The organism is Streptomyces sp. NPDC005151 (assembly GCF_053599875.1).
In genome coordinates this window covers 1-54,292 of record NZ_JBSFYR010000051.1, presented here as the reverse complement: position 1 = coordinate 54,292, position 54,292 = coordinate 1, and the positions used below count along the sequence as shown (strand labels likewise).

Below are 54,292 nucleotides of genomic sequence, written 5' to 3'. Positions count from 1 at the left end.
CCCGTCGTGCTGGGGTCCCGTCGCGCGTCCAGGCCCTCCCACCAGCACGAATCACCCCTTGACAGCCCAGCCGATCAGCAAACTTCGCGGCCTTGCTCAAAGAACAGACAGGGAAGGCGTGCTTTGAGAAACGCAGAAGGAAGCCCTGAGAACTCGGCCGAAAAGAAAACGCGGACGACTCGAAAATCTTTCTCCTCACACTCGGTCGCCGCATGCGGGTGCGCTGCGTACTCCCCTCGCATGCGGCCTCCCCGTTCATGCCCCGGGTTCTTCGCGCGAGCCCTCTGCTCAGACGCTCCGCACCAGGCGCTCGCGGCCGTCGTCCGCCGTCTGCCCGGAGTCAGGGTTACCCCTGGTGCCGCACGGTCACAACCCTCCTCCGTTGCAGCGAAGTTCAAGGGAATCGAGGAATGTCCTGTGCGACACCCCGAGAGCCGAAGAGGGGACGATGCCGCAGAACACGCAGTAAACAGACCGAGTGCCTGCTACCGCTCGGGGGCTGTCAGCTGTGACTGCGCCCGTGCGGGTACGGCAGTCGGCGGCCGCGAGCCGGAGCACACCAATGTGTTCAGGGCCCGCCCGTCGGTAAGCCGCGGCAGCAGCAACTCCCAGAACAGCGTGACGTTCTGCCGGGACAGCCAGGAAGCATCCCTGCCGCCGAGTACTTCCAGGCCCGTGGTCGCGGCGACGATGACACGGGCGGCGTCGACCCAGGACACCCCATCCGCGAGCACACCGCTACGCTCGGCGCGGCGGAGGCTGTCCTCGACCCAGCGCTGCCACTCCTTCCGCAGCGGGGATTTCGTACGGCGCGCGATGTCACCGGCGAGTTCGAAGCCGCCGCGGACCACGACGTCCTGGGCCAGGGTGCCCATCAGCTCGTGCGTGGCGTCCACCACCGACTGCAAGGAGTCGCCCTGCCAGGCCCGCGCCCCCTCGGTGAGCCGACGAACGGTCTCGGTGGCCTTTGCCTCGACCGCTTCGGCGAGCATGCTCTTGTTGGCGAAGTGGAAGTACAGCGCCCCGTTGCTGACACCGGCCCGTTTACTGATGGCGCCCAACGACGCATGGACGAAGCCCACCTCGGCGAACACCTCGGCCGCGGCCTGGATCAGCGAACGCCGCGTGCGTGCCGCTCGCTCCTGTTTGACCATGTGCTGCCTCCTGGGCAACGGGACGTCGAAAGCCGGAAAAGACGCAGACATCTCATGCCCCTTGCAACGTACACCTGGCGTGGGGGGTGCCGTGCTCGCGGAATCCGCAGGCCTGCGCGGGCATGCCCGTGCAGGAGCCACACCGACATTAACAAACCGCGTGCGTGGTTTTATATATGGAGGAACGAAAAACATGACTAATCATTGCCGTTCGCCCTACCCTCGCGGGTTGTCTCCCACGGTGCGGCGCCTAGAGCGTGTATCGAAAGTGGATCTTGAGTGATGAATAATCGTGGTTCATGGCGCGGGGAGATCTCACGGATGCACAGTGGGCGGTGTTGGAGCCGTTGTTGCCCAAGGGAGCGAAGGTGGGACGGCCGCCCATCTGGCCCCGGCGGCGGCTGATCGACGGCATACGCTTCCGGGTTCGGACAGGAGTTCCTTGGCGGGATGTGCCCGTCGAGTACGGTCCGTGGGGCCGGATCTACGATCTGTTCCGCCGATGGCAACGAGACGGCACCTGGCACCGGGTCCTCACTCGACTTCAGTCCCAGGCCGACGCGAAGGGCGGGATCACGTGGGACCTGAGCGTCGATTCCACAGTGTGTCGCGCCCATCAGCATGCGGCAGGGGCCAGGAAGCAGGGGGACCTACAGAAGGAACCACCGGGCGGAGTGCTGGCCGAGCCCTGTGATCACGGGCTGGAACGCTCACGTGGCGGGTTCACCACCAAGCTGCACATGGCTGTCGAGCAGGGCCAAAAGCCCATGTCGATCGTGGTGACGGCCGGGCAGTGCGGCGACTCGCCGCAATTCGAGCCCGTGCTGGAGAATGTCCGCGCACCCCGCATCGGACCGGGCCGGCCACGCGTCCGCCCCGATCGAGTACGCGCCGATCGGGCGTACTCCTCCCGCAAGAACCGCGCCTACCTGCGCCGCCGTGGAATCCGCTGCACCATCCCATACAAGGCTGACCAGGCCCGCAACCGCAGGAAGCTCGGCTCCCATGGCGGCCGACCGCCGCGTTACGACGCGGTGGATTACCGCGAGCGCCATGCGGTCGAGTGCGGGATCAACCGACTCAAAAGACACAGGGCAGTGGCCACGAGGTACGACAAGCTCTCTGTCCGCTACGAGGCGACGGTGCTGGTCGCAGCCGTGAACGAGTGGCTGTGACCAGCACCGTCACAACGACCCTCAGACGACGTCGAATTCGTTGCCCTCGGGGTCCTGCATGGCGGCGGCGTAGAGCCCCATGTCCGGCTCATCCTTAATCCGCAGCACGGTGGCACCAGCTTTGACCAGCCGTTCCACCGTAACCTTGACCCGCTGTGTGCGGACGTCCAGCGGGACGTCACGGCCCCCACCGACCTTCAGGTCGAAGTGCCACCGGTTCTTGGCGACCTTCGACTCCGGAACCTGCTGGAACCACACCCTCGGCCCACGTCCCGCGGGATCGATGATCGACTCCGGAATATCCCCGGCACCGGCCGGCAACTCTGCCTCGGGCACCCCCACCGCCGCCCAGTAAGCACGCCACGTGGCGTGCCCGCCCGGCGGAGGCTCAGGCACGTAGCCCAGGGCCTCGGCCCAGAAAGTCACCATTCTCTGCGGATCGGAGCAGTCGATCGTCAGCTGCACTGTCATCTCCATGCTCGGAGTATCCCAGGCAGGTCTGACAGACGATCCACTTTCGCAACAGGCCCTAGGGGCCGCCACGGGGCGGCCCCCAAGTCGTCTTCACATCACGTTCTTTACGGCGCTACGTCGCGGGTTCGGGCTCCGGCTCGCTCTCCGCCTCCGACGCGCCCGCCGGGGGCTCGTCGTCGACCGGGGTCTTCACGGACTCCAGCAGGAGCTGGGCGACGTCCACGACCTGGATGGACTCCTTGGCCTGGCCGTCGTTCTTCTTGCCGTTGACCGAGTCGGTCAGCATCACGAGGCAGAAGGGGCAGGCGGTGGAGACGATGTCCGGGTTGAGGGAGAGGGCCTCGTCGACGCGCTCGTTGTTGATGCGCTTGCCGATCCGCTCTTCCATCCACATCCGGGCACCACCGGCGCCGCAGCAGAAGCCGCGCTCCTTGTGGCGGTGCATCTCCTCGTTCCGCAGTCCCGGCACCTTCGCGATGATCTCGCGCGGGGGCGTGTAGATCTTGTTGTGGCGGCCCAGGTAGCAGGGGTCGTGGTACGTGATCAGACCGTCGACCGGGGTGACCGGGATCAGCTTGCCCTCGTCCACCAGGTGCTGGAGCAACTGCGTGTGGTGGATGACCTCGTAGTCGCCGCCGAGCTGCGGGTACTCGTTGCCGATCGTGTTGAGGCAGTGCGGGCAGGTGGCGACGATCTTCTTCGCCGACTTGGGCTTGCGGGACTCTTCGGTCACCTTGCCGTCGTCGTCGTACTCCTCGCCGAACGCCATGTTCAGGGACATGACGTTCTCCTGCCCGAGCTGCTGGAACAGGGGCTCGTTGCCGAGACGGCGGGCGGAGTCACCGGTGCACTTCTCGTCGCCGCCCATGATCGCAAACTTGACGCCCGCGATGTGCAGCAGCTCGGCGAAGGCCTTCGTGGTCTTCTTGGCGCGGTCCTCGAGGGCGCCCGCGCAGCCGACCCAGTACAGGTACTCGACCTCGGCGAGGTCCTCGATGTCCTTGCCGACGACAGGCACCTCGAAGTCGAGCTCCTTGAGCCACTCGAGGCGCTGCTTCTTGGCCAGGCCCCAGGGGTTGCCCTTCTTCTCCAGGTTCTTGAGCATCGTGCCCGCCTCGGACGGGAACGCGGACTCGATCATCACCTGGTAGCGGCGCATGTCGACGATGTGGTCGATGTGCTCGATGTCGACCGGGCACTGCTCCACGCACGCACCGCAGGTGGTGCAGGACCAGAGCACGTCCGGGTCGATGACGCCGTTCTCCTCGACGGTGCCGATCAGCGGGCGCCCGGCCTCCGCGAGAGCGGCCGCCGGTACGTCCTTCAGCTGCTCCTCGGTCGCCTTCTCGTTGCCCTCCATGTCCTTGCCGCCACCGGCGAGCAGGTACGGCGCCTTGGCGTGCGCGTGGTCGCGCAGCGACATGATCAGCAACTTCGGGGAGAGCGGCTTGCCCGTGTTCCAGGCCGGGCACTGCGACTGGCAGCGACCGCACTCGGTGCACGTGGAGAAGTCGAGCAGGCCCTTCCAGGAGAACTGCTCGACCTGGGAGACACCGAAGACATCGTCCTCGCCCGGGTCGGTGAAGTCGATCGGCTTGCCGCCCGAGGTGATCGGCTGGAGGCCGCCGAGGGCCGTCTCACCGGTCGCGTCGCGCTTGAACCAGATGTTCGGGAAGGCCAGGAAACGGTGCCAGGCCACACCCATGTTGGTGTTCAGCGAGACCGTGATCATCCAGATGAACGAGGTCGCGATCTTCAGGCCAGCGAAGAAGTAGACGAGGTGCTGCAGGGTAGACAGGCTCATCCCCTGGAACCAGGCGACCAACGGGTAGGAGATGAAGTACGAGGCCTCGTAGTGGTCGACGTGGTGCATGGCGCCCTCCAGGGCGTGCAGCACCACGATGCAGGTGCCCACGATGAGGACGACGGTCTCGACGAAGTACGCCTGGCCCGTCTTGGAGCCGGCGAACCGCGACTTGCGGCCGGGGGTCGAGGGCCGGTTCAACTGGCGGATGACGATCAGGGTCAGGATGCTGAGCGCCGTCATTGTGCCGAGGAACTCGACGAAGACGTTGTAGGGCGTGAAGTGGCCGAGGACCGGCAGCACCCAGTCGGCATTGAAGAGCTGGCCTGTGGCGTTGACGAGGGTCAGGAGCAGCGAGTAGAAGCCCACTGCCACAAACCAGTGCGCCACCCCGATGAGACCCCAGCGATTCATCCGGGTGTGGACGACGAACTCCCTGACCAGCGTCACACTGCGCTGGTAGGGGTTGTTGGTCCGGAAGCCCTTGGGGACGGGCTGGCCGAGCCGTACGAAGTGATAGATCTGCAAGGTGGCTCGGAAGAACAGCGCGAAGCCGACCACGATCAGGGCCAGCGACACGATGATCGCGACGAGTTGCATGAGTGAGCTCCTCGAACCGACGAAAGCCAGTTACCAAGTGGTAACTTAACGATTTCGTCTGAGGCTACCCACTTATTGCGCCGCACTGCAGCCAGAGTCGCGGTGATCTGCGCCGCTGTGGCACGACCCGCCTCTCACACGTCAGTTCACGGGTAACGAGCGTGCGCTGCCCACACGGGCAGAGGGGAGAGGAACCGTCGCAGGCATCTGCTGCTCCGCAGCCAGCGAAGTCTCCGGCGCGGCTATCAGGATCGACTGCTGGAGTTGGCGCAACCGTGCCGAGGGCTCCAGGCCCAGGTCCCGTACGAGGGTGCTGCGCAGCCGGTGGTAGACGTCAAGGGCCTCGCCGCGCCGCCCCGAGCGGTGCAGCGCCAGCATGAACTGGGCGTGCAGGTTCTCGTGGGTGGGGTAACGGCTCGTCAGCACGGTCAGTTTCGGGAGCAGTTCGCGGTGACGGCCGAGCCGGAGGTCGGCCTCGATGCGCTGATCGAGGGCGCACAGCTGGCTCTCTTCCAGCCGTTTGGCCTCCATCTCCAGCTGCGCACCGGTCTGCACGTCTGCGAAGGCCGAGCCGGTCCACAGGGCGAGTGCCTCACGCAGCAGGCGCGAGGCGCCCTGGAAGTCCCCTGCGTCCATCGCACGGTAGCCCACGCCCGCGAGCCGTTCGAACTCCCGGACGTCGCTGGTCCCGCCACCGGAGACGAGCATGTACCCGCCGGGCGAGGTGACCAGGACGTCCTTGGCGCGGCGCCGCGGGGGCGAAGCAGGCTCGGCGGCGGGCGTCTCCTTCTCCAGCGCGAGCGTGATGAGGTCGCGCAGTTGCAGGACGTAGGTCTGTAACGTGGTGCGCGCGCTGCGCGGGGGCCGGCCCGCCCACAGCTCGTCGATGAGAGCGGAGACCGGCACCACCTGGTCGGCGTGCAGCGCCAGAAGAGCGAGCACCTGCCGGGGCTTCGGCGCAGTAGGAGCGATGGACGCCCCATTCTCCCTGACGTCCAATATGCCCAGTACGTCGATCTGCACGCCGTTTCCCCCTCGGTGAATGTGCATTTCCCGGCACCTCACGAGTACAAAACAGGCCAGCCGGTTTGTCAACGGCAAACCCTTCGTGCTATTTTGATGCACCGTCAGCCAGGCATACGCAACCTCCTCCCGCACGCCTCTGAGGTGGGGATTCACGCGACTCCATGCTGTCCGACCGCAAGGACGCGTTCAGGCGTCCATCGATTCCCCGGCGGAAATCTGCCCTGACAAACGGGCGTTCTCGCGGGCACAGCAGACCTCTCGGGCAAAATAACAGAACCGTCGTGCGGTTGACTCGTACTGCCGTCAAGGGTCGTGCTGTTACTGCGGGGGGTTGCCGTGCTTACGGGAGGGCAGGTCGGCGTGCTTGCTGTGCAGCATGGCCAGGGACCGGATGAGCACCTCGCGGGTCTCCGCCGGGTCGATGACGTCGTCGACCAGGCCGCGCTCGGCCACGGAGTGGCCCCGCGGGGCTGGGACGCTGGGACATGCTTCCCTGCCTCTCGACATCACCAGCGAATTCAAGCGCTTACGTCGAGATGGACACACCCTGCACCATTGAGGCGCGCCGAATTCCGGCATCGTGCACGGGCTACGAGGAGGCCGTGCTCGTGACCGCCCAGCAGGAGGGAATACCTGCGTTCCGGGCCACCGTGACCATGACGTCGCTCACGGGGTGACCTCCCGGGCCTGGTGCGCAGCGTGCTGGGCACCAGGCCCCTCCAAACTGACGCCGCGTCATGTTCCTCCACTCCGATCCGTCCTCCGCGGCTGTGACGAACGAGCATGCTGCACGGATCGGCTCGGGACCGGCGTCCCGGGCTCTTGCAGGGCGAAGGCCTCGAGGTGGTCCTCGGCCCACCCCCGGAAGGATCCCGCCGGCCGGCCCGTCACCGTACGGACGGTGTCCTCCACTTGAGCCTTGGCGCCTGCCCGCTGCCGTTCCGCGCTCTCCAGCAGCGCCTCAACGACCGGCGCCGGATAGCGCCTTCTCAGCGCAGCGCACGCTTCGTCCCGGCTCAACTCCTCGAAGTGCAGGGGAACCCCGAGCAGCCGGCCGAGCTGTTCCGTCTGCCCGATCGCGGTGAGCGCCTCCGGTCCTGTAAGGGTGTAGGTGCATCCGGCGTGCCCCTCCTCGGTCAGGGCCCGCACGGCGACTTCGGCGATGTCCCTGGGATCCACACAGGCGTTGGCCGACGTCCCGTAGAGCGCGCGGACGGTGCGCTCGGACCGGATGGAGGCCGCCCAGGCCAGGGAGTTGGACATGAACGCGCGCGGACGCAGCAGGGTCCACTCCATGCCGGAGGCGCGCAGCAGTTCCTCGTTGGCACGCTGCCACCGGGTGATGAGGTCGTCGGCCTGTTGGTCGAGGACAGCTGCCGCGGAGAGTTTCACCAACCGTTGCACCCCGGCTCTTTGTGCGGCGCGAACGAACCGGGAGTCGTCGTCGCCTGCGACGCGGGTGGTGACGAGGAATGCCGTCCGCACCCCCGTCACAGCCCGGGCCAGCGACCGCGGATCCTCATAGTCCCCGGCGACTGTCTCCGCCGTCGATGACGCCCCCGTGACCTTCGCGGGATCCCTGGCCATGATGCGAACGCGCAGATCGGCGGGGAGCCGCCGGACCACTTCCCGCCCCACCGTTCCGGTGGCACCCGTCACCAGGATCACCGGGGCCTCCCTCTCCCCGTCCGGCCGACCACAGCAGCCGCACCCCGCCATCCGCTCCTCGCTCTCCCCTGTCCCGCTGTGTTCGTTTTTGCAATGCATTGAATCTGGTACGTCCATGGGGAGGTATGCGCATCGCAACTCCGCTGTAAGATACAAACCAGACGGTTTTTATTGGGGTCTCGGGGCTCATCGAAGAAAGGAGGCCGAGAGTGGTGATGCAGGACCGGGCGATCCGCACCCGGTGGACGATCCTCACAGCGGCGGCCAAGGTCTTCGAGGAACGCGGCTACCTGGCCGCGACGATCAGCGAGATCCTCACCACCGCCGGTGTGACCAAGGGTGCCCTCTACTTCCACTTCCCTACGAAGGAAGACCTGGCGGAGGGGGTGATCCGTGAACAGGATCACCAGCTGCCCATTCCCGACCGTGCCTGCAAGGTCCAGCAGCTGGTGGACACGACGGCCCTGCACGCCTACCGCCTGCAGACCGACCCCCTTGTCCGGGCCGGTGTCCGGCTGTCGCTCGACCATCAGGCTCAGGGACTCAACCGCAGCGGCCCCTTCCTGCGCTGGAGCGAAGTGGGCATTGATCTGCTGGAGAAAGCGCAGGCCCAGGGCGAGTTGATGCCTCACGTCGTGCCGGCAGAGACCTCCGACGTCCTGGTGGGAGCCTTCGCAGGCGTCCAGGCCATGTCCCAGGCCATGTCCAACTACGAGGACCTGCCGCGCAGAGTCACCGCCCTGCTGCGGCACGTGCTGCCCAGTGTTGTGGTGCCGCCGGTGCTCGCTGCGGTGGACTTCTCCGAGGGCAGGGGAGCCTCGGTCCACAGCGAGTTGCAGAACATGCACATCGTGCAGCAGCCGACGTTTCTCAGCTGACCGCGCCCGAACGAGCACCCCTGGCCTCCACGCCATCGGCCACCGCTCCCCCGCCCTCACCGAAGTACGCCCTGAGAGCGGGGGCGAGCCGGCCTCCCCCCGCCGCCCAGCCCACGTACCCGTCAGGCCGCACCAGCGCTGCCTCACACGGCAGATCGGGTACCGGCTCGGCACGCACCATCCGCAGCAGCCCGGCCCATGCCTGCGCCTGCGTCTCGTAGCCGCTGGCCTGCCCGCCGAAGAGCAGGAGCAGCGGCCGCCCCTCGCCCAGCAGGCCAATCACATCGGTGCGGCCTTCCCGGGTGGTCAGTTCGACATTCTGCAGAAAGCTTCCCTCCCATGGGGAAGAATCCGCGCCGCGCGCAGGCAGCACCGTGTCCTGGGCACTGATCACGGAAGCCAATACGCCGCCCTCCAATCCTCCGGCCAGCAGCTCACCGAACAGGGCGCGCAGCGGGTCGAGTTCGGCATCCGGCCGCATAAGGGCCAGCTGCGCCCGCGTGTTGTCGATGACCCGCTGCGCGGCGGGCCGGCGCTCCTGGTCGTAGGTGTCGAGCAGCCCTTCACCCGCGGCGCCGCGCACCGTGAGCGCCAGCTTCCAGCCGAGATTGAGGGCGTCCAGCAGACCGGTGCTCAGCCCCTGGCCGCCGATCGGGAAGTGCACGTGCGCCGCGTCCCCCGCCGGCAGGATCCGCCCTTTCCGGTAGGACCGGACGAGCCGGCAGAAATCGCTGAACCTGCTCAGCCACTTCGGCGCCCGCATCGCGATGTCCCGTCCCGCGATCCAGGAGACCTCCCGGCGCAGCTCCTCCAGGGTGAGCGGCAGATGACGTGCCCGGTGCGTGCCCGCGCAGTTGAGTGTCCGCAAGCGGATCCCGCCATGCGGGACGTCCTTGGCAAGGATCCAGCCGCGAGAGGTGCGGTGCCAACCCTGCCGCAGGGCGTCCGCCTTCTCGAGACGGACATCGCCCGCCATCGCGGAGACCGTGGCCGGGTACGTCCGGGAGTCGAAGCCGGCCTGCTCGCGCACTGTGCTGCGCGCGCCGTCCGCTCCCACCACGTACTCGGCCGCGCAGGTCACCCGGCCGCGCGGTCCCTCCGCCGTGACGTGGACCCCGTCCGGCCCCTGGTGTGCCTCGGTCACACGGTGACCGCGCAGGATCATCGCACCGGCGGCCCGGGCCCGCTCCTCGAAGAGGCTCTCCAGCTCCTCCTGCGGACACTTGAGGATCGGCTGCGGTTCCGTGGCCGGGGCCGAGATAGTCAGGCCGGGAATCCCTGCGAAGTGAAAAGTGCAGCTCGCTAAGGCGGAGCTCGCCTGCTTCCCTGCGCCGGCGAGCCCGCCGAGATAACCACGCCGGACCAGGACTGCACAGTCCGGGCATGCAGCGTGGTCGCCTTGGGCCGGCCAGACACACCGGTCTCCGCCTCGACGACCAAGGTGCGGACCCCGTATCCCGCCAGCTCGCAGGCGAGGAGCAACCCGACCGGGCCTCCGCCCACGACCACCACTTGCGCCTGCAAGTCACCCACGATTCCGGGCCTCCCCCTTTTCCCAGACTGTGCTGTCAGCGCACCGAACCAAGCAGCGATGGGGGAGGAAAAGACAGAACCCAGCGACACCGTGCAGTGCGAGTGCACGGTGAATACCCGTTCCGCCCAACTCACGCGAAGTTGACCGCATCGCCCTGTTGTGTGAATAACGAAAAGAAATATACCGGTTGGACGGTTCTTTGTAACCCCCTTGGGAGCCACGCGCCGGCAAGAACTGCTCCCGGAACACCACTGACGAACCCGGCCGAGTTGAAGACGATAAAGACGGCCGCCTCTCGCGTACGCGAGGACTACGTCAGCAGCTCCTGCAAGCGGCGTCCGTCCGGCGGATCCCCCCGCGTAGGGGCTGATACACCCGCGAGCACGGCGACCTGAATGTGCCGGATCTACCCCCGTGTACGCGGGGCCCACGTTGTCCATCGCGGCGACGTCCTTGGCCAGTTCGCAGGTAGGCGCGGTTGCTGCGGGACGAGTAGGCCTTGTCCGCTCCCCGACGGGTCAAGAAGCTCGGGGGTGCAGGGGCCGGCCCTGCCCCTGCACCCCCTCACCCCTAAGTCCTTGACGAGTCAAGTGGCCCTCGTGCGTACTTGCTCCGTCAAGCAATTGCTTGATGACCAAGATCAGCATCATCCTCGGAAGCACCCGCCCGGGACGGAACGGCGAGGCCGTCGCCCGCTGGGTGCACAAGAACGCCGCCCAGCGCACCGACGCCGAGTTCGAACTCGTCGACCTGGTGGACTACAAGCTCCCGCTGCTCGACGAGGCCTACCCCCCCCCGTCGATGGGCCAGTACGCCCAGCCGCACACCCAGACCTGGGCGCAGAAGATCGCGTCCTTCGACGGCTTCGTGATCGTCAGTCCCGAGTACAACCGCTCGGTGCCCGGCGCGCTGAAGAACGCCATCGACTTCCTCTACACCGAATGGACCAACAAGGCCGTCGGCTTCGTCAGCTACGGCTCGACCGGCGGCACCCGCGCCGTGGAGCACCTGCGCCTCATCGCCGGCGAACTCCAGATGGCCGACGTGCGCTCCCAGGTCGCCCTCTCCCTCTTCAACGACTTCGAGAACTTCAGCGCCTTCAAGCCCATCGACGCCCAGCGCGATGCCCTCACCACCACCCTCGACCAGGTCATCGCCTGGACCAACGCCCTCGCCCCGCTGCGCGCCCACTGACCTCGCGCCCCCAACGGCTCACCCACCAGGAGTTCACATGACCGCCAAGAAGTCCTCCGAGGCCGCATCCGCCCCCGCCCCCAGCCGGCGCAGGATGATCGGCACCATCACCGGCCTCGGCACCGCCGCGGCCCTCGCCACCGTCGCCACTCCGGCCGAGGCGCAGAGCCAGGGATCACACGGTGCCCCGTCCGGATCCGGTCTCTCGCCGCGCCGGGTCGCCGCGGCGTTCTACGCCAGTTACAACGGGGACCTGGCCGCCGGCTTCGAGCGGTGCATCTCGAAGGACCTCGTGCTCCAAGGATTCGACGGCCCCAACGAGCGCTCGGCCTGGGTCGCGGGCGACCTCGAACTGAAGGCGTCGCTCACCGGCTACCGACTGGACGTGTTCGACCAGATCGCGGAGGGCACCAAGGTGGTCACCCGCTGCGACCTCCTCGGCCTCGGCGAGCGCCCGGTACAGCGAGGCGACCGAGGGCCACAACGTCGGCCTCGGCAGGGTTCTACGAGCGAGTCGCCTCGTAGTCGGGGAGTGCGGCCGGGGTGGCCCGGGCTGCCGGGCGCATCGTCAGGATCAGTACGGCCAGCCCGGCGAAGATGACCGCGGCGACGACGCCGGTGACGTGCAGGCCGGCGGTGAACGCCTCCCGCGCGGTGTGCAGCAGTTCCGCGCCCTGGCCGGCGGGAAGGTGCTGGCTGGCGGCGACCGCGCCGGCCATCGAGTCGGACGTGCCGTCCATCCGGCTGCGGTAGACCACTGCGGCCACCACGCCGAGCAGCGCGAAGCCGAGCGAGCCGCCGAAGTAGTTGCCGGTCTCCGACATCGACGCCGCCGAGCCGGCGCGCTCCGGCGGTACGGACCCGACGACCAGCCCGGTGCCCAGCGCGAACAGCGGGCCGGTGCCCAGCGCCAGTACGGCGATGCCGATCATCACCGGCGGCAGGGCGCTCGCAGTGTCGACGCCGACCAGCAGCAGGCTGCCCAGCGCCGACGCCACCAGCCCGCCGGCGATCGCGGTCGTCTGCTTCATCCGCCGGGCCAGCGCCGGCGCGGCCATGGTGCCGACCGCCACGCCCAGGCCCATGGGTGCGAACAGCACCGCCGACGCGACCGGCGAGAAGCCCAGCACGCTCTGCAGGTACTGGGTCACCAGCAGGCCTGTACCAGCCATGGCGATGCCGGCGAAGACCAGCGCGACGAGTACGGCCGTGAACGGGCGGTTGCGCAGCAGCCGCAGGTCCAGCAGCGGCGTCTCCAGCCGCAGTTGCCGGCGTACGAACAGGAATCCGATGGCTGCGCCGACGACGAGGGCCACCGCCGGAACGACTGGCACGCTCTCGACGGTCAGCTGCTTGATGCCGTAAACCATCAAAAGCACCGCCACGAGCGACAGCCCGACGCCGGCCAGGTCCAGACGGCCGGCCTGGTCGCTGCGGAACTCCGGCAGCAGGACCGGCCCGGCGAGCAGCAGCAACGCCATCGCCGGCACGGCGACCAGGAAAACCGATCCCCACCAGAAGTACTGGAGCAGGAATCCGGCGAGTACGGGTCCGAGTGCGCCGCCGGTGAACTGGCAGGTCGCCCAGATCGCGATGGCCTGCCCGCGCTGTCGTTCGTCGCGGAACATGTTGGTGATCAAGGCAAGTGTGGACGGCGCCAGGCTCGCGCCGGCGACGCCCAACAGCGCACGCGCGACGATCAGCATCAGCGGGCTGACCGCGAAGGCGGCCACGACCGACAGCACCGCGAACGCCGCCCCGCCGATCATCAGCAGCCGTCGGCGGCCGATCCGGTCGCCGAGCGTACCCATCGTGATGACCAGGCCGGCCACCATGAGTCCGTAGCTGTCACTGATCCACAACTGCTGGACGTTGGTGGCACCCAGGTCGGCGCTCAGCCGTGGGAGCGCGAGGAGCAACGCCGTCATGTCCATCGCGACGAGCAATGTCGGCAGCATGAGGACGACCAGTCCCAGCCATACCCGGTTGACTCGCATATCCGAAACTCCCTGTTCTCTCGACGTTTCGCCGGTTGGTCGGAGCGGCGAAACGCTTCTTGACATCGGGACGGACGGAAATCTCCCGTGTCTGCCACGGTGGGGCGTCACCCACGGTGAGGCGTCACCGGACATGACGACCTCACGGTCCGGGCGATGCGACGGCGAAAAACTCATGCGAACGTGTCGGCGGAGGATGTCAAGACGACGGCGGCGGCTCCGACCAACCGGTCGAAGGGCCCAGCCGGGGCTCGCGAACCACGAGGAGCACGAAATGAAGTTCCTGATCAGCATGCATATCAACCCGGCCGTGATCGATGCGCTGACCGACAAGGAGAAGGCGGCGATCGGCGACGGCCACGGCACGTTCATCGAGGCACTGAAGACATCCGGCGAGCTGATCACCACGCAGGCGCTGGTCGACCCGTCACAGGCCGCTGTGGTGTCCGTACGCAACGGCCAGCCGGTGGTGACCGACGGCCCTTTCCTGGAGTCCAAGGAGTACCTGGGCGGCTTCTACCTGATCGACTGCGAGAACAAGGATCGGGCGATCGAGCTGGCAGCGCAGATCCCGGACACCGCGATCGAGGGTCTGGGGATCGAGGTGCGGCAGGTGATGTTCGCTGACGGACAATTGGAAGCATGACAGCACCGGACTTCGAGGACCTGCTGCGTGAACTCACGCCGCAGGTCCTCGCCACGTTGGTACGTCGGCACGCCCAGTTCGAAGGGTGTGAGGACGCCGTACAGGAGGCCGTCCTCGCCGCCACCGTGCAGTGGCCGGCCGAGGGAGTGCCGGACAACCCGCGCGGCTGGCTGGTGACTGTCGCGTCCCGGCGGCTCATCGACCAGATGCGCAGTGACCACGCGCGCCGCGAGCGGGAGTCGGCGACGGCCACCGAGGTGGTGCCCGAGGACGTACCGGACACCGACGACACGCTCGTCCTGCTGTTCCTGTGCTGCCATCCGACGCTGACCGCGGCCTCCCAGACCGCCCTGACGCTGCGGGCCGTCGGCGGCCTGACCACTGCCGAGATCGCCCGCGCGTTCCTGGTGCCGGAGGCCACGATGGCGGCCAGGATCAGCCGGGCCAAGCAGCGCATCAAGGCCGCCGGCAGCTCGTTCAGCCTGCCGGACGGCGCGGAGCGCGAGGAGCGGCTACGGGTCGTCCTGCACGTGCTCTACCTGATCTTCAACGAGGGCTACACCGCCTCCTCGGGCAGCGAGCTGCACCGCGCCGACCTCGCGCACGAGGCGATCCGGCTGGCCAGGATGGTGCACGCGCAGCTGCCCGAGGACGGCGAGATGACCGGGCTGCTCGCGCTGATGCTGCTGACCCACGCCCGCCGGGAGGCACGTACGACGGCGGCCGGCGATCTGGTGCCGCTGGACAAGCAGGACCGTACGAAGTGGGACCGCGGGCTGATCGACGAGGGGCTGGAGCTGGTCAAGGCGTCGCTGGCCGGCCCAGCGCTGGGGCCATACCAGCTGCAGGCCGCCATCGCCGCCACGCACGCCGACGCGGCCACGGCCGAGGAGACCAACTGGCCGCAGGTGCACACCCTTTACCTGATCCTGGAACGGATCGCCCCCAACCCGATGGTCACCCTCAACCGGGCGATCGCGCTCGCCGAGACCGAGGGCCCGCCGGCCGGGCTGGCCCTGCTGTCCACATTGGACAGTGACGAGCGGATGGCCGGGCACCACCGGCTGCTGTCCGTGCGGGCGCATCTGCTGGAGAAGACCGGCGACACGGCCGGGGCGTACGAGCACTACCGGCGCGCCGCGAAGTCCACCGCCAGCATCGCCGAGCAACGCTACCTGGAGTCCCGGGCCAGCCGGGTGACACGCCTTTGCACCACGGGCGTTGCGATCAATGCAGTGCTGAGTCACAGCCACTGAGCTGCGAGGACTCCGTTGCGAGTCCGCCTCGGGATCGGCGACCTCCAGAGAAGCCGACGTATGCCTGGACCGCAACGCGGCCCGCCCCGCCGGCCGGCACGTCGCCATGTACGAGCACAAGCGCGAGCGCACCGGCTGCTACCGCCTCGCCACCCTCGCCCACGCCGATGCGCCCAGCATCAACGGCCGCCGTATCGGCCGCCCCGGCACCACCGCCCTCGCGGCCTGAACCGCCGTGCCACCGAACGAATCGGAGAACCGAACCACCATGGCCGGCCCCGTGGTCCGACTGCATGGCCCTGACCGACGACCTCGCCAAGCGCATCGAGAACGGTGTCTGGCACTGGCTTATGACCAGCTCACGAAGTCTCGTTCGTGATTGACCACGGTCTCTGCGTGGAGGACATGTCCTCCACGCTGCCCCAGCCCTCTGCTGAGGCGGGTACTTCCAGGGTTTTGGTGGCGTTAGTCGGCGCTCTCAGTTATGGCGGTAGTAGTCGTCGATGGGGGCGCGTGCCTCGTCGAACAGGGCCGGGCCGGGCCGTCCTGCGCTACCGTCGGCCAGTCGCCTGACTTCGGGTTGAGTTCGATGAGTTGCTCGGTGGAGAGCGCGTAGACGACACGGCCGAGTCCGGAGCGGACGATGCCGCCGGCGCACATGGCGCATGGCTGGCAGCTGGTGTACGTGACTCCTCCCCCTCGTAAACGAGGGGGCTTCTCGCTATGCCGGGTTGGCGTCGCGACGGACCGGCCCGGCCCGTAGAACGTTGGTGGCTCCCACTGTGTCCGCGTGCGCGCTGTGGCCGCACGAGACGCAGTGGAACTTCTCCTGTGTGGGCCGGTTCTCCTTGGCGATGTGCCCGCATTCGGGGCAGCGCCGCGAGGTGTTGCGGGGGTCCACGGCCATCACTTCCCGTCCGGCGCACTCTGCCTTGGCGTTCAGGATCGCGGGGAACATCCCCATCCGGTATCAGCGATCGAGCGGTTCAGCCCGGCCTTTGCCGCAGCCCCGTTCGGGGCGTAGGTGCCGTCCCCGTTCGGACGCGGCTCGGGGGCCTTGCTCATGTTGCGGATCTTGAGGTCTTCGTGCGCGATGAAGTCGTGTTCGCGCACGAGGTCAAGCGCGGTCTTGTGTGCGTGGTCGAGCCGCTGACGGCGCACCTTGCCGTGCAGCCGGGCAACCTCCTCCACGGCCTTGCGTCGACGCCTGGAGCCGCGCTTGCACCGGCTGAGCGACTGCTGAGCTGCTTCGAGTTTCGCGGCGGCCTTCTGCCCGTGACGGGGGTTGGGCACGAATCCGCCGCCTGAGTCGGCGAGGAAGTTGGCTATGCCCAGGTCGATGCCGACCACGCTGCCGGTGGCGGGCAGCGGCTCCGGCTCGGTCTGCTCGGCAGTCAGGATCACGTACCAGCGGTGTCCTTCACGCTTGATGCTGATCGTCTTGACCTTGCCGGTCACTGGCCGGTGCTGGTGCACCTTGACGTGCCCGACCCCCTGCAGGCGCACGCGGGTCACAGGGCCGTTGGGGATGGAGTCCCAGCGGCAGCCGTCACCGTCCTTGGGGAAGTCCACCGTGTCGGACCTGGCCGCTCCACGAAAGCGCGGGTATCCGGGCTTGTCTCCGGCCTTGATGCGGCGGAAGAACGCGGCGAATGCCTTGTCCAGCCGACGCAAGGTCGCCTGCTGGGAGGAGAACGACCAGCGGCCCTGACGTTCCGGGTCGAAGGCCCGGATCTCCTTGAGCTGCGCAGACTGCTGCCCGTATCGGACCGTGGTCTTCGAGGTGTGCCGCCAGGCGTCGCGGCGTTCCTGCAGGGCACCGTTGTAGAGCGAGCAGTGATCGCGCAGCATCTCGCGAAGAGCCTGGTCCTGGCGGACGGTGGGCCGCATGAGGAACTTGTACGCACGGATCACCCAGCCCACCCCCTTCGGTTCCCTGATCAACATAGTGGGCCCCACTGACAACGGCGCAGAGCACTCCGGCGCTCCGCGCCTCCGCCCCACGGATCGCATTCACTCCCGGCGTAAACGCCGGGATTCCCCGCGAAGATCAAGGGATGGATCTTCGTGGAGAACCCGCCCCGCGACCGTCCCAGCCCGTGATCATCCGGCTCCGCCCGGACCCCGCCCGGCGGCTCCTTCTGCCCCGCCCCGTCGCGGCGGGCGCCGGCAGCGTGCTGATGGGCCCGGCAGACCGTGGAGTCGACGTTCAACTCCCACGTGATCAACCCGGACGCATCCGCCCGTGTCTGCAATGCAGTCAGGACCCGGGCCCACACACCCTCACGCTGCCGGCGTCTGAACAGCTCGTACACGGTCTGCCAGGGACCGTACCCGCATGGCAGGCCCCGCCACGGCACACCGTCCGCACTCGCCACCGCACACCGTCGATCAACCGCCGTCGATTCCGGGACCGGCGGCCCACCCCCACCACCGGCAACAACGGCTCCAGCACGACCACTGCTCATCGGAAAGATCCCCCACGCCCCACACCGAAATCATCACAGCATGGAGCGTGGCCAGGAGCTCAGTTCTCAAACACGCCCTGCGGAAGAGGTGAGGCCCCGCTCGGTGCCGCCCCTTCTTCCGGAACGACGTGTCATGACGACGCTCCGCCGCTACACCCTCCTCGGCGGCCAAACGGACTTGATGCCGGTCGGCAGCAACGGTTCCAGCAGGACGTTGGTGGGGGCGGCTGCGCGGGTCCGCGGGCAGCGCGGCTATCCGACCTTCTGGAAGGTCCAGGCCTGGTATTGGGGCCCGTACTCGGGAGCCAGCGCGATGCGGGGCGGGAAGATCCGCAGCAGGCTCATCCCGAGCCGCATCGGGGTGTTCGGGACGCTGATGATGAAGGTGTCGGGCCTGTCGCCGGGGATGAGGTGCCAGTCGCGGGCCCCGGGCAGCAGGACGGACAGCTCGTGCATGTCCGGGTCGCCGTCGTAGCTCACGTGCAGGTCACGGGGTGTGCTGATGGTATGGGCACCGTTGCCGGTGCTCCGCACCTTCCAGTCCTGCCCGGGATCCCCGTTGTCTGGCAGGAGCATCAGCGGCCCTCCGGCACGAGAGTCCGGCCCGGTGAGGACCTGCTCGGGGGTGAAGGAGATCCGGTAGAGGCCATCGGCCAGGTCTGCCATGTCTGCTCCGCTTCTGTGGTGTCAGGTGCCGGACGGCACGTGAGTGAGCGAACCAGACCCGCATCCTGATCAGCCCGGCGACACGGGCGCCCGGTACCCGAAAGCGCCTTGACGGCCGATCGGCGGCGGCGGGACGTACTCGACAGCACGACCGAAGGTATGCGTGTGGGTTGTCGCACGGCCTGTTGGGGGTCGTGACTTTATCGGGCAGTGGTGAAGTCACCTCTCGATGGGTTCGGGAGGCGCCTGCCTCGCCACGACGTCGATGTTGACGAGTGCGGGAGGCAACCGGAACAGGCTGGCAGGAGTGCGTCCCGCAATCTGCAGGGGCCGGGTGCTCAACGCCAAGTACCCGGTCCCTGCGGCCTGGTTTCTCGTGGTCCTATCCGGAGCCGCATCAAACCGCGCAGACTTTGTGGGCCGCCTCCCCTGGTGGGAGCACAGCGGCCGGCCCGTCAGGCCGTCAATGCCGTCCGGCGTGGTGCTTTCCGGCAGGGGGGCACGGGCTCGGCCCGGCGTCCGGGCCCTCCAGGGTCTGGATGAGGTTGGCGACCACGTCCGCCATCGCCCGGCGGGCGGCAGCGAGGTAGGCGGCCGGGTCCTGCGTGCCACCCGCCGCGAGCCCGTCGCGCAGCGCCCGCGTCATCGCGGGGTCGAGAGCGCGCCCGAAGCCGAGCTTGGCCACGCCTGCGACGACCGCTGCGCTCAGTTCTGCTGCGTTCGCCGCGGACAACTCCCGCAGGACGAGAGGCACGTTCACCGCTGTCCGCAGCCCGGCGAGCAGCGAGCGGTGGTCATCTGCCGTGCAGGTGCCGAAGGGGTGGCTTTCGCCGCTGAGTACAAGTGCGTCGGCGCCGGTGGCGTCGGCGAACTCCTGGGCTATCCCGGGGGCGAGGTGCGCTCCGTGTGGGCAGGGCGACGTGCCGATCCGTGCGGCACGCGGACCCCCGCGGCCCCCGGTGTCCATCAACTCCGCCTCCGCCCAGAGCCCCTGCTCGTGCGCCCACGAGACCGCGTCCCGAGTCACGGCGACGGCTCTGGCGTAGGAGAGATGACCGGCGTCGTACATGATCGAGCCGAAGCCACAGTGCGCTGCCTGGGCGAGCAGTGCGGTCCTGCGCACCTTCGTCAGGTGGAGCCCGACCGGCACGGTGGCGGTGCGCGCCATCTCGGCGGCGGCCCGGGCGAGTGGCGCGAGGTGCCCGCCGTGATGGTCCACCGCCGTCTCGCCGATCTGGATGATCACACCGCTGCCCGCCAGCTCCGCCCCCGCCACGATCGCCTGCAGGTGCTCGAACGTGTTGGCGTCGAAGGCGGCGACAGGGCGGTGGTGCGCCCGGCCCTCGGAGAGCATCGGGCCGATGGCTGCGAGCGTCAAGGGAGCCTCCAAGGCAGCACGTTGGGTGCCCCGGACTGCAGGGCGCGGGTAATCATGATTACACGTGCTTGCAAAGGGCGGTATTCACGCACGAGTGCGCACTCGTGGAGGGTGGGACGGTCGCAGACGAGGCGACAGGCAAGCCGAATCAGCTGGCGGACGGCGAGAAAATGGGGTCGGGCGTGGCATTGACAGCGGCTCGGGCGGAGCCCATAGTTTCTGCCCAAGCGTGATTGAAATTGCGCAGTAAGTACGCGTGTCACGCTTTTTTGAGCATCGGGCGGTTGGCTGACCCTACGTCGGATCGGAACCGGCACTCAGTCAGAGCGGCTGGGGGCGGGGCGAGGGGTGGGAGCGGCGGCAGTGGACTGCAACGTGGAAGACAGCCCGGGCCGATTTCATCTGCCCTGTCCACGCAGCCGGCGTATCGAAGCCGCGCCCCCGCGTACCCTCTTTCCTGTGCCGGCCTCCCGCCTTCATCGCGTCGCCGTCCTTGTGCTCGAGGGTGCGAAGCCGCTCGATGTCGGCATTCCTGCGCAGGTTTTCACGACTCGCGCGAGCATGCCGTACGAGGTGCGGGTGTGCGGCGCGGCACCCGGCCTCGTGACCGGCGGCGACGGCCTGTCGTACTACGTCACCCACGGGCTCGACGCGCTTGCGTGGGCCGACATCGTCTTCGTCCCCGGCTACCGGTTCCCGGACCGCGACGACCCGCCGCAGGCCGTCATTGACGCGCTGATCGCCGCCCACGATCGGGGTGCGCGGCTCGCCGCCATCTCGACGGGCGCGTTCGCGCTCGCCGCCACGGGCCTGCTCGACGGCAAGCGCGCCACGACCCACTGGCATTACACGCGGGCGCTTGTGGCGAAGCATCCGCTCGTTCAGGTCGACGAGAACGTCCTGTTCGTCGACGAGGGCAGCGTGCTGACGTCGGCCGGCGCCGCCTCGGGCATCGACCTGTGCCTGCACATTCTGCGCGGCGACCTCGGGGTTGCCGCGTCGAACTACGCGGCCCGGCACCTGGTCGCGGCCCCCTACCGCAGCGGCGGCCAGGCGCAGTATGTGCCGCGCAGCGTGCCCGAGCCGCTCGGCGAGCGGTTCGCCGCCACCCGCGAGTGGGCGCTGCACCGGCTCGGCGAGCCCCTCACCCTCGAGGCGCTCGCCCAGCATGCGACGGTGTCGCCCCGCACGTTCTCGCGACGCTTTGTCGAAGACACGGGGTACACGCCGATGCAGTGGGTCATGCGCGCCCGGATCGACGTGGCCCGTGAGCTGCTCGAGCGTTCGGAGCGGAGCGTCGAGCAGATCGCCGCCGACGTCGGTCTCGGCACCGGTGCGAATCTGCGGTTGCACTTCCAGCGCATCCTCGACACCACGCCAAGCGAGTACCGGCGCACCTTCGCCCAGGGCGAGTAGCCCGCCATCACGTGGCGAGATCCTTTTGAACCATGGCGATCACGCCGCTGTCGCGGGCGGATGCCGGGCGCGAACCTGATGGCGAACAGAAGGGACATCGCTCATGACTCGCATCGCTATCAACGGATTTGGCCGTATCGGACGCAATGTGCTGCGCGCGCTGCTCGAACGCAACAGCGACCTCGAGGTCGTCGCCGTCAACGACCTCACAGAGCCCGCCACTCTTGCGCGGCTGCTCGCTTACGACACCACGGCCGGCCGGCTGGGTCGCCCGGTGACGGTCGACGGAAGCGCCCTCGTCGTCGACGGCCGTCACATCACGGTGCTCGCCGAGCGCGAACCGGAACAGCTGCCGTGGGCCGAGCTCGGCGTCGACATCGTGCTCGAGGCGACCGGCCGCTTCACGTCGGCCAAGGCGGCCCGCGCCCACCTCGACGCGGGCGCGAAGAAGGTGCTCGTCACTGCGCCGTCGGACGGCGCTGATGTCACGCTCGCGTTCGGGGTCAACACCGACGCGTACAACCCGGCCCTGCACACGATCATCTCGAACGCCTCGTGCACAACCAACGCACTTGCGCCGCTGGCCGCGGTACTCGACGAGCTCGCCGGCATCGAGCACGGCTTCATGACGACGGTGCACGCCTACACACAGGAGCAGAACCTGCAGGACGGTCCGCACCGCGACGCCCGCCGCGCCCGCGCCGCCGCTGTCAACATCGTGCCGACCACGACGGGCGCCGCCAGGGCGATCGGCCTCGTGCTGCCGAACCTCGACGGCAAGCTGTCGGGCGACTCGATCCGCGTGCCGGTTCCGGTGGGCTCGATCGTCGAACTCAACACGACCGTTACGCGCAACGTGACGCGCGACGAAGTGCTGGCGGCCTACCGCGCCGCGGCACAGGGGTCGCTGGCCGGCGTACTCGAGTACTCGGACGACCCGCTCGTGTCATCCGACATCACGGGCAATCCGGCCTCGTCGATCTTCGACTCGGCCCTCACCCGTGTCGACGGCCGCCACGTCAAGGTGGTCGCCTGGTACGACAACGAGTGGGGCTTCTCGAACCGTGTGATCGACACGGTCACGCTGCTCGCCGCTCGCTGAACGGACGCCCGAGCAGGCCGAGGCATAGGGGAAGTTCACCGAGGTGTCGGCCCGGCCGGAGCTGGGTCCGCAGGCGACGCAACCAGTGCAGGCGCGCTCCACGACCCAGCGTTGGGTGACCGGACCAAAGCCGTGCTCCGTGCCGCGGCGGGCGATCACCGGCTTCGCTCCGGGGTCCCGGACGAAGCGGCGGTACTGCAAGCGGTACCGGCCGTGCGCGGCAAGCCACCTTGCATAATCATGCGGATACATACATACTCTTCCCATGTCTAAGGTTCTCACCTCCCTGCCCACCGGCGAGCGCGTCGGCATCGCTTTCTCGGGCGGCCTCGACACCTCCGTCGCGGTCGCGTGGATGCGCGACAAGGGTGCCGTCCCGTGCACCTACACCGCCGACATCGGCCAGTACGACGAGCCCGACATCGCCTCGGTGCCCGGCCGCGCGAAGGCCTACGGTGCCGAGGTCGCGCGCCTGGTCGACTGCCGGGAGGCGCTGGTCGAAGAGGGCCTGGCCGCGCTCGCCTGCGGCGCGTTCCACATCCGCTCGGGCGGCCGTGCCTACTTCAACACCACGCCGCTCGGCCGCGCCGTCACCGGCACCCTGCTGGTCCGGGCGATGCTCGAGGACGACGTACAGATCTGGGGCGACGGCTCGACGTTCAAGGGCAACGACATCGAGCGGTTCTACCGTTACGGCCTGCTCGCCAACCCCCACCTGCGCATCTACAAGCCGTGGCTCGACGCCGACTTCGTCTCCGAGCTGGGCGGCCGCAAGGAGATGTCGGAGTGGCTGGCCGCCCACGGGCTGCCGTACCGCGACAGCACCGAGAAGGCGTACTCGACCGACGCCAACATCTGGGGCGCCACCCACGAGGCCAAGACACTGGAGCACCTCGACACCGGCGTGGAGACCGTGGAACCGATCATGGGCGTGCGGTTCTGGGATCCCTCGGTCGAGATCGCCGCCGAGGACGTGACGATCGGCTTCGACCAGGGCCGCCCGGTGACGATCAACGGCAAGGAGTTCGCCTCCCCGGTCGACCTGGTGATGGAGGCGAACGCGATCGGCGGCCGCCACGGCTTGGGCATGTCGGACCAGATCGAGAACCGGATCATCGAGGCGAAGAGCCGCGGCATCTACGAGGCACCCGGCATGGCGCTGCTGCACGCCGCGTACGAGCGCCTCGTCAACGCGATCCACAACGAGGACACCCTCGCCCACTACCACAACGAGGGACGGCGCCTCGGGCGGCTGATGTACGAGGGCCGCTGGCTGGACCCGCAGGCGCTGATGGTCCGCGAGTCGCTGCAGCGCTGGGTCGGCTCGGCGGTCACCGGCGAGGTGACCCTGCGACTGCGGAGCGGTGAGGACTACTCGATCCTGGACACCACTGGCCCGGCGTTCAGCTACCACCCGGACAAGCTTTCGATGGAGCGCACCGAGGACTCGGCGTTCGGCCCGGTGGACCGGATCGGCCAGCTCACCATGCGCAACCTCGACATCGCCGACTCGCGCGCCAAGCTCGAGCAGTACGCCGGCCTCGGCATTGTCGGCACGACCCACCCCGCGCTGATCGGCGCCGCCCAGGCGGCGGCGACCGGCCTGATCGGCACCATGCCGGAGGGCGGCGCCGAGGCCATCGCCTCCCGCGGCGAGGTCTCCGGCGACGACGAGTTGCTGGACCGCGCCGCGATGGAGTTCGGCACCGACTGACCGGTGCGTCAGCCCGCTCCGGGCAGAGGACCTGAGCAGCCGAGCCCGGTCGCAGCCGGGAGGCCGGGGCCTCGGGCGGTTCGGCACAGTGCCGGCGTGCGAACCGCCCGAGGGCCCGAACCGCTATGCCGGATGACCCCGGCAATTGTTCTCGCCGAGGTCATCGTCTGGACGGCCTCCGCGCTGGGTGCCGGATGGGCTGTCCACCGTTTCTGGGCCGCAAAGCGTGCAGGCACGGCCGGGTAGCGGAACCATCAGGGAGACCTCTGCCTGGTCATGGGCACCGTGCCCCGGGCCCGACCGCGGTGCCACCGCCGGTGGCAATAGCGCCGCGCGCCCGCGCAGACGGTCTCACGAGTTCCACGGACGTACCTTCTCGCAGGTCAGCGACGCGGCCAGCGGTCCAGCGGGCTCACGAGTTCCTTCTACTCCTCGATATCGCCGATGGCGACGCGGAGGTCATGCAAGCCCTCCAGGATCGCGATGACCGATGCCTCCGTCCGGTCGAGAGCTCGCCGGGTGGCCCGAATGTCACCGCGCTCGAAATAGAGCTGGGCGCTGAGTGCGTCCGTGGCCGCCACGACGGCCGCCCAGGACGCCGCCCGGTGAGGAGGCCCCTCCCCCTCGGGCCCCATGAGCTGCACCGCGGTGAGCTGCAACCGGTTCGCCAGCACGACGGACGAAATCTGTGAGTCGGGTCCTGCCTGCTCCGTCCATCCGAGAAGCGCTTCGGCGACGTCCTCCAGCGGTTGCCCGCCCCTGCCGGTCGAGGCGGTGATTTCCAGTTCTGTCTTGGCCAGCAGGGCGCCCAGCAGTCGCAGCCGGTCCTCGGCCTGCGGGCCCTGGGGCCACACGTCCGGATCCAGTACTGGTTCAGCCCCCAGGGCGACGAGGGCTGCGTAGATCTGCTCCGCACTCACCGGGTGCACGCTTCTGATACTCACGATCTCAGCTTCACCGCACGAAGGAGGCAGCGCACGCACCGCTCGCCGGTCTCTGTCGAGGACATCGCGGTGGTGCGTCCAGGGCAGCGGCGGCTCAGAGCGCCTTCAGGTACTTGGTGTCTGCTGCCGAACTCGGGGCGTGGCACCCGTAACGTGCCCCTCGTTACGGGTGTTGGGCCCTGTGGCGTGCGCATCTTCGATCCCTCGGGATGCGTACGCCTGGGCCCTGGGCCCTCAGACCAGGGCCCTGCAGCTTTTTTCCCGGGTGGTGCGACCGTGCACCGTGCCGGGTGGTGGGAAGCCGGGGACCCGGGCGTACAAGAGCGGCGTGCCACCACCCTGCGTGGGTGGTGGCACGCCGGATCAGAAGGGTTGCACCCCGGGGGCGGAAGGTGCGCCCTTGGTCAGGGGCGGGGGCGGGTCAGCGGCGGTAGCCCCAGGAGTGGGTGTCCACGGTGCGGCCGCGGTTGTCGCGCAGGGTGGCCTTGTCGGCGTAGTTGCTCCAGATGTAGTCCCGGCTGCCCTGGTAGACGTCCCGACGGGTGTCACGGCCGAACCCGGTGTGGACCCGGACCGTGGCGCGGCCGGCCAGGCGCAGGTCGTCGAAGCGGTACAGGTTGCCGCTCCGGTCCGTGAGCGACCATCCGTCCAGGTCGACCGCGCGGCGGCCGGTGTTGGTGACCTCCACCCACTCCCCGTTCAGCGAACGGTTGGACCAGTCGTCACGACCGGGACTGTCGTACTGGATGTCGCCGAGGACAACGCTGGAGTACGACTGGTGACGGCCGTGCCCATATCCGTGGTCGTGGTCGCTGTCGGCGGATGCCGGCATCGCCGCCACGGCGACGACGGAGCCGGCCGCCAGAGCGGTAGCGGCAATACGGCGGACGATACGGGAAGCAGACATTGATGTCCCCTCGAACAAGGGCGCCCAGGACCCGGTCAAGGGCCATGCTGCGCGGTGCGGTTCCCGGCCCTTCAGGCCGAGAACCCAAAGCCTGGACCACCTCCCCCACTACCGGCCGCAACTCCGCTTCGTGTTACTTAATGCGGACATTTCCGTAACTTGCGACTGCATTGATCACGCACCCGGCCGCGCATGCCCCTGACATCGACTGCCGGATCCACGCACCCGCCCCACAGCCGGGAGTAAGCCGTTTCCAGCTCCCCCGCACACCCCGGCGCACCACCCTGCGAACCACCCGTCCAGCACACATCCTTGGTAACAGCCACAACACCTCATAATTCAGACACGCATAGAAGGGTCGACCGCCCGCCCACACTGCTCGTGGCGGTCGCGGCGCGCATCGTCGTCCCGGTCCGCCGGGTCCGCAGGCGACCGCTCGACGCCTGGGCCTTGTAGTCGACGTCCCAGCCCCCGGCACTGTTCATCGAGCATGTGTAGCCGGACTCGACACACTCCGCGGGGCCGTGGCCGTCCAGTTCGATGAAGCTGGTGGGGTTGTCGCTGGAGAACGTGTGCCGGTTGCTGGTGTAAGGGTCGGTTTCAAGACCGAGGCCGGCGTCCGGCTGACCTCCGAAGGCCTGGGGTCTCAGGCAGCGGCCTGCGGCCTTGCGAGGACCGGGGGGACGACGACGCCGAGGTGCCGCATGGCACCCCGGCGTGACATCGAGGGCGAGGAAAGCGAAGGGACTAGTTTCAGAGAGGAATGAGAAGGAAGTCCGTTCATGGCCTCGCTGGGGTCAACGGTAGCAGTCAGCTGGGGATCAGGTCGCGCAGATTTTCCGGGGTGATAATCACGGAATCCGAGTGCAGTCCTTCCGGGCGTTCCAGGCCGATGTATGTGACCGGGCCGTCCGGGACCGTCTCGCCGTCCCACAGCGTGGTGGCCGTGGCGCGGCCGCCCATCAGGTCGGTGAGGTACCGGACCGTGAGGTAGTCGCGCTCGACGATGCCGCGCAGCAGCGTCGCGGCCGACACCCGGTTTCCCTCGACCCGGTTGGAAGCCGGGTTGCCCTTGAGGTAGAGGTGCAGCCATTTCGCGCGCCAGCTGCCGTCGTGCCCGCGCAGGAACGCCAGCGGCAGCGCGACCCTGCCCGGGCCGCGCAGCTCCGACTTCATGCGTACGGTGCGCGCCTCGAAGGGACGGCCCTGCTGTTCGGCGTCGCGCAGCATGAAGCCGAAGAACGACTCCTTGACCTCCTCGAAGCCCTCTCCCGAGAAGATGTTGACCTGCGGGACGATGTAGGTGCCGCGCACCGCCCCCAGACGCAGGTTGATGAACTCCGAGGCGCCGTCGGGTGCGTCGGTGATGTCCCCGGAGTGCTCGCCCTCGATCTGCGTGAGCGCGGTGTACGACAGCCAGCCGACGGTCCCGTACGAGGCGTTCAGGAGCAGCGCGGACAGGTCGAAGTCGGTGGTGCGGCTGGTCTGCTTCCAGTGGACGAAGAACCGGAGCAGTTCCCCGTCGACCGGGGAGAGGGAGCCGCGGGGCAGCACGCCGAGCCCGGTGGCCGTCGCCTTGCCGCTGAGCGGGAGCGCGACGTCGAGGACGTCGGGGTCGATCAGCAGGTGCCCCGGCTCCGGGAGGCGGCGGCGCGTCTCGGCGTCCAGGGCGGCGATCAGGCGCTTGCGCTCGGGCGGCAGCACGGGTGGGCGGGTGTCGGTGGTGACCCAGGCGCGGCCGAGGCGGTTGACGAAGACGCGGAGCTCGCCCGTCTCCTGCGTCCGGTTGTGGAAGTGCTCACGGACCGACAGCAGGACCCGGCCGGACGTCTGCGGGGCGACCTGCTCTGCGGCGGCCACGATGGCGTCGCGCTCGTCCTGGGTGCGACACGCGCGCAGCAGGCGGTCCAGGGAGCGGAACAGTTTGCCCGGGGCGGCCGTCAGCAGCCGTGCCGCCCCGGTGACGTCGTTCGCGCCGAGCAGCTCCTCGATGCGGCTGTCGAAGGAGCGGGCCTCCTTCTCGCCCCGGGCGACGGCGAACACGTCGGCGGCGTGCGGCCAGCGCGGGTACTCGTGCGGGTGGAGGCGCTCACCGAGGCGCTTGAACGCCTCGCGGTGCGCGGTGACGTCGGCAAGCTTGGCGGGGGCTGCGGCGACGACCGCGTCGAGGCCGGCGAGCAGGGCGCGGCGGTCCGGTCGGGACAGCGACCGGAACCGGGTCGGTTCCATGAGGGTCACGTCGCCGTCCGACAGTGCGCAGGCCAGGCGGAGCACGTCGGTGACGGTGTCCAGAAGGAGGTCCGCGCCGGCGTCGAGGCGGGCGAGGTTGACGAGGGCGCGGTTCTCCCGGACCGGGATCGCCTCGGGCTGGGGGCCGTCGACGCAGTGCGCGGCGAGCGCGCCGAGGTCGCGCAGGCCCTCCTCGCCCAGCGGGGTGGTGCTGCCCGCCAGGGCCAGATACAGGGCGGTGACCTCGTCGTCCAGGGCGCCGCCCAGGTGGAGGACCGTCATGCGGTCGCCCGCGGCGGCGATCAGCTCGTCGTGCGCGGCGACCATCTCGGCGTACGTGTGCTGGTAGTTGCCGTACGACGGGAGGGTCAGCAGGTCGACCACGCCGGTGCGCAGCTGGGCGAGCGTGCTCTCGCGTGACGCGTCGTCGGCGAGCGCCTCGGCGATGCACCGCATCCAGAAGTCGAACGTGTCCGGCACGTTGGCCGGGAAGTCGGCGAAGTAGACGTTGTGCTGGACGTGGTCGCCGGCCGTCTCGCGGATGGTGTCCAGTGTGCGCACGGCGGTGTCGACGACCGTCTCCTCGGCCAGTCCCGACAGATGCTCCAGCAGGTTCGCCGAGAGCTTGAAGCCCACGGACATCAGCGCGGCGTCGAACTGCCGTGCTGCGGCGCCTCCTTGCCCGGCGGGCCCGGCGGGGGCAGGGATGCGGTACGTGTGCCGGATGACTATGGGTTCGAGACGCTGGGGCATTCGGGCATGGTCCCAGGACCGTGCAGGCCGGCGCATTCGGGTTTTCGAACACGGCGTGCACCAGCCGTCGGGCTGAGCGCTCCGCAGGGAGCCGAGTGCCGTATCAATGGGGCCGACCGGGCGGCATCCCGCCCGCAGTACGAGCTGTCAGGTCTGATCAGGTCGGTTCCGCCATCTTTGGTGCCAGAGCCCGAGCGCCCGGTGGTTGTGGCAGCGCTCGGTGGGCCTTGCTCGCGGAGAGCTGCGGACGCGCAGGACGCCTCACGCCACTGTTGCCGGTGTCTGCTGGTGTCTGCTGGTGAAAAGTGGGGCCGATGGGCGACGCCTGCTTCTGTCACCGCGTCCGAGCCGGGGCGGGCCTCAGAACGACGGTTCCTCACCCGCCAGCAGGGCCAGTCCGAGCGGGGTCAGGCTGTGCAGGACGGACAGGCCCGTCCGGGCGGTGTCCACCAGTCCGGCGTTCCGTAGAACGGTGGCGTGCTGGCTGGCCGTCGCCAAGGAGATCCCGACACGTTCGGCGAGCACGGTCGTGGTGGCCGGGACGCGCAGAACGGCGAGCACAGCTGCCCTTGTCCGGCCCAGCAGTGGTCCCAGCACGTCGGACGAGAAGGCCGGCTCCTCGACGGGAAGCATCGGATGGACCAGGACCGTCGGCTTCTCCGGCCGGTACATCACCATGGCGCTCACCGCGAACCAGGACGGTACGAGCAGCAGTCCGCGGCCGCACAGCGGGATGTCGTGCCGGGACGTCGACGGGAGAGTCAGTACGGGCGCCTGCCAGCTCCATGTGGGGCTGAGCGTGGTGAGCAGGGCGTCGACCCCGCCGCGTAGCAGCATCTCGGCGCGCACCGCCCGGTCGGCCATGGCGTCGGCCCTCACCCGCGGCCACAGCGGGGCGACTGCCGAGGTGAAGTACCCCTGGAGGTCGCGCTGCAGGACCCGCCGCGCCGCCGGTGAGCCGTTCGCGAGCTCTCGCGCCCACCGGCTCGGCTGCTCCAGGGAACCGTTCCACCCAGGCGTGTCCGCCAGACCCAGATCCAGGGCCAGCTGTTCGGCGGGAGCTGCGGTGACGAGGTCGAGTGCGGTGGCGAAGTCCCGGGCTGTCGGCTGTTGAAGGAAGTCCGGCAGAAATCCGTTGCGGGGAACCAGGTCGAGCAGGACACCGGGCCGGGGGCGGGTGTCCTGCATCGCTTTGTGCCACTGGCTGAGGGCGGGGCGCGTGGGGCCCCCGGTGGGCGTCCCGCCCCGGAGACGACGCACGCTGAGCGCCGTTTCCAGCAGGGCGTCGGGAGCCTGGGCCACCGTGACCCGGCGCAGGTCGGCGTCGGAGAACTGTAAGCGGATCACGCCGCCTGATTATCGGCCCGGCCACGCCTTTCGTCGAGAGCCGAAAGGCGATGCGGCCGGATCGCGTATCGGCCAGGCTCCCGTGCGGCACGCCGGTCCACGAACTCCTGGAGGTCCCAACGATGCGCGCCACCTCACGATTCCTCTGTCTCCTCGCCGCCGTCCTGGCCGCCGTCTTCGGCGGTACGCCCGAGCGGGCCGTCGCCCGTCCGCTGCCTCGCACCTACGTCGTCTCCGACGCCCCCGGCGTCCTGCCGGAGGGGATCGCCGTCGACCGGGACGGCACCGTGTACGTGTCCTCCGACGGCACCGGCGCGCTGTACCGCGGCCATGTCCGCGACGCTCGCCTGGATGTGTTCCGCGCCGAGGGAATCGAAAGCCGCTCCAGTTCCCTCGGCGTGCACACCGACAGGCACGGGTGGGTGTTCTCGGTGGGCGGCGCTGTCCTCACCGTCCACGACCGCAGCGGGAGGCTGCTGGCCGAGCGTACGGCCGAGCCCGGTCCGCTCGGCCCGCCGGATCTCAACGACCTGGTGATCACGAAGGACGCCGTCTACGTCACGGACTGGGCCAATCCGGTGGTCCTTCGGGCCCCCCTCCGCAACGGTCTCCCGGGGCAGCTCGAACCGTGGCTGGACATCCGGTCCGCGTTCCCGCAGTTCCCGGCGCAGTACTGGCTGCTCAATGGCATCGTGGCGGACCGCTCGGGCAAGACCCTGCTGGTGTCGTCCAACGGAACCGAGGCGGTCTGGCGGGTGGACACCGCGACGCGCATGATCGAGCAACTGCGCCTGGGGGGTGAGTCGTTCGGGGCGGACGGCATGCTTCTGTCGGGCCGGACGCTGTACGCCGTGCTCAACTACGGTGCCCCGCACGGCGTGTACATCGCCGAGCTGGACGAGGAGCTGCGCACGGGGACGGTGACCGAACGGATCACCGGCGAGCCGTTCGACCTGCCCACCGCGCTCGCCCGGCACGGCTGCCGACTGTATGTCGTCAACAGCCAGCTGGATGACCCTCCGGGCTTGCCTCCCTACACGGTCAGCGCGATCGACGACCCGACCTGCCCGCGCCGCTGACGGGTGCCTGCCGCACGACTCGGCGTGGGTGGTGGGGCGATGGGCCTCACGCCCGGCGGTCGTCGAGGACGGGGCGTGCGTCGGGGCGCTGCACACCTGCGGCGGCTCCATGAGCTACCGGCCCCTGCCGACGGACAGCTGAGCGACGGACTCGGAGGTGCCGGAGCAGACCTCGTGCCCGGGCGTTCCCGCGTGCGCACCGGGAACCGTGTGTGGACGCGGGAAGTGTGGCGGTTTCGGGGCCCCGTATCGACCCGTTGCCCGGCGGGGAGGACCGGTTGGACTGACCGCCCGCAGTCCGACCGGTCCGACCGTCATCGGGCCTTCATGGCCGCCGCTCCGCCGGAATGCGCTGTCGGGCGGAGGGGCCCGGACCGTCGGCAACCATGCATCCCCACTGTTCGGCGAAAGCCCCCCAGAGCGTGCGCAGCCGCTTCTCCTCGCGCTCCACCTCGGCAACGACCCCGCCCGGTTCAAGGCCCAGGGCGTGCAGCGAACCGACGTCCGCCGTACCCCAGGTGCGTATGTCGTCGGCCAGCACCTCGGGGTGGAACTGAACACCCCACACAGCGGTGCCGATCCGGTACGCCTGGTGGGTGCAGCGCTCGCTGGTGAGCAGCGGAACGGCGCCCTCGGGCAGGGTGGCCGTCTCCTCCCAGTGCCACTGCACTGCGCGCAACCAGCTGTCCTGGTCCACGAGTGGCGCGAACAGTGGGTCTGCGGAAGCCGCTTGATGGGTTATCAGGTCATTGAGTCCGACCTCGGGCAGGGCGGCGTGCCGGACCTCGCCCCCGCAGGCCACTGTCAGCAGTTCCATGCCCAGACAGATCCCCAGCGTGGGAAGGTCCCGGGTTACGGCCTGCCGCAGCAGTTTCCGCACCTCCGGCAGCCAAGGCGCCTGCTCCTCGTCGTACGGACCCATGGATCCGCCGAGGACCAGCAGCCCGTCGTATGCGTCCAGGGCGCGGGGCAGCGTGTCGCCCGCCCAGGGGCGACAGAGGTCGATCACCAGGCCCTGTCCGGCGAGGCGTTCACCGAACTGGGCCGGGCCCGTGCCGTCCTCGTGCTCCACGACGAGCACCCGCGCGCCGCTCACAGCCGCCCCGCCTCGACGATGCGGCGCAGGAAGGCGCGGGTACGCTCCTGCTGAGGGTCGCCGAAGATCTGCTCCGGCGGCCCTTCCTCCAGCAGTACGCCCTGATGAAGAAAGCACACCTTGTTCGACACCTCCCGGGCGAAGCCCATCTCATGGGTGGCCAGCAGCATGGTCATGCCGCCTTCGGCCAGTTCGCGGACGATGGCCAGTACTTCGGCGACGAGTTCGGGGTCGAGGGCCGAGGTGATCTCGTCGAGCAGCAGTGCGCGGGGGCCGGTGGCCAGGGCACGTACGATGGCCACCCGCTGCTGCTGACCGCCGGAGAGCCGGTCGGGCATGCTGTCGGCCTTGTCGGCCAGGCCGACCCGCGCGAGCAGGGCACGAGCCTGCTCCTCGGCCTCGACGCGCGGTATCCCGCGCACCTGCATCGGCGCGAGGGCGACATTGCGCACCACGCTCATGTGCGGGAACAGATTGAAGTGCTGGAAGACCATGCCGACATCGCGTCGCAGCCGGTCCACATCGGTGCCGCGGCCGGAGGCGACATCACCGCCGACCCGGATCTCACCCCCGCTGATCTCCTCCAGGCCGTTGATGCAGCGCAGCAGGGTGGACTTGCCGCTGCCGGAGGCGCCGATCAGGGTCACCACCTGGTGCTGGGCCACGGTCAGGTCGATGCCGCGGAGCACGGGGGTCTCCCCGTAGCTCTTGTGCACCCCGTCGATCTCGATGAAGGCCATGTCAGGCTCCCTTGCCGCGGCGCTGCTCACGTGCCACCAGCCGGTCCACCAACCGGGCCTGCGGGATCGTGATGAGGATGAAGAGCGCCGCGACCACGGTCACCGAGGACAGGTTGAAGTGGTTGGACGCGAAGATCTTCGACTGGTTGAAGGCGTCGATGGTGCCGATGACATTCACCAGCGCGGTGTCCTTCTGCAGGCTGATGAAGTCGTTGAGCAGCGGCGGTACGACGCGGCGGGTGGCCTGCGGCAGCACCACATGGCGCAGCGTGGCACTGTGCGAGAGGCCGAGTGAACGGGCCGCCGCGCTCTGGCCGGGCGCGATGGACTCGATGCCGGCCCGGAACACTTCGGCGACGTACGCGCCGTAGGTGAGGGTGAGCGCGAGGATCGCGAACCACACCGGGCTGAGCGAGCTGAGCACCGGCACCTCGGCGAGCGGCAGTCCGAAGCCGATCAGATAGATGACGATGATCGCCGGTACGGCGCGGAAGCCGTCGATGTACGCCGTGGCGAGCAGTCGCAGCGGGCGACCGGTACGCCCCGGCGCCATCCGGGCGAGAGCGAGCGCCAGTCCCCAGACGAGGATCAGGATCTGCGCGGCAACGGCGATGAAGAGGTTGGTGCCGAACGCGGAGGTGATCTCCCGCAGGCTGATCCCGATCACTTCGCCGTCGAGGAAAGTGCGCTGCACGGCACGGTCATTGGCGAACAGGAACCAGACCGCGCCGAGCAGGACGAGCGCGGCCAGACACCAGCCCAGTACGGTCCGGGCGTCCTCGCGGCCCTCGGACGCGGCCCGCCGGGCGTCGGCCCGCCGGTCCTCGGACCAGGCCGCGGCGGCCGCGCGGCCCGTGCGCACCGCCCGCAGCGCGGGCCTCAGCAGGGTGAGCACGGCGACGGCCACGACGACCGCACCGCCGGCGACCGGCAGGCCGGAGCCGGGCAGGGCCTTGCTCACGGACTGGGCAGTGGCGGCGGTCAGTGTCACGGTGACCAGGACGGCCGCCACCGCGGCGGCCGCGAGCGGCAGCGCCGGCCGGGGCGGCGTGGCCTTCGGCGGCTCGGTCCGCTCGGTCTTCAGCACAGTCAACAGGTCGGAGGACACGGTCACTTGGCACTCCATACCGGGATCGTCGCCGGGTCCCCGCCGAAGGCCTCGGCCAGGTAGGTGGAGGAGAGCTTGTCGAGCGTGCCGTCCTTCTTCATCGCGTCGATGGCCCCGTCGAGGGCGGCGGAGTTCTTGCCGCCCTTGGGGTACAGCGCTCCGTACGACTCGCCGGTGTCGTACTGTCCGATCACCTTGAGCTTGCCCTTGGACTCCTGGGCCTTGCCGAGCACGATGGCGACATCGGTGAGCGCGGCGTCGATCTGGCCCGCCTGGAGCGCGGCCTGCAACTCGACGTCGCCCGCGAACACCTTCGGCTGGCTCTTCGGGTGGAGGCGGTCGCGGACGAAGTCGGCGCCCGTAGTGCCCTGCTTCACGCCGAGCCGCTGGCCCCCGATGTTGCCCTTGGTCACCTTGGACCCGGACTCGACCAGCACGCCGATGTCGGAGGAGAAGTACGGCGATGAGAAGTCCACCACCTTGCGGCGGGCGGCGGTGATGGAGATCTCCGCGAGCGCCATGTCGAAGTCCTGGGTCCTGCCCGCGACGAGCGCGTCGAAGGACACATTGCGCACGGTGAGCTTGGACAGGCCGGCCCGGTAGGCGAGATTCGCGGCCATGCAGTACTCGTATCCGCTGTCGATCCGGCGCACGGTGTCGCCGTTCCACCAGCCGGGGCTGGGAAGGTCACCGACCACGGTGAGAGTGCCCTTCTCGACGGTCTTGAGGTGAATCGAGCCGCGGGCGCCGGTCACCTTGCACGCGCCGTAGGCGCGGGACCCCTTGGCGTCGGTGGTGTGGGTGGTGGAGTCATCGCCGCCGACCGCGGAACCGCTGCAGGACGTGAGGGCCGCGAGCAACGCGGCGGTGAGTGCGGGCAAGGCAAACGTACGGACGCTGCGCATGGAGCTCCTAGAGGAGAGGTGCCGGGAAGCGGTGGCGCCACATTGCCCAAAACGTTTTTGTCCGTCAAGACCTCGAGGTCAGCAAAAGAAAAACGTTTTGGGGTTCGAGGGTGCGGGCAGACCGTTCTCTGGCACTCTTGAGGCCGCCGCGCGTCGGAGCTCGGTGGATGACACGGAGGGGCGACCGAAGCATGACCAGCCGGAAATCGACACGGGCCGGGGAGGTCGGCCGGCGGATCGGTATCCGCGACGTGGCGCAGGCCACCGGCCTGTCCATCACCACCGTGTCCCACGCCCTGCACGGCAAGGGCCAGATCGCCCCGGCCACCCGCGAGCGCGTCCGCCGCGCTGCCGAGGAGCTCGGCTACCGCCCCGACCCCGTGGCCCGCGGACTGGTGTCCGGACGCACCGGCATCCTCGGACTGGCCGTAGGCCATATGTCGGACCGCCCGTGGGCCGGCACCTACCGCCCGTACTATGCGGCGTTCTCCGCCGGCGCCACCATGACCGCCGTCGAGCGGGACTACGCCCTCGTCGTCGTCCCGAGCGATCCGGCCTCCGGGCTGTGGGCCCGCGTCCCCATGGACGGCCTCATCATCGTCGACCCGGTACGGGAGGACCCGCTGCTCGCGGACTGCGCGCGCCGCCGCATGCCGGTGGTCACCGACGGCCGCCCCATCGATCCGGGATACGAGGATGTACCCACCGTGGAGAGCGACTTGGAGCATGGCATGGCCGAAGTCCTCGGCCACCTGCGGGACTCCGGCGCCACCCGGGTCGGTCTCCTCTCGGGCCCGGAACCCGACGCGTACACCCAGGATTCCGAGCGCCTCTACCGCGAGTGGTGCGCCGCGGCCGGCGGGCCGGCGCTCGTCGAGACACCGGCTGCCTCCGAGGATCCGGTGGAGGCGGCGCTACGGCTTCTGTCCGGCCCCGACCGCCCGGACGCGGTCCATGGCCTCAACGAGACATACGGCCAGGCCCTGGTGATCGCGGCCCGGAGGCTGAGCCTGCGCATCCCCGACGACCTGATGGTCAGCGTGATGCGCGAGAGCGACCAGTCCTGCGGCACCGAGGACTGGGATGTACCGCTGACCGCCCTGAGCCTGGACGCGCGCCGCCTGGGCGCCGAATCCGTGACGATGCTGATCGATGTCCTGGACGGAAAGGCACCGCGCAATGTGATGGTGCCGTGCACCGTCGTGGTCCGGAGGTCCACGCTCCGTGCGTGAACGGTGCCGGGCCCGCACATGGCTCAGACCAGGTGCCGTTGATGCGGGGTCAGGGGCGGCAGCCCGTGTTCCTTCGGCGACGCGGGCAGGCCCTGCCGAACCGGGGCCCGGGCGGCATTGTGCCTGCCACGCCATGACGATGGAGTCCGCGAAGGCGGTCGGGGCGATGTGGGCCCGGATCGAGGCCCGGGACCGGGCCGGCTGCGTCGAGCCGGTGTGACGGCGCCGGCCGCGGCCAAAACGGGCGAGCGGGGTCAGCGGGCGCCGATGGCTGGGTCGCTGGTGCTCGTGTGGCCGTTCTCCACGTGGGCGGCCAGGCGGCGCACGAAGGTGCCGTCGTGGTCGGAGGTCACGGTCAGGTCGTACCAGCCATGGGTGCGCTCGGTCTCGGCCGCGTGCACTACGTGGGCGCCGGGGCGCAGCCGGTAGGTGGCCGGCTTGTGCCGGCCGTACTCGTCCTCGACCGTGAGCGTGATGGTGCTGTGGCCGTCGTTGGTCAGAACCAGGCGCACGGCGCCACCGTTGCCGTCGTGGCGGGCGCTGACCTCGGGGCCTGCGGCGGTGACCCGGCCGGCGAGCCGGCGCAGGAAGGCCCCCGCCAAGCTGTACGCGCGGCCCGCCACTGCGTTCGTCGCCGAGTTCGTCGGCACCATGAGCCGGATCCCAGGCGTCCTCGACGCCGAGCGCACCACGGTGGCGTTCCTGGGACGACAGCTGCCCGTGGACGGCCGGCCGGGCGAGAGCAACGACGTGGACGTCCTCGTACGACCCGAGGCTGTCCGGCTCACCGCGGACGACACCGGCGACGCCCAGGTCGTCGCCACCGCCTTCCTCGGCGCCGCCACCCGCGTCACCGTCCGCCTCGCCGACGGCACCGAGATCAAGGCCGACCTGCAGACGCATGAGGCAGCGGCACTCGCCCCGGGCACCGGCGTGACCGTCGCCCTCCCGGACCGGCCGGTGCTGGTCGCGGCGCGCCGCGGCTGAGCCCCGGCGCCCGCCGCATACGAATGTCCGCAGGACGTCTGCGGTCGTACCGCCCTGCAGCCCTGCGGTACGTCAGCACCCGTACCACGTCGACCCGCTGAAAGAGACCTCCGTGACGCGCCCCCGCACCACCCCCGTCCAGCCACCCCTGCTGAAGGCCGTGCTCTTCGACATGGACGGCACCCTCGTGGACACCGAGCAGCTGTGGTGGGCGGCCGTCGACGAGGTGGCCGCCGGGCTGGGGTACGCGCTCACCGAAGCCGACCAGCCCGATGTGCTGGGCCGCCCCGTGGAGCACACGGCGAAGGTGCTGGGCCGGGCCGCCGGCGCGCCGGTCGGCGCGGTCGCCGCTGAGCTCCACCGGAAGTTCGCGGCCCGGGTGCGTGCCGACGTCGTGCCGCGCCCCGGCGCAGTCGAACTGCTCGTGGCGCTGCGCGGCGAGGGTGTTCCCACCGCCTTTGTCACGGCCTCGCCGCGGCACGTCGCCGACACCGTCGTGAAGGCCCTGGAGTCGCTGGGCGCGGGCCGGTTCACCACCGGGCGGGCCCAACGGCGGATCCGCCCCTGCCCCTGCCGCAAGGCGCCGCCATGCTCCGCCACCGCGCCCTCGGCAGGACCGGAAGAAGGACCTCATACGCCACATGTGAATCGGGCGACACAGTCCGACAGGCGGGCGGCACCCGATATCCGCAAACGCTGACTGCCCGGCCGCCGGCTCAGGTGAACCGGCGGCCGGGCGGTCGGCGACGAGGTGTCCGCGCGTTCGCGTCAGACGGTGACCCGCTCGGCCTTGAGGGCGGCGGTCTCCTCGGTGGTGGCGGAAGTGTTCTCCCGGGGCGCGGGGAGCACGGCCATGATCACGCCGGAGATCACGATGGTCGCCGCCCAGGCGAGCCCGTACTTGCCGATGGGAGTGCTGGAGAACGGGCCGGCGAACCAGTCGCACTTGGTGAAGGCGAGCCCGATCAGCAGCGCGAGCACCCAGGACACCATCGCCTGCCAGCAGAATCCGCCCACGTACCAGTACCGGCTGCTCCGGCCGGTGTCCATCAGCGCGGCGGCGTCGTAGCGCACCGCACGCGACCGACGCCGGAACATGTCCACCGCATAGACGCCGATCCAGGCCGAGAAGGAGACGGCGAGCAGGATCAGGAAGGTGATGAAGGAGCCCAGGAAGCTCTTGGCGACCAGCATCAGCATCAGGCCGCCGACCAGCGAGATTACGGCGTTGATGCTGACGGCCATGGCACGCGGCAGCTTGACGCCCATGGTCTGGGCGGTGAAGCCGGCCGAGTACATCGAGAGGCTGTTGATCAGCATCATGCCCACGATCGCGGTCAGCAGGTACGGCACGGCCAGCCAGGTCGGCAGCAGGTCGCCGAGGAAGGCGACCGGATCCGAGGCCTGCGCCAGACCGGGCGAGGCCGTCGCCATCACCGCACCCATCAGCACCATCGGCACCATCACCAGAGCGGCGCCCGAAACCGTCACGCCGACGATCTTCCTGCCAGAGGCGGCGTGCGGCAGGTAGCGCGCGAAGTCCGGGCCGGTGGGGACCCAGCTGATGCCACCGGCGGCGATGGTCCCGATGCCGGCGATCATCATCGCGGTGGTACCCGCGGGCTTGGAGAAGACCTCACTCCAGTGCATGGTCGCGATCAGGTAGCCCAGCACCAGGACGCTGAAGACGCCGAAGAGGTACGTCGACCAGGTGTTGCAGACATTCAGCGCCTTCCGGCCCATGCCGGAGACCAGGAACGTACAGGCAACGAAGACCAAGAGCGTGACGACGATCAGCGCGGTGTTGCTCTTGACGCCGAAGAGCAGGTCAAGAACGGTCAGCACGGCGTAGGCACCGGTGACGGCGTTGATCGTCTCCCAACCGAACCGAGCGATCCAGAGGATCGCGCCGGGGAACAGGTTGCCGCGCACACCGAAGGTGGCCCGCGAGAGCGTCGCGCCCGGCGCCCCGCCCCACTTTCCGGAGACCGACAGCAAGCCGACCATGCCGAACGAGGCGACCGCGGCGACCGCCGCGACGATCAAGACCTGCCAGAAGTTCAACTGGTTGAACACCACCAGGGCCGCACCCATGGTGAGGAGCAGGACGCTGATGTTCGCCGCGACCCAGGTCGGGAAGAGTTCGCGGACTCTGCCCCGGCGCTCGTGGTCCGGGACAGGTTCGATACCGCGCGTCTCTATCGCGCCGTCGGTGTCGGCGGTGGACAGGTTGTCCATGAGGGTGGCTCCGTGCGTGTGAAGCGAGAGATGGATCGGACATATTGCATATTTATGGAACTCTTCGCGCGTAGCACATGAGTTAAGCCATCGTACTTTGCTCCAGTTCCGGTGGTGGGCGGTAGCGGGCGCGCGCATGGCCCGGCTCGCCGCCCTGGTGGCGGTTGCGGGGTCAGGCCGTCCCGTCCAGGGCCTGGACGGCCGCCTTGGCCGCCTTCTCCACCAGTTGGACACCGTCCGCCATGCTGACGCTGCCCCGCGACAGCACCGCCACCAGGCGGTCGTGTCCGTCCACCCGGACGAGACCGATGCTGTTGACGTCCCAGCGGCCCGTCGCGGTCCGCTGCAGCCAGCCGTTCTTCAGGCCGGTGACGGGGCCGGCCGCCGAAACGCCCCAGTCCTGGCCTGCCGCTATGCCGCCCATGAGGCCGCGCAGGTAGGCCCGGGACGCCTGGCCCAGTGGGGAGTCGGTGCCGAAGACGGCGCTCAGCAGGGCGAGTTGATCGGTCGCGGTGGTCTGGGTGAGCCCCCAGTGCCCGTCGCCGCCGCCGGTCGTGCCGGTCAGGCCGAGCCTGCGGTTGGCGGCGTTCAGGCCCGGCGCCTCGCCGATCACGCGCCACAGCGCGTCGGCGGACGCGTTGTCACTGATCCGGATCATCGACGCGGCGGACGCCTTCTCCTGCGCCGTGAGCCCGCGATGCTCGTCCTGGGCCTTGAGCAGCAGGGCCGCCAGGATGTCGACCTTCACGATGCTCGCCGTGTCGTACGTCGTCCCCGCCCGCACGCCGTACCGTGCCGCGCGCCCGTCGGCCGGATCGAGCACCGCCACCGAGAGCGAGGCGGGGGTGGCCGCCACGACCGGCGCGAGCCGCCGGGACAGCGCCTGGTCAGGAGCCACACCGGTTCCGGCGGTCCGCAGGGCCGCCACGGACACCGACGGCGAGTGCGCCGCCGTGGCGGACGCGGACGGCAGCGCGAGGACCGCGGCCGGCCGGGCGACGCCGGGCACCGTCCCCGCCGTCGGGCCCGACCGCGGGACGGTCCGCGCCCCGTCAGCCCCGGCCGCGTCGGCGAAGCCGCCCGTCGCCGCCCAGCCGGTCATGACGAGCGCGAGCGCGGCCAGGGCGTAGCGCGAAGAGTGGCGCCGGGCGAACGTGACGACCAGCGGAGCGAACGAATGGCGAGACATGGCGCGAGGATAAAAAGACCATCCGTGAAATCGCTATGTCCCAGGTAACAGCTGCGCGACGAGGTTCGTGATTCCGCACACACCACTCATAAGTGGACTCTGCGGAAGTAGCACTCAATGAGGTCATTAATGAACTTTCCGTGCGGGTCCAGCCGCTCATAGCGACCATGACAGGCGCGCCGCCGTCGAGTCGATGAGCGCGGCCGACCAGTCGGTGGCCGCGGCTTCGTCGGCGGGCGCGTCCCGTGACGCCGCCGGTCCCGCGCTCCGGCTGCCAGCCGAAGGGGCGGCGCCGGCCGGGTTCCTCCCCCACGACGGCGCGGACTCGCCGGGTGAGACGAGTCCTGTCTCGTAGGCGAGGACGACGGCCTGGGCCCGGTCGCGCAGGGTCAGCTTGTGCGAGGACGCGGCGGGCGGCTTCCAGACCGTCCGCGTCCGGCATGCGGATGTCCATGAGTACGACGTCGGGCCGCAGGCGGCGCACTGCTTCGACGGCCCTGGCTCCGCCCGCTCTCGCAGGCCGAGCAGTCCGCGTCCCGCTCGCCCGGTCCGCGACCGGGCCGCCCCGCGAGGCGGAGCCGTCTCCCAACAGCACGCCTGGTCCGCTGTTCAGCACACGGCGTCGCGCGGCCGAGTAGCTGACGGATCATCATCATCCTTTGATGTCACGGCTGTTCACAGACCAATCGCACCCTCTTGCACAGCACACTCGGCATGCACATGCTAGTCATCACGAGTTCTACTCGCATAGATCCGCCGGCGGCAACACGGCTTCATCCTGAACGCGCACCGTTCCTAACCAGTGTGCGTGAGTGAGTCTTGGACCCACTGTTGCGTACTGGGTGCCTCCCGAACGGTTGTGGATGCACTGGGTTCCCGCGTTCGCTTCCCGCTCGGCGCCGGCCCTCCAGGGGGCCGGTCCGTTGTGGGTGGGCGGGTTCCCTCACGCCCCCGGTCACCTGGTCCGGCCTGGACGGTCCGATGCCCCGCACGATCACTCCGGTCGTGTGGGGGCGGTACTGTCCTTCCCCAAGCTCTCAACTCCGTTCGAGCAGGGGATACCCCATCCCGGATCGGGTGCCCGAGGGCGCGTCGTCCGATGGCGATGCTCGTGGCACCGGCGGGGAGCCCGCGGTGGCCAGGACCACTTGGCGTCTGCTGCCGGTCCCGGGCGTGGACCCGTGACGTGCCGCTCGTCGCGGCAGTCGGGCCCTGGCGTGCGCACCTTCGGCCCCTCGGGATGCGTACGCCTGGGCCCTCAGACCAGGGCCCCGCAGCATTTCCAGGGTTTGAGAGCACGTGCTGAGCGGCGAGAACCCGGCGGCCGCCGACATACGAGAGCGGCGTGCCACCGCCCTGTGTGGGTGGTGGCACGCCGGCTCAGAAGGGCGGCACGCCGGGGTCAGAAGGTGCGCCCTTGGTCAGTGGCGGGGCAGGGGCCGGTCAGCGGCGGTAGCCCCAGGACTGGGTGTCCACGGTGCGGCCGTCGTCGTCGCGCAGGGTGGCCTTGTCGGCGTGGTTGCCCCAGACGTAGTCCCAGCTGTCCTGGTAGACATCCCGACGGGTGTCATAGCCGTGCCCGGTGTGGACGCGGACCGTGGCGTGGCCGGGCAGGCGCAGGTCGTCGAAGCGGTAGCGCTTGCCGTCGCGGTCCGAGAGCGTCCATCCGTCCAGGTCGACCGCGCGGCGGCCGGTGTTGGTGACCTCGACCCACTCCCGGTTCAGGGACCGGTTCGACCAGTCGTCACGGCCGGGGCTGTTGTACTGGATGTCGCCGAGGACAACGCTGGAGTACGACTGGTGGCGGCCGTGCCCGTATCCGTGTCCGTGGCCGTGCCCGTCGCCGCTGTCGGCGGATGCCGGCATCGCCGCCGCGGCGACGACGGAGCCGGCCGCCAGAGCGGTAGCGGCAATGCGGCGGACGGTACGAGAAGCAGACATTGATGTCCCCTCAAGTAAGGGCGCCCAGGACCCGGTCAAGGGCCATGCTGCGCGGTGCGGATCCCGGCCCCTCAGGCCGAGAACCCAAAGCCTGGAGCACCTCCCCCGCCACCGGCGGCGACTCCGGTTCGTGTTACTTAATGCGGACATTTCCGTAACTCGCGATTGTATTGATCACACATCCCGCCCGGGCGTGCCCCTGACATCGACTGCCGGATCCACGCATCCGCTCCGCAACCGGGGGCAAGCCTTTTCCAGCCCCCACGCACCCCGCCGCACCACCCCGCAAGCCACCCGTCCAGCAGCACGCCCATCGGTAACAGCCGCAATGCCGGGCAATTCAGACACATATCGCGTGGCCGAACACCTGCCCGCAGAGTGCGGGGTTCGAGACTGGCGTGCTCGCATGTCCGGGTGAGGGGCAGATGGCGTTTCAGGAACTCGATCCGCCGATCCGGACCGGTCGTACGGTACGAACGGCACCTTTGCCGCCTTCACCTGGTGGACGAAGGAGCCGTCGCTCGCATAGCTGGACCCCGGTCCGCAGAGGTGACCGAAGCGCAGCACCGCACCACCCGCGTCCGACGTGCGCTCTTCGAGTTCGCGCAGCGCGCCGAGGTCGGGCACGAACTGCTTGGGCGGCCGGACCCACAGCGGCGCGTCCTCGTTGGCGGGGCCTTCGTCGTTGGGGTCGTAGGCGTAGGCCGGCCCTGGGCGACGATCCTGCGTACACCGGCCGATTCGGCTGCCTCGTACAGATTGCGGGTGCCTTCGGTGCGCAGCCGGTTGGTGAGCTCGAAGTCGCGGGCCGGCCGGCGCGGGTCGATCTCGCATGATCGGCCGGACAGAACCTGGAACGACACAGACATTCTTTTCCGGGAGTTCTTCGTGCGCCCGGCTTTCCGGGTCCTTCAAGAGATCGGGAATATCCTGAACAGTGATCTCTTGACCGGTTATGTCCGTCGGGGATTCCGTTCCCTGGAACAGTCGTACGAACCTTGGTTTCGACCGGCATTCGACCGGTCTCACGCCTCCCCCTTCCCCTTGCTCTACCACGGAGAGTTCCATGAACACGATGCGTGTCGCCCAGGTCAGCGCCGCGGGCGGGAAGTTCGAAATCGTCGAGCGGGAACTGCCGCAGCCCGGCCCCGGCCACGTCCGGATCACCGTCGAGGCGGCGGGCATCTGTCACAGCGATGCGGGCTTCGTCCACGCCGACTTTCCCGGCGTGCAGTTCCCGCTGGTCACCGGCCACGAGGTCGCCGGGCGGATCGATGCTCTCGGCGAAGGCGTGAGCGGATGGCAGGTCGGCGACCGCGTCGAGGTCGGCTGGTTCGGTGGCAACTGCGGCCACTGCCTGCCCTGCCGTGAAGGCGACTTCATCGACTGCCAGAACCTTCAGGTTCCCGGCTGGGCCTACCCCGGCGGCTTCGCCGACGCCATGGTGGCCCCCGATACCGCGCTCTCGCGCATTCCTGACGGATTGCCGGCCGCCCTGGCCGCGCCGCTCGGCTGCGCCGGCGTCACCACTTTCAACGCTCTGCGGCACAGCTCTGCCCGGCCCGGTGACCTCGTGGCGATCCTCGGCGTCGGCGGCCTGGGACACCTCGGAGTCCAGTACGCCAACCAGTTCGGCTTCGACACCGTCGCCATCGCCCGCGGCCAGGAGAAGGAGCCACTGGCCCGGGAGCTCGGCGCCCGGCACTACATCGACAGCAGCGCCGTCAACGTCGCCGAAGCCCTCCAGGCGCTGGGGGGCGCCCGCGTCGTGCTCGCCACGGCGGCCAACTCCGACGCGATGACTGCCACCGTCGACGGCCTGCGTCACCGTGGGCAGCTGATCGTCATCGGCGTTACCCCCGAGCCGCTGCAGATCAGCCCGCTGCAGCTGATCGGGGGAAGCCGCTCCGTCCACGGCCACCCGGCCGGCACCGCCCAGGACGTCCAGGACACGCTGACGTTCAGCGCGCGGACCGGGGTGAAGCCGATGGTGGAGACGGTGCCGCTGGAGGAAGTCGACGAAGCCTTCCAGCGGATGCTCAGCGGCGCAGCCCGTTTCCGCATGGTGCTCACCACCGGCAACTGACCACCAGGTGCAACCGGGTGCGCGGGGCGGATCGCCGAGCGTCAGCCCGCGCGGGGACGGCGGACCTGGACCTCGTGCCGTCGATGCGCAGGTCCACGCCCTCGGCCCCGGCGCAGGTGAACAGGTCTTCCAGGGTGCGGATGCGCAGGCCCCGGCGGTCGGGCACGGCGAAGCCGCGGGCGGCGAGGATGGGGCGGATCTCGCGGATGGCGCCGGAGACGGTGGTGCGGTCAGTCCCAGACAGCTGGGCCGGTGCGGCGTGCGGCAGTTGGTGGCGCAGGTGCACCGGTGTGACCAGCAGCCGGTCGACGAATGCCAGCCGGTGTTTCGGGCCTGCCCCTGCGGTCCGCCGCCGGTCTCCTCCGCGCTGCTCGCGCAGGGCCGATTCGCGGCGGGACTCCCACCTGGGTGCCAGTTCTTCGATCAGCTCGCCGAGATGTGCGCGGAAGACGCCGGTGGGGGCAGGATGGGAACAGGCCGCACGGGCCCAGCCAGTCTTCACAACCTGCTGAACCCGTGCGGCCCTTGCTCCGTTACGGCCGCCGCGGGTCCTGCTGGGCGGTGTCCTGCCAAGGGAACGGGGCGAGGTCGGGCTCGACCCAGCCGTTCTTCGCATGCGGGCCGGCCAGCGTTGCCGGGCGGTAGAAGCGGGTCAGCAGTCGTTTGTCGAACAGCGCGGGGTGGTGGTCGGCGAACGCGGTGAAGTCGCTTTCGTCACGCTCGTCCGCGTGGTGCCCGACCAGTTCCACCCAGGCGCGGCTGACGGTCGCGTGGTATTTCTGGGGCGCACCTGCATATCGGGCGGTGTGCTGGATGCCGTCGCTGACCAGGACGACCGCCGTGGGCACGCCGCACTGTCGCACGGCCAGCCACGTCAGGTGGACATGTTCCCGGTGGCCGAACCGCTCGGCGGTCGCCATCACTTCGGCCATCAACGCTTCGAAGGTGGGTGCATCGTTGGCCTGCGTCCGGGGCTGGTGCAGGGTCATGAGGACACCTCCGTCAGGGCTTGCAGGGCAGTGCGCAGGGCGGCGACAGCGTCGGCGGGCAGGTTGCCGAGCGCGCGGTGCTCCAGGTCGGTGACGGCCTGTCGGATCGTAGTGGCGGCCAGGTGCCCGGAAGAGGTGAGCTCGATGAGCACCGCCCGGCGGTCGCCCGGGCGGGTGCCCCGGGTGATGTGGCCGCGTCGTTCCAATCGGTCCAGCACGCTGGTCAGCGTCGTGGGGCGAGTGCCCACGGCCGCGCCCAGTTCGGACACGGTTCTCCCGCGGCCGTCAGCAAGGTTGGCCAGCGCATTGATCTCAGAGGCGGTCAGGTCCAGGTCGACGAGCTCTGCGGCGAGCACCTGCAGGGTGGCGTGGGTGGCCCGCTGGAGCGCCAGCAGGGCAGACCACTCACATGGCACGGGTTCGGACTTCATGATTTCGGACTATACGATTTCGTATGAACTGCTGCAAGTCGAGGCCTCGTCCACGACCGGCCGCCCATCGCTCCCCAAGATCGGCAGCAACGGCTGGCTCGCCCTCGGCTGGGGCATCGCCATCACGGTCCTCGGCTACCTCTGGTCGAAGTCGTTCTTCAACCGCGACCCGTCTCGTTGATCAGGCCGAGCGCCGCAGCCCTCAGCTCGTCCCGCCCAGGGCGGCGTACTGCGACACCGCGTCGGCGTACGCCGCCGCGTCGGCGTCCTCGGCCGCCCCCCGGGCGCGTGCCGCGGACATCGTCGGCTGGAACTCCCGCAGCACACCAAGACGTTCGGACAGGGCGAACAGGCGTATGGCCGAGGTGTCGCCGTCGGCCAGGCCGGCCATGCCGAGGGCCAGCAGCGCCGTGCCGTACACCGGGAGTTCGGCGGGGCGCGAGGCGCCGGGGGCGGGGGTGAGCAGCGTCAGGAGCCGGGCGCGTCACTCGCGGCAGCAAGGTCATCTCGGTGGTCATCTGCGCAGATTAGACCGACCGGCGATTGGGGGGGCGGCGTCACGGGGCTGGGGCACGCACCTCGCGGCGTTGTCGTCCATCACCATGGCTCAATCCTCCGCCTTGCGATGCACGCACCCCAGCCCCGCTCCTTCAGCCACCCCCCCATTGCCGGTCGGTCTAACGAGCGGGAGGCGCGTGTGAGCATGGGCCTGTGGATCAGTGGTTGTATACGCTGCCCGGCCGTCCGTGTGGTGGCCGCAACTCCACGCTCGGCAGCACGTCAGGAGCGCCCCGGCGGCCACCACCGGCCCCGCCCGCACGAGTCTTCCGCGCACGTGGGTGCGAAAGGGGCTGTCCGGCATGGCAAGACCCCGGCACCGGCCGCCGCCGGGTGCTCGTTCCCGTGGCGGCGGCCGGTGCCGGCTCAGCTCAGCCGAGGGCGCGGTCGAGGTTGAAGGCGGCGCTGATGAGGGAAAGGTGGGTGAAGGCCTGCGGGAAGTTGCCGAGTTGTTCTCCCGTCGGTCCGATTTCCTCTGCGTACAGGCCGAGATGGTTGGAGTAGGTGAGCATTTTCTCGAAGGCCAGGCGGGCCTCCTCCAGGCGGCCGGCCCGGGTGAGGGCTTCGATGTACCAGAAGGAGCAGATCGAAAAAGTGCCCTCCGTACCCGGGAGGCCGTCCGGGCTGGCTCCCGTGTCGTAGCGGTAGACGAGCGAGTCGGCGACCAGGTTCGCGCCAATGGCGTCCAGCGTCGCGAGCCACTTCGGGTCGACCGGGGAGACGAACTTGACCAGGGGCATCATCAGCACGGAGGCGTCCAGGACGTCGCCGTCCAGTTGTTGGACGAAGGCGCCGGCTTCGGCCGACCAGCCGCGTCTCATGATCTGCCGGTAGATCGCGTCACGGCTCTGCCCCCACCGGACAAGATCGGCAGGCAAGCCGCGCCGGGTCGCCATGCGCATGGCCCGCTCGATCGCCACCCAGCACATCAGGCGCGAGTACAGGAAGTCCCGTCGTCCCCCGCGGATCTCCCAGACGCCTTCGTCCGGCTGGTCCCAGTGGTCGCAGACCCAGTCCACCACGGTGCCGACCTCGTCCCAGCGGTGGCTGCTGATGGGCTGCCCCCACTTGTCGTACAGGTAGATGGAGTCGATGAGCGCTCCGTAGATGTCCAGCTGGAGCTGGGTCGCGGCGGCATTTCCCACCCGCACCGGGGACGACCCCAAGTACCCCTCGAAATTTGATAGTTCGCGCTCGGGAAGCTCGCGGCGTCCGTCGATTCCGTACATGATCTGCAGCGGTCCGGTGGCATCGTCCTCGCACATGATGCAGGAGGACAGAAAGCCCATGAACGCTTCGGCCTCCGATGTGAAGCCCAGCCTGAGCATGGCGTAGATGCAGAAGGCGGCGTCCCTGACCCACGTGTACCGGTAGTCCCAGTTACGCTCGCATCCGATCTCTTCGGGCAGGCTCGTCGTCGGCGCAGCCACGATCGCGCCGGTCGGCGCGTAGACGAGCAGCTTCAGGGTCAGTGCGGAGCGGTGCACCATCTCCCGCCACCGTCCGTGGTAGCGCGAGGCGCCCAGCCAGTGCCGCCAGAAGCGGACCGTGGCCTGGAACTCCTCCTCCGCCTCGCGCCGGGCACACCCGCGCACAGCGACCTCTGCCCCGATCCGGTCGAGGGCGAAGACCGCGGACTCGCCTTCGAGCAATTTGAAGTGTGACCAGGCGTCCGTGCCGTCGCATTCGAGCGGCACGGTGGCTGTCAGTGCCAGGGACAGGCTCTTGGATTCGAAGTGCGCCCTGTCGCCCTCAATGCGTGCGCTGTGCGGCTCGGTCCCGTATCCGAAGCGGGGAGCCACTCGCGCGGTGAACGGAAGCGAGCCCCGGACGCAGAGCAGGCGTCTGATCAGCCGGTGCCGGTGGGCCTCGCCCGATTCGTCGCCGATGGGCATGAAGTCCTGGATCTCGCCCACCCCGTCCGTGGCGAAGAACCGTGTGATCAGCACATTGGTGTCGGGAAAGTAGAACTGGCGGGTCCGCGCGGGCACGTCGGCGGCCAGCTGAAACGATCCGCCCCGGTCCGCGTCCAGGATGGAGCCGAACACGCTGGGTGCGTCGAATCGTGGGCAGCAGTACCAGTCGATCGTGCCGTCGGTGCCCACGAGCGCGACGGTACGAAGGTCGCCGATCAGGCCGTGGTCGGCGATCGGCAGGTAGCGCGGGGAGCCCGCCCCTTGCCCGTATCCACTGCATCCGGCACTCTCGAACGCCATGCCAGGCCTCCCTGCCACCACGGCGCCACCGCCATGAAGCCGAAAATAACCCTGATAACAGCTTAAATCTCCACGCATGTGTACCTGGCTCTGCCGCTTCAGCTGCCACCGCCGTGTGCCGCGCCGTGACTGTGGCGGCGGGTTCGTCAGCCTCGCAGAGCCGGCAAAATCACCGGCCCTGCGTTCATGCGGCGGGCGGCGTGGGCCGGCGCAGGTGGGCCAGATCGTCGGGTGGCGGGGTGTCGGGCCGGTGGAAGAGCGGGGTCTGGTCGACGGCGGCCGCCGGGGCGTCGGCCAGCTGGAAGCGCTCGCGCAGCCGGTGGTAGAACGCCAGCGGTGCCAGACGAGCCAGGCGCAGCCGGTACGGTGCGCGGTAGGCGGCAACCCAGTCCCCCGGTTCCAGTACTCCGCGCGTCTGCCCGTCGATGCTCACGGCCACCCGGCCGGAATGCGGCAGCACGTGTACCACGACCGCCTCGTCGACCGCGGCTATCACGGTGCGGTCAAAGGCCATGTGCGGAGCGACCGGGGTGAAGACGATGGCGTCGGCGGCGGGGTCCAGAACCGGCCCTCCCGCGGCAAAGTTGTAGGCGGTCGAGCCGGTCGGGGTTGCCACGATCACCGCGTCGGCCGAGTAGGAGGCGAGCAGTTGCCCGGCCAGGTACACGGCCACGCTCGCCTGCCGGTCCCGGGCGAGTTTTTCCAGGACCACGTCATTGACGGCGGTGACGTCCAGGGCGACACCCCAGCCGGCCGTCTGCACCCCGGCGGGGCGCACGGCCGGCGCGGGCAGCGCGGGACCGCGCCCGTAGCACAGCACCATGTCCAGGCCGACGGGCGTGCGAAGCGGGCGCGACGCGCGCAGCGTGAGCACCATCCGCTCCTCGATCACCGCCTGATCCCGGTGGAGAACGTCCAGAGCGTCCTCCACCTGGTCGGTGGTGATCTCGGTCAGGAAGCCGAGCCGGCCCACGTTCACGCCCAGCACCGCCGCCCCGTCCTTGGCGGCGATCCGCGCCCCGCGCAGAAACGTGCCGTCACCGCCGAACGTGATGATCAGCCCGGGGTGGCCCGCTGCCTCGGCCTCCTCCTGGCCGCCGTGCCGCGATTCCCCCTCCCGCCACACGTCGATGTCGGTGCAGGCAATGCCGCGCGAGGCACACCACATACGGGCGGTCCGCGCCGCCGCGACGGCGGCGGGCCGGCCTTGGTGGACAACCAGACCCAGCCGATTCAGAGGCATCACTTCTCACCGTAGACCGCCCCGGCCCGCCGCGCAGATCGCAACGGATCTTCCCGCAGGCTCACCGGACCGGCCGGTAACGTCCCTGTCCTGCGCCGATCAAGAAGAGACGTGAACACGGACCGGTCCGGCCTCCGTCGCAGCGCCGGCTGCTGCAGCACCGGCCTCGGGTTGCCGTGGAGCCGGCGCCCGGTCTTTTCCACGCGGTCCGGGAAGAACTCTTGCCTGCCCTCCCGGTGCCGGAGTCCTCGCGCAATCCGCAGACCGCACCGAACGGCATGCGCAGCGGCCGCGCATCGTAGCGTTACGCTCATTTTGTATGCATGTGTTCCGACTGTGGAGGCAACCATGCGCCCGACCGACGAGTACCCGACTCCGTCGCAGGCCGAGGGCGAGAGGCTGGAAGAGGACATGAATCCGGCTGAGCAGCGGCATCCGGCCACCACACGCACCCAGCCGTCCCAGGCTGAGGGCGAGCGCCGGGCGGAGGACGACGAAAGCTGAAGGTCGGACCGGCCGCCACGATGCTCATGTGCGGCGCCGGCCCCCGATGAACACCGAGATCGAGGTGCACGCACGGCGGGCCACCGCGGAACAGTGTTCAAGCCGCTGGTCGTGGCCGCCTCGCCGGTCCGATCCCGGTGCACCCGCGCCGTGCCGTCCGGACAGAGTCCGAGTCTGCAAGGTGGACGAGTCCGCCGGGCTCATCGCGCCACGAGGACCTTGCCCTGGGGCGACGCTCGACCCTTCACACCTCGATGCGATTCGCACTCCCCGAGCGCACACGGCCGCGATACGACCGCGTACCGGCAGGGGCGTCGTTGCCGGGCGTCGCCGCTGTGACACCACGGCGGCAGAGCCGCTTTGTTCTCGTGGCAGACGACACTCGAGCGGCAGAACCGGGGGCCGGGTCGGGCAGGAACAACGCTCCTCGGTGGGAGTGGAGACGGCTCCTGGGCGTTGATACCGGCGGCCGCGTATGTTCAGGCGTGAGGCGGCCTTCGGCGCTTTCCCTGCCCGGGGGTCGCTCGCTGTGCGGTATCCCGCCGTCCCCGTCAGCGAAGGCAGTTGGGACGGACGGGTACTGCGGCCCGTGTCTCCGGGCGCCAGTGCGGGTCGCGTCCGACGAAGGCCAGCAGCGTGTTTGCCCGGTCGCCGCCCCGCGCCTGCTGCAGGGCCGGGGCGAAGACGCCGAAGGAGTCGCGGAGCCGGTCGACGAGCTGATCCGCCGCGCCCCACAGGCCCTCGGCCAACTCCTGCTCCAGGGGCAGGTCCTGGCCGGTCGCGACCACGATGTCCCAGGCAGTACACCGGCGTCCAACGCTGCTGCCGAAGCCCCGAGCCAGACGGGCAGCGGGCCCAGCGGCGTCGGCACAAAGGCGGCGTCCGCCGGCAGCCCTGTCCGGAACCGCCGGTCACCGCGACGCACAGATCCGCCACGCCCTGACCCGGTTGATCAACTGGGCGGGGCGTGTCGGGGTCGCGGCGATCGGGATCGAAGATCTCGACTTCACCGCCGAGAAGAGCCAGGCGATCCCGCAACACCAGGATCACCCAGGAGACCCAAGCCAATCTGAGACGCTGAGACAGGCGCGCAGCCCGGGCGGTGCCGGTGACGGTGGGTACGACGATGCGGTCATCCGCGGCCGCACCGTCCGCGATCGCCTGTGCGAGCGGCTACGGGGAGGGCTTCTTCGCGTGGACGGTCCCGTTGTCCCCTCTGCCGTGACTCGTTGTACCTCTACGCCATACCGGTGTGCCCGGCAGTGCGTCCCACAGCCGGGCACTGCCAACCGGAAGGATCACGCCCATGGCGCACCGACCCTCGATCCCCTCTCCCAAAACTGCCCTCACCCTCGTGACAGGCGCCGCCGGCGGCGTCGGCCGGCTGGTGGTGGAACGCCTGCGCGGCGACGGTCTGCCGGTTCGTGCCCTCGTGCACCGCGACGACGGGCGCGCCGCCGAGCTCCGTGCTCTGGGGGCGGATGTCGCCGTGGGCGATCTGACCCGTGCGGCCGACGTTGTGCGGGCGCTCGACGGCTGTCGCCGGGTGTATTTCGGACTGGGCGTCTCCTCGTACTATCTGGAGGCGACTGTGACCGCGGCAGCGGCCGCCCTGGACCACGGTCATCTCGAGGTCTTCGTCAACATGTCCCAGATGACGGTCTCCCAGATGACACTGGCCAGCACCAGCGAGTCCCGGCAACAGCGTCAGCACTGGCTCGCCGAACAGACCCTCAACTGGTCCGGCCTGCCGGTGACCCACATCAGGCCCACGGTGTTCATGGAGAACCCGATCTTCCAGATGATCATGGCCGCCGATGTCGCGCAGGACAACACCATCCGGCTTCCCTTCGGATCGGGCCGTACCTCCCCGGTCGCCACCCAGGACGTGGCCGAGGTCGCGGCCACCGTTCTTGCCACGCCGGACACGCACGTGGGCCGCACCTACCACCTGACCGGAGAGCGTTCCCGCGACATGACAGCCATCGCGCACGAGCTCACTGACGCACTGGGCAGGAACATCACCTACCTCGACGTCCCCCACGCGCAATGGGTGCGCACCAGGCTGAACCCCCTGGGCCTGCCGGAGCACATTCGCGAGCACCTCTCCACGATGGCGAGCCTCCACGCCGAGAACAGGTACGACCGGGCCACTGGCGACGTGGAGCTGATCACCGGACACTCCCCGCTGAGTCTCCACGACTTCGTACGGAGCCGTTCCGCGGCCTTCACCGGCGACACACCCGCACGCTGACCGGCTGTGGCACCCGCCGCCGGTACCCGGGCACGGCGGGTACCGGCCGGCCGGGCGCGGCCGGCCGCGGCGGGTCGGTCCAGCGGTGCCTGCGAAAGTAGCCGGTCGCCATGGCCCGGACCATGACGACCAAAGCAAGGCCGGGCAGGAATGGCACGATCCATCGGGCCGGGCGCAGCAGGGGCCGGTCCAGCCGTGCGGCTTGCGGCCGGTCGTGCGGGCAGACGGCCGGCTCCCATGTGCGGCTCACTCCCCCGGTGATGCTGCCTGACGGCACGCAGGCGTTCGATTCCCGCGAGATATGGCGTGATGGCCTGGCCGCCCTCCGGTGCGCAGGTGGATCCGGCGGAACCGGAACCGCAAAGTGTTCGATGCGCTGTAGCCCGCGGGGTGCCGGCTACGGCGACACGCGGGGCGCCTCGGTGAACGCCGGGTGCGGCGTAGCGGGTGCAGGGGTTCCGGGCGTCTGCCGGGGAATGCCCGCGCATGCCGGAAACTCCGGCCCGATTCCGACGGGCCGGAGTTTCCCTATGGCGCAAGCGGCTCCGTCAGTACCGGTCGCCCTCGTCGAACCTGTCGTCCTTGTCGAACCTGTCGAAGTGGTCCCGGACCACCCGGAAGCTGCCCACGACACCGTTGCGGACCTTCACGCCGCCGCGGATGTGCTTACGGGTGAAGACACCGTTGCTGGTGCTCCAGGGACCGACCGTCGCAACCGGGGAACCGTTGTCGCAGGTCGCCCCCTGGAAGAACTCAACGGTCCGGCGGCTGTCGTTACGGACGTTGAAGCTCTTGGCACCCAGACCGCTCACCACCGTGATGCAGCCATCCTCCCCACGGGCGGAGTACGACCGCTCGTTGATGAAGATCCGGCCCTCCTCCCGGTGGTGGCGGCGCTCTTTGTGGCCACGCTCGTTGCCGCCACGCTCGTTGCCGCCGTAGCCGCCTCCCTCGTTCCCCTTGCCGCCTCCCTCGTTCCCCTTGCCGCCACCGCCGTTCCCGCCGTCACCGCCCAGCGGAGCCGCGTCAGGGGCGGCTTGCTGAACAGCAGGGGCAGCCTGCTGGACGGACGGGGCAGCCTGGGTGGATCCGGCGGCCGAGGCATAGGTAATGCCGGTAGTGGCGATGACCGCGGCGCCCACTGCGGCAGCGGTCATGGCGACGGT

Annotated in this window: 47 protein-coding genes and 8 pseudogenes; 19 read left to right on the top strand and 36 right to left on the bottom strand. The window is 69.4% G+C overall.

Annotated features, from left to right (window positions below):
• Positions 1–485: 485 nt before the first annotated feature.
• Entirely contained in the window at positions 486–1,154 is a 669-nt protein-coding gene (locus ACWD6R_RS24980; protein WP_451820737.1) for a ScbR family autoregulator-binding transcription factor, read from the bottom strand.
• 299 nt (positions 1,155–1,453) lie between these two features.
• Between ACWD6R_RS24980 and ACWD6R_RS24975 the strand changes: the two genes are divergently transcribed.
• A complete protein-coding gene (locus ACWD6R_RS24975) occupies positions 1,454–2,329 on the top strand; it encodes an IS5 family transposase (protein WP_451820736.1) in 876 nt (291 codons plus the stop codon).
• Between the two features lie 21 nt (positions 2,330–2,350).
• Here the strand turns inward: ACWD6R_RS24975 and ACWD6R_RS24970 are convergent, their stop codons facing one another.
• The 5 genes and pseudogenes from ACWD6R_RS24970 to ACWD6R_RS24950 all read right to left on the bottom strand — a co-directional run bounded on the left by ACWD6R_RS24970 (position 2,351) and on the right by ACWD6R_RS24950 (position 7,901).
• Complete coding sequence (locus tag ACWD6R_RS24970) at positions 2,351–2,806, bottom strand: VOC family protein (protein ID WP_451820735.1); 456 nt, start codon at positions 2,804–2,806, stop codon at positions 2,351–2,353.
• A 109-nt stretch (positions 2,807–2,915) separates the two neighbouring features.
• The gene (locus tag ACWD6R_RS24965) at positions 2,916–5,207 is read right to left on the bottom strand and encodes a (Fe-S)-binding protein (protein WP_451820734.1); all 2,292 of its coding nucleotides are present in this window, start codon (positions 5,205–5,207) and stop codon (positions 2,916–2,918) included.
• 141 nt (positions 5,208–5,348) lie between these two features.
• Positions 5,349–6,230 carry an AfsR/SARP family transcriptional regulator gene (locus ACWD6R_RS24960; RefSeq protein ID WP_451820739.1) on the bottom strand — a complete coding sequence of 294 codons (882 nt, stop codon included), beginning with the start codon at positions 6,228–6,230 and terminating at the stop codon, positions 5,349–5,351.
• A 321-nt stretch (positions 6,231–6,551) separates the two neighbouring features.
• Positions 6,552–6,683: pseudogene (locus ACWD6R_RS24955) on the bottom strand (carboxyl transferase domain-containing protein); the annotation flags it as partial.
• 285 nt (positions 6,684–6,968) lie between these two features.
• The gene (locus ACWD6R_RS24950; protein ID WP_451820733.1) at positions 6,969–7,901 is read right to left on the bottom strand and encodes an NAD(P)H-binding protein; all 933 of its coding nucleotides are present in this window, start codon (positions 7,899–7,901) and stop codon (positions 6,969–6,971) included.
• Between the two features lie 209 nt (positions 7,902–8,110).
• On the opposite strand from ACWD6R_RS24950, the gene ACWD6R_RS24945 reads away from it, so the two are divergent.
• Positions 8,111–8,779 (top strand): ScbR family autoregulator-binding transcription factor, encoded by a 669-nt coding sequence (locus ACWD6R_RS24945; protein WP_451820732.1) that lies wholly within the window; start codon positions 8,111–8,113, stop codon positions 8,777–8,779.
• Here ACWD6R_RS24945 and ACWD6R_RS24940 read toward each other — a convergent pair.
• Together ACWD6R_RS24940 and ACWD6R_RS24935 are read right to left on the bottom strand one after the other, a co-directional pair.
• Entirely contained in the window at positions 8,772–9,986 is a 1,215-nt protein-coding gene (locus tag ACWD6R_RS24940; RefSeq protein WP_451820738.1) for an FAD-dependent monooxygenase, read from the bottom strand. The genes ACWD6R_RS24945 and ACWD6R_RS24940 overlap by 8 nt on opposite strands.
• 95 nt (positions 9,987–10,081) lie before the next feature.
• Complete coding sequence (locus ACWD6R_RS24935; protein ID WP_451820731.1) at positions 10,082–10,753, bottom strand: FAD-dependent monooxygenase; 672 nt, start codon at positions 10,751–10,753, stop codon at positions 10,082–10,084.
• A gap of 190 nt (positions 10,754–10,943) precedes the next feature.
• On the opposite strand from ACWD6R_RS24935, the gene ACWD6R_RS24930 reads away from it, so the two are divergent.
• Positions 10,944–11,507 (top strand): NADPH-dependent FMN reductase, encoded by a 564-nt coding sequence (locus ACWD6R_RS24930; RefSeq protein ID WP_451820730.1) that lies wholly within the window; start codon positions 10,944–10,946, stop codon positions 11,505–11,507.
• Positions 11,508–11,544: 37 nt separating this feature from the next.
• Positions 11,545–12,108, top strand: a complete 564-nt coding sequence (locus ACWD6R_RS24925; protein WP_451820729.1) for a hypothetical protein — start codon at positions 11,545–11,547, stop codon at positions 12,106–12,108.
• On the opposite strand, the gene ACWD6R_RS24920 is transcribed toward ACWD6R_RS24925, so the two are convergent.
• Positions 12,011–13,504, bottom strand: a complete 1,494-nt coding sequence (locus ACWD6R_RS24920; protein ID WP_451820728.1) for an MFS transporter — start codon at positions 13,502–13,504, stop codon at positions 12,011–12,013. The two genes, ACWD6R_RS24925 and ACWD6R_RS24920, sit on opposite strands and share 98 nt — an antisense overlap.
• A 274-nt stretch (positions 13,505–13,778) precedes the next feature.
• Between ACWD6R_RS24920 and ACWD6R_RS24915 the strand changes: the two genes are divergently transcribed.
• The 3 genes from ACWD6R_RS24915 to ACWD6R_RS24905 all read left to right on the top strand — a co-directional run bounded on the left by ACWD6R_RS24915 (position 13,779) and on the right by ACWD6R_RS24905 (position 15,635).
• Positions 13,779–14,150, top strand: coding sequence for a YciI family protein (locus ACWD6R_RS24915; protein WP_451820727.1), 372 nt, complete (start codon positions 13,779–13,781; stop codon positions 14,148–14,150).
• A complete protein-coding gene (locus ACWD6R_RS24910) occupies positions 14,147–15,406 on the top strand; it encodes an RNA polymerase sigma factor (RefSeq protein WP_451820726.1) in 1,260 nt (419 codons plus the stop codon). Before ACWD6R_RS24915 ends, ACWD6R_RS24910 begins: the two co-directional genes overlap by 4 nt.
• A gap of 106 nt (positions 15,407–15,512) precedes the next feature.
• The gene (locus tag ACWD6R_RS24905) at positions 15,513–15,635 is read left to right on the top strand and encodes a hypothetical protein (protein ID WP_451820725.1); all 123 of its coding nucleotides are present in this window, start codon (positions 15,513–15,515) and stop codon (positions 15,633–15,635) included.
• 249 nt (positions 15,636–15,884) lie between these two features.
• On the opposite strand, the pseudogene ACWD6R_RS24900 reads toward ACWD6R_RS24905, so the two are convergent.
• The 5 genes and pseudogenes from ACWD6R_RS24900 to ACWD6R_RS24880 all read right to left on the bottom strand — a co-directional run.
• Positions 15,885–16,093 (bottom strand): annotated as a pseudogene (locus ACWD6R_RS24900) (nucleoside deaminase); the annotation flags it as partial.
• A 34-nt stretch (positions 16,094–16,127) separates the two neighbouring features.
• Positions 16,128–17,320: pseudogene (locus ACWD6R_RS24895) on the bottom strand (RNA-guided endonuclease InsQ/TnpB family protein).
• A gap of 26 nt (positions 17,321–17,346) precedes the next feature.
• Positions 17,347–17,874, bottom strand: coding sequence for a transposase (locus tag ACWD6R_RS24890; RefSeq protein WP_451820724.1), 528 nt, complete (start codon positions 17,872–17,874; stop codon positions 17,347–17,349).
• Between the two features lie 252 nt (positions 17,875–18,126).
• On the bottom strand, positions 18,127–18,540 hold the full coding sequence (locus ACWD6R_RS24885) for a hypothetical protein (protein WP_451820723.1): 414 nt from the start codon (positions 18,538–18,540) through the stop codon (positions 18,127–18,129).
• A 463-nt stretch (positions 18,541–19,003) separates the two neighbouring features.
• Positions 19,004–19,918 (bottom strand): class II fructose-bisphosphate aldolase, encoded by a 915-nt coding sequence (locus ACWD6R_RS24880; protein ID WP_451820722.1) that lies wholly within the window; start codon positions 19,916–19,918, stop codon positions 19,004–19,006.
• 459 nt (positions 19,919–20,377) lie between these two features.
• Between ACWD6R_RS24880 and ACWD6R_RS24875 the strand changes: the two genes are divergently transcribed.
• Positions 20,378–21,334: a GlxA family transcriptional regulator gene (locus ACWD6R_RS24875; protein WP_451820721.1), complete on the top strand. Its 957-nt coding sequence runs from the start codon at positions 20,378–20,380 to the stop codon at positions 21,332–21,334.
• Positions 21,335–21,437: 103 nt separating this feature from the next.
• Complete coding sequence (gene gap / locus ACWD6R_RS24870) at positions 21,438–22,436, top strand: type I glyceraldehyde-3-phosphate dehydrogenase (RefSeq protein WP_451820720.1); 999 nt, start codon at positions 21,438–21,440, stop codon at positions 22,434–22,436.
• A 93-nt stretch (positions 22,437–22,529) separates the two neighbouring features.
• Here gap and ACWD6R_RS24865 read toward each other — a convergent pair.
• Positions 22,530–22,634 (bottom strand): annotated as a pseudogene (locus tag ACWD6R_RS24865) (IS5/IS1182 family transposase); the annotation flags it as partial.
• Between the two features lie 67 nt (positions 22,635–22,701).
• On the opposite strand from ACWD6R_RS24865, the gene argG reads away from it, so the two are divergent.
• Entirely contained in the window at positions 22,702–24,150 is a 1,449-nt protein-coding gene (gene argG / locus ACWD6R_RS24860) for an argininosuccinate synthase (protein ID WP_451820719.1), read from the top strand.
• Positions 24,151–24,575: 425 nt separating this feature from the next.
• On the opposite strand, the gene ACWD6R_RS24855 is transcribed toward argG, so the two are convergent.
• From ACWD6R_RS24855 to ACWD6R_RS24840, 4 genes are all read right to left on the bottom strand, one after another.
• A complete protein-coding gene (locus tag ACWD6R_RS24855) occupies positions 24,576–25,094 on the bottom strand; it encodes a hypothetical protein (protein WP_451820718.1) in 519 nt (172 codons plus the stop codon).
• Between the two features lie 421 nt (positions 25,095–25,515).
• The gene (locus ACWD6R_RS24850; RefSeq protein ID WP_451820717.1) at positions 25,516–26,001 is read right to left on the bottom strand and encodes a lamin tail domain-containing protein; all 486 of its coding nucleotides are present in this window, start codon (positions 25,999–26,001) and stop codon (positions 25,516–25,518) included.
• Positions 26,002–26,811: 810 nt separating this feature from the next.
• Positions 26,812–28,983: a hypothetical protein gene (locus tag ACWD6R_RS24845; protein ID WP_451820716.1), complete on the bottom strand. Its 2,172-nt coding sequence runs from the start codon at positions 28,981–28,983 to the stop codon at positions 26,812–26,814.
• 360 nt (positions 28,984–29,343) lie between these two features.
• Entirely contained in the window at positions 29,344–30,330 is a 987-nt protein-coding gene (locus ACWD6R_RS24840) for an ArsR/SmtB family transcription factor (protein ID WP_451820715.1), read from the bottom strand.
• 122 nt (positions 30,331–30,452) lie between these two features.
• Here ACWD6R_RS24840 and ACWD6R_RS24835 point away from each other — a divergent pair, with 122 nt between their 5' ends.
• Positions 30,453–31,409, top strand: coding sequence for a hypothetical protein (locus ACWD6R_RS24835; protein ID WP_451820714.1), 957 nt, complete (start codon positions 30,453–30,455; stop codon positions 31,407–31,409).
• A 325-nt stretch (positions 31,410–31,734) separates the two neighbouring features.
• Here the strand turns inward: ACWD6R_RS24835 and ACWD6R_RS24830 are convergent, their stop codons facing one another.
• Genes ACWD6R_RS24830 through ACWD6R_RS24815 form a run of 4 tightly spaced genes read right to left on the bottom strand, consistent with a single transcriptional unit; the run spans position 31,735 to position 35,258 of the window.
• Complete coding sequence (locus ACWD6R_RS24830) at positions 31,735–32,505, bottom strand: type 1 glutamine amidotransferase (RefSeq protein WP_451820713.1); 771 nt, start codon at positions 32,503–32,505, stop codon at positions 31,735–31,737.
• Complete coding sequence (locus ACWD6R_RS24825) at positions 32,502–33,245, bottom strand: amino acid ABC transporter ATP-binding protein (protein ID WP_451820712.1); 744 nt, start codon at positions 33,243–33,245, stop codon at positions 32,502–32,504. Before ACWD6R_RS24825 ends, ACWD6R_RS24830 begins: the two co-directional genes overlap by 4 nt.
• Before the next feature lies 1 nt (position 33,246).
• Positions 33,247–34,359: an amino acid ABC transporter permease gene (locus tag ACWD6R_RS24820; RefSeq protein ID WP_451820711.1), complete on the bottom strand. Its 1,113-nt coding sequence runs from the start codon at positions 34,357–34,359 to the stop codon at positions 33,247–33,249.
• Positions 34,356–35,258, bottom strand: a complete 903-nt coding sequence (locus ACWD6R_RS24815; protein ID WP_451820710.1) for an ABC transporter substrate-binding protein — start codon at positions 35,256–35,258, stop codon at positions 34,356–34,358. The genes ACWD6R_RS24820 and ACWD6R_RS24815 overlap by 4 nt, the downstream gene beginning before the upstream one ends.
• Positions 35,259–35,449: 191 nt before the next feature.
• Between ACWD6R_RS24815 and ACWD6R_RS24810 the strand changes: the two genes are divergently transcribed.
• Positions 35,450–36,490, top strand: coding sequence for a LacI family DNA-binding transcriptional regulator (locus ACWD6R_RS24810; protein ID WP_451820709.1), 1,041 nt, complete (start codon positions 35,450–35,452; stop codon positions 36,488–36,490).
• A gap of 254 nt (positions 36,491–36,744) precedes the next feature.
• On the opposite strand, the gene ACWD6R_RS24805 is transcribed toward ACWD6R_RS24810, so the two are convergent.
• Positions 36,745–37,143 carry a phospholipase domain-containing protein gene (locus tag ACWD6R_RS24805; protein WP_451820708.1) on the bottom strand — a complete coding sequence of 133 codons (399 nt, stop codon included), beginning with the start codon at positions 37,141–37,143 and terminating at the stop codon, positions 36,745–36,747.
• On the opposite strand from ACWD6R_RS24805, the pseudogene ACWD6R_RS24800 reads away from it, so the two are divergent.
• Positions 37,082–37,477 (top strand): annotated as a pseudogene (locus ACWD6R_RS24800) (TOBE domain-containing protein); the annotation flags it as partial. The gene ACWD6R_RS24805 and the pseudogene ACWD6R_RS24800 sit on opposite strands and share 62 nt — an antisense overlap.
• A gap of 97 nt (positions 37,478–37,574) precedes the next feature.
• A pseudogene (locus tag ACWD6R_RS24795) lies at positions 37,575–38,075 on the top strand (HAD family hydrolase); the annotation flags it as partial.
• Positions 38,076–38,245: 170 nt separating this feature from the next.
• Here ACWD6R_RS24795 and ACWD6R_RS24790 read toward each other — a convergent pair.
• The 4 genes and pseudogenes from ACWD6R_RS24790 to ACWD6R_RS24775 all read right to left on the bottom strand — a co-directional run bounded on the left by ACWD6R_RS24790 (position 38,246) and on the right by ACWD6R_RS24775 (position 42,845).
• Positions 38,246–39,715: a purine-cytosine permease family protein gene (locus ACWD6R_RS24790; RefSeq protein ID WP_451820707.1), complete on the bottom strand. Its 1,470-nt coding sequence runs from the start codon at positions 39,713–39,715 to the stop codon at positions 38,246–38,248.
• 172 nt (positions 39,716–39,887) lie between these two features.
• Positions 39,888–40,904: a serine hydrolase gene (locus ACWD6R_RS24785; RefSeq protein ID WP_451820706.1), complete on the bottom strand. Its 1,017-nt coding sequence runs from the start codon at positions 40,902–40,904 to the stop codon at positions 39,888–39,890.
• A 373-nt stretch (positions 40,905–41,277) separates the two neighbouring features.
• Positions 41,278–41,493, bottom strand: a pseudogene (locus ACWD6R_RS24780) (response regulator); the annotation flags it as partial.
• A gap of 854 nt (positions 41,494–42,347) precedes the next feature.
• Positions 42,348–42,845: a lamin tail domain-containing protein gene (locus tag ACWD6R_RS24775; RefSeq protein ID WP_451820705.1), complete on the bottom strand. Its 498-nt coding sequence runs from the start codon at positions 42,843–42,845 to the stop codon at positions 42,348–42,350.
• 1,066 nt (positions 42,846–43,911) lie between these two features.
• Between ACWD6R_RS24775 and ACWD6R_RS24770 the strand changes: the two genes are divergently transcribed.
• Positions 43,912–44,931 carry an alcohol dehydrogenase gene (locus ACWD6R_RS24770; RefSeq protein WP_451820704.1) on the top strand — a complete coding sequence of 340 codons (1,020 nt, stop codon included), beginning with the start codon at positions 43,912–43,914 and terminating at the stop codon, positions 44,929–44,931.
• Here the strand turns inward: ACWD6R_RS24770 and ACWD6R_RS24765 are convergent.
• From ACWD6R_RS24765 to ACWD6R_RS24755, 3 genes are read right to left on the bottom strand one after another with little or no spacing between them, the layout of a single operon-like run.
• Positions 44,915–45,433: a hypothetical protein gene (locus tag ACWD6R_RS24765; protein ID WP_451820703.1), complete on the bottom strand. Its 519-nt coding sequence runs from the start codon at positions 45,431–45,433 to the stop codon at positions 44,915–44,917. The genes ACWD6R_RS24770 and ACWD6R_RS24765 overlap by 17 nt on opposite strands.
• A 31-nt stretch (positions 45,434–45,464) precedes the next feature.
• Positions 45,465–45,920, bottom strand: coding sequence for a hypothetical protein (locus tag ACWD6R_RS24760; RefSeq protein ID WP_451820702.1), 456 nt, complete (start codon positions 45,918–45,920; stop codon positions 45,465–45,467).
• Positions 45,917–46,351: a MarR family winged helix-turn-helix transcriptional regulator gene (locus tag ACWD6R_RS24755; RefSeq protein ID WP_451820701.1), complete on the bottom strand. Its 435-nt coding sequence runs from the start codon at positions 46,349–46,351 to the stop codon at positions 45,917–45,919. The genes ACWD6R_RS24760 and ACWD6R_RS24755 overlap by 4 nt, the downstream gene beginning before the upstream one ends.
• On the opposite strand from ACWD6R_RS24755, the gene ACWD6R_RS24750 reads away from it, so the two are divergent.
• Entirely contained in the window at positions 46,350–46,532 is a 183-nt protein-coding gene (locus ACWD6R_RS24750) for a hypothetical protein (RefSeq protein ID WP_451820700.1), read from the top strand. The genes ACWD6R_RS24755 and ACWD6R_RS24750 overlap by 2 nt on opposite strands.
• 21 nt (positions 46,533–46,553) lie before the next feature.
• Here the strand turns inward: ACWD6R_RS24750 and ACWD6R_RS24745 are convergent, their stop codons facing one another.
• The 3 genes from ACWD6R_RS24745 to ACWD6R_RS24735 form a co-directional block, all read right to left on the bottom strand.
• Complete coding sequence (locus ACWD6R_RS24745; RefSeq protein WP_451820699.1) at positions 46,554–46,772, bottom strand: hypothetical protein; 219 nt, start codon at positions 46,770–46,772, stop codon at positions 46,554–46,556.
• A 508-nt stretch (positions 46,773–47,280) separates the two neighbouring features.
• Positions 47,281–49,125 carry a glycoside hydrolase family 15 protein gene (locus ACWD6R_RS24740; RefSeq protein WP_451820698.1) on the bottom strand — a complete coding sequence of 615 codons (1,845 nt, stop codon included), beginning with the start codon at positions 49,123–49,125 and terminating at the stop codon, positions 47,281–47,283.
• Between the two features lie 184 nt (positions 49,126–49,309).
• Complete coding sequence (locus tag ACWD6R_RS24735; protein WP_451820697.1) at positions 49,310–50,368, bottom strand: NAD(+)/NADH kinase; 1,059 nt, start codon at positions 50,366–50,368, stop codon at positions 49,310–49,312.
• Positions 50,369–50,716: 348 nt separating this feature from the next.
• On the opposite strand from ACWD6R_RS24735, the gene ACWD6R_RS24730 reads away from it, so the two are divergent.
• A complete protein-coding gene (locus ACWD6R_RS24730; protein WP_167747313.1) occupies positions 50,717–50,872 on the top strand; it encodes a hypothetical protein in 156 nt (51 codons plus the stop codon).
• A gap of 551 nt (positions 50,873–51,423) precedes the next feature.
• Here the strand turns inward: ACWD6R_RS24730 and ACWD6R_RS24725 are convergent.
• Positions 51,424–51,660: a hypothetical protein gene (locus ACWD6R_RS24725; RefSeq protein ID WP_451820696.1), complete on the bottom strand. Its 237-nt coding sequence runs from the start codon at positions 51,658–51,660 to the stop codon at positions 51,424–51,426.
• 106 nt (positions 51,661–51,766) lie between these two features.
• Between ACWD6R_RS24725 and ACWD6R_RS24720 the strand changes: the two are divergent.
• Positions 51,767–51,898: pseudogene (locus ACWD6R_RS24720) on the top strand (transposase); the annotation flags it as partial.
• A 280-nt stretch (positions 51,899–52,178) separates the two neighbouring features.
• A complete protein-coding gene (locus ACWD6R_RS24715) occupies positions 52,179–53,126 on the top strand; it encodes an NAD(P)H-binding protein (RefSeq protein ID WP_451820695.1) in 948 nt (315 codons plus the stop codon).
• Positions 53,127–53,674: 548 nt separating this feature from the next.
• Here ACWD6R_RS24715 and ACWD6R_RS24710 read toward each other — a convergent pair.
• Positions 53,675–54,292, bottom strand: a 618-nt coding sequence (locus tag ACWD6R_RS24710) for a hypothetical protein (RefSeq protein ID WP_451820694.1), incomplete at its 5' end; no start/stop codon positions are given.

Bases quoted from the DNA above. Each gene is read 5' to 3' on its own strand.
- ACWD6R_RS24980 (WP_451820737.1), bottom strand. From the start codon at position 1,154: ATGGTCAAACAGGAGCGAGCGGCACGCACGCGGCGTTCGCTGATCCAG.
- ACWD6R_RS24975 (WP_451820736.1), top strand. From the start codon at position 1,454: ATGGCGCGGGGAGATCTCACGGATGCACAGTGGGCGGTGTTGGAGCCG.
- ACWD6R_RS24970 (WP_451820735.1), bottom strand. From the start codon at position 2,806: ATGGAGATGACAGTGCAGCTGACGATCGACTGCTCCGATCCGCAGAGA.
- ACWD6R_RS24965 (WP_451820734.1), bottom strand. From the start codon at position 5,207: ATGCAACTCGTCGCGATCATCGTGTCGCTGGCCCTGATCGTGGTCGGC.
- ACWD6R_RS24935 (WP_451820731.1), bottom strand. From the start codon at position 10,753: ATGGACAACGTGGGCCCCGCGTACACGGGGGTAGATCCGGCACATTCA.
- ACWD6R_RS24930 (WP_451820730.1), top strand. From the start codon at position 10,944: ATGACCAAGATCAGCATCATCCTCGGAAGCACCCGCCCGGGACGGAAC.
- ACWD6R_RS24925 (WP_451820729.1), top strand. From the start codon at position 11,545: ATGACCGCCAAGAAGTCCTCCGAGGCCGCATCCGCCCCCGCCCCCAGC.
- ACWD6R_RS24920 (WP_451820728.1), bottom strand. From the start codon at position 13,504: ATGCGAGTCAACCGGGTATGGCTGGGACTGGTCGTCCTCATGCTGCCG.
- ACWD6R_RS24915 (WP_451820727.1), top strand. From the start codon at position 13,779: ATGAAGTTCCTGATCAGCATGCATATCAACCCGGCCGTGATCGATGCG.
- ACWD6R_RS24910 (WP_451820726.1), top strand. From the start codon at position 14,147: ATGACAGCACCGGACTTCGAGGACCTGCTGCGTGAACTCACGCCGCAG.
- ACWD6R_RS24905 (WP_451820725.1), top strand. From the start codon at position 15,513: ATGTACGAGCACAAGCGCGAGCGCACCGGCTGCTACCGCCTCGCCACC.
- ACWD6R_RS24890 (WP_451820724.1), bottom strand. From the start codon at position 17,874: ATGAGCAGTGGTCGTGCTGGAGCCGTTGTTGCCGGTGGTGGGGGTGGG.
- ACWD6R_RS24885 (WP_451820723.1), bottom strand. From the start codon at position 18,540: ATGGCAGACCTGGCCGATGGCCTCTACCGGATCTCCTTCACCCCCGAG.
- gap (WP_451820720.1), top strand. From the start codon at position 21,438: ATGACTCGCATCGCTATCAACGGATTTGGCCGTATCGGACGCAATGTG.
- argG (WP_451820719.1), top strand. From the start codon at position 22,702: ATGTCTAAGGTTCTCACCTCCCTGCCCACCGGCGAGCGCGTCGGCATC.
- ACWD6R_RS24850 (WP_451820717.1), bottom strand. From the start codon at position 26,001: ATGTCTGCTTCCCGTATCGTCCGCCGTATTGCCGCTACCGCTCTGGCG.
- ACWD6R_RS24845 (WP_451820716.1), bottom strand. From the start codon at position 28,983: ATGCCCCAGCGTCTCGAACCCATAGTCATCCGGCACACGTACCGCATC.
- ACWD6R_RS24835 (WP_451820714.1), top strand. From the start codon at position 30,453: ATGCGCGCCACCTCACGATTCCTCTGTCTCCTCGCCGCCGTCCTGGCC.
- ACWD6R_RS24825 (WP_451820712.1), bottom strand. From the start codon at position 33,245: ATGGCCTTCATCGAGATCGACGGGGTGCACAAGAGCTACGGGGAGACC.
- ACWD6R_RS24815 (WP_451820710.1), bottom strand. From the start codon at position 35,258: ATGCGCAGCGTCCGTACGTTTGCCTTGCCCGCACTCACCGCCGCGTTG.
- ACWD6R_RS24810 (WP_451820709.1), top strand. From the start codon at position 35,450: ATGACCAGCCGGAAATCGACACGGGCCGGGGAGGTCGGCCGGCGGATC.
- ACWD6R_RS24805 (WP_451820708.1), bottom strand. From the start codon at position 37,143: ATGGTGCCGACGAACTCGGCGACGAACGCAGTGGCGGGCCGCGCGTAC.
- ACWD6R_RS24790 (WP_451820707.1), bottom strand. From the start codon at position 39,715: ATGGACAACCTGTCCACCGCCGACACCGACGGCGCGATAGAGACGCGC.
- ACWD6R_RS24785 (WP_451820706.1), bottom strand. From the start codon at position 40,904: ATGTCTCGCCATTCGTTCGCTCCGCTGGTCGTCACGTTCGCCCGGCGC.
- ACWD6R_RS24775 (WP_451820705.1), bottom strand. From the start codon at position 42,845: ATGTCTGCTTCTCGTACCGTCCGCCGCATTGCCGCTACCGCTCTGGCG.
- ACWD6R_RS24770 (WP_451820704.1), top strand. From the start codon at position 43,912: ATGAACACGATGCGTGTCGCCCAGGTCAGCGCCGCGGGCGGGAAGTTC.
- ACWD6R_RS24760 (WP_451820702.1), bottom strand. From the start codon at position 45,920: ATGACCCTGCACCAGCCCCGGACGCAGGCCAACGATGCACCCACCTTC.
- ACWD6R_RS24750 (WP_451820700.1), top strand. From the start codon at position 46,350: ATGATTTCGGACTATACGATTTCGTATGAACTGCTGCAAGTCGAGGCC.
- ACWD6R_RS24755 (WP_451820701.1), bottom strand. From the start codon at position 46,351: ATGAAGTCCGAACCCGTGCCATGTGAGTGGTCTGCCCTGCTGGCGCTC.
- ACWD6R_RS24740 (WP_451820698.1), bottom strand. From the start codon at position 49,125: ATGGCGTTCGAGAGTGCCGGATGCAGTGGATACGGGCAAGGGGCGGGC.
- ACWD6R_RS24735 (WP_451820697.1), bottom strand. From the start codon at position 50,368: ATGCCTCTGAATCGGCTGGGTCTGGTTGTCCACCAAGGCCGGCCCGCC.
- ACWD6R_RS24730 (WP_167747313.1), top strand. From the start codon at position 50,717: ATGCGCCCGACCGACGAGTACCCGACTCCGTCGCAGGCCGAGGGCGAG.
- ACWD6R_RS24715 (WP_451820695.1), top strand. From the start codon at position 52,179: ATGGCGCACCGACCCTCGATCCCCTCTCCCAAAACTGCCCTCACCCTC.